51 protein-coding genes, 2 tRNA genes and 2 pseudogenes (2 of these 55 running past the window's edge) are annotated in these 57,671 nt (G+C 41.3%); 27 read left to right on the top strand and 28 right to left on the bottom strand.

What is annotated here, in order from left to right; genetic code table 11:
- The 6 genes from ACLFKQ_RS18650 to ACLFKQ_RS18625 form a co-directional block, all read left to right on the top strand.
- Nucleotides 1-478, top strand: the 3' portion of a protein-coding gene (locus tag ACLFKQ_RS18650; protein ID WP_449001253.1) for a glycosyltransferase family 4 protein. The gene continues 677 nt to the left of window position 1, outside the view; only the last 478 of its 1,155 coding nucleotides appear in the window; the start codon falls outside the window, past its left edge; the stop codon is at nt 476-478.
- 117 nt (nt 479-595) lie between these two features.
- Nucleotides 596-1,435 (top strand): sulfotransferase family 2 domain-containing protein, encoded by an 840-nt coding sequence (locus tag ACLFKQ_RS18645; RefSeq protein WP_449001252.1) that lies wholly within the window; start codon nt 596-598, stop codon nt 1,433-1,435.
- Between the two features lie 54 nt (nt 1,436-1,489).
- Nucleotides 1,490-2,515 carry an STELLO glycosyltransferase family protein gene (locus ACLFKQ_RS18640; protein WP_449001251.1) on the top strand — a complete coding sequence of 342 codons (1,026 nt, stop codon included), beginning with the start codon at nt 1,490-1,492 and terminating at the stop codon, nt 2,513-2,515.
- Nucleotides 2,516-2,637: 122 nt separating this feature from the next.
- Nucleotides 2,638-3,672 carry a GTPase ObgE gene (obgE, locus tag ACLFKQ_RS18635; RefSeq protein ID WP_449001250.1) on the top strand — a complete coding sequence of 345 codons (1,035 nt, stop codon included), beginning with the start codon at nt 2,638-2,640 and terminating at the stop codon, nt 3,670-3,672.
- 191 nt (nt 3,673-3,863) lie between these two features.
- Complete coding sequence (locus ACLFKQ_RS18630) at nt 3,864-4,952, top strand: glycosyltransferase family 4 protein (RefSeq protein WP_449001249.1); 1,089 nt, start codon at nt 3,864-3,866, stop codon at nt 4,950-4,952.
- Nucleotides 4,953-5,003: 51 nt separating this feature from the next.
- Nucleotides 5,004-5,076 (top strand) — tRNA-Ala (locus tag ACLFKQ_RS18625).
- A 78-nt stretch (nt 5,077-5,154) separates the two neighbouring features.
- On the opposite strand, the gene ACLFKQ_RS18620 is transcribed toward ACLFKQ_RS18625, so the two are convergent.
- From ACLFKQ_RS18620 to cofG, 3 genes are all read right to left on the bottom strand, one after another.
- Nucleotides 5,155-5,226: transfer RNA gene (locus ACLFKQ_RS18620), tRNA-Lys, on the bottom strand.
- 72 nt (nt 5,227-5,298) lie between these two features.
- Nucleotides 5,299-6,168 carry an aldose epimerase family protein gene (locus ACLFKQ_RS18615; protein WP_449001248.1) on the bottom strand — a complete coding sequence of 290 codons (870 nt, stop codon included), beginning with the start codon at nt 6,166-6,168 and terminating at the stop codon, nt 5,299-5,301.
- A gap of 161 nt (nt 6,169-6,329) precedes the next feature.
- The gene (gene cofG / locus ACLFKQ_RS18610) at nt 6,330-7,289 is read right to left on the bottom strand and encodes a 7,8-didemethyl-8-hydroxy-5-deazariboflavin synthase subunit CofG (protein WP_449001247.1); all 960 of its coding nucleotides are present in this window, start codon (nt 7,287-7,289) and stop codon (nt 6,330-6,332) included.
- 151 nt (nt 7,290-7,440) lie between these two features.
- Between cofG and psbA the strand changes: the two genes are divergently transcribed.
- Nucleotides 7,441-8,523 carry a photosystem II q(b) protein gene (gene psbA / locus ACLFKQ_RS18605; protein ID WP_449001246.1) on the top strand — a complete coding sequence of 361 codons (1,083 nt, stop codon included), beginning with the start codon at nt 7,441-7,443 and terminating at the stop codon, nt 8,521-8,523.
- Between the two features lie 333 nt (nt 8,524-8,856).
- On the opposite strand, the gene ACLFKQ_RS18600 is transcribed toward psbA, so the two are convergent.
- Both ACLFKQ_RS18600 and ACLFKQ_RS18595 read right to left on the bottom strand, forming a co-directional pair.
- Nucleotides 8,857-9,720 carry a DUF547 domain-containing protein gene (locus tag ACLFKQ_RS18600; protein WP_449001245.1) on the bottom strand — a complete coding sequence of 288 codons (864 nt, stop codon included), beginning with the start codon at nt 9,718-9,720 and terminating at the stop codon, nt 8,857-8,859.
- Nucleotides 9,721-9,795: 75 nt separating this feature from the next.
- Nucleotides 9,796-9,918, bottom strand: coding sequence for a hypothetical protein (locus ACLFKQ_RS18595; protein WP_449001244.1), 123 nt, complete (start codon nt 9,916-9,918; stop codon nt 9,796-9,798).
- Between the two features lie 237 nt (nt 9,919-10,155).
- Between ACLFKQ_RS18595 and asnB the strand changes: the two genes are divergently transcribed.
- The 5 genes from asnB to glsA all read left to right on the top strand — a co-directional run bounded on the left by asnB (nt 10,156) and on the right by glsA (nt 17,588).
- Nucleotides 10,156-11,643 (top strand): asparagine synthase B, encoded by a 1,488-nt coding sequence (gene asnB / locus ACLFKQ_RS18590; RefSeq protein ID WP_449001243.1) that lies wholly within the window; start codon nt 10,156-10,158, stop codon nt 11,641-11,643.
- 27 nt (nt 11,644-11,670) lie between these two features.
- Nucleotides 11,671-12,924 (top strand): class I SAM-dependent methyltransferase, encoded by a 1,254-nt coding sequence (locus ACLFKQ_RS18585; protein ID WP_449001242.1) that lies wholly within the window; start codon nt 11,671-11,673, stop codon nt 12,922-12,924.
- Complete coding sequence (locus tag ACLFKQ_RS18580) at nt 12,925-13,902, top strand: ABC transporter ATP-binding protein (protein ID WP_449001241.1); 978 nt, start codon at nt 12,925-12,927, stop codon at nt 13,900-13,902. It begins immediately after the preceding gene.
- On the top strand, nt 13,899-15,455 hold the full coding sequence (locus ACLFKQ_RS18575) for a glycine betaine ABC transporter substrate-binding protein (RefSeq protein ID WP_449001240.1): 1,557 nt from the start codon (nt 13,899-13,901) through the stop codon (nt 15,453-15,455). Before ACLFKQ_RS18580 ends, ACLFKQ_RS18575 begins: the two co-directional genes overlap by 4 nt.
- Before the next feature lie 105 nt (nt 15,456-15,560).
- Nucleotides 15,561-17,588 carry a glutaminase A gene (gene glsA / locus ACLFKQ_RS18570; protein ID WP_449001239.1) on the top strand — a complete coding sequence of 676 codons (2,028 nt, stop codon included), beginning with the start codon at nt 15,561-15,563 and terminating at the stop codon, nt 17,586-17,588.
- Between the two features lie 584 nt (nt 17,589-18,172).
- Here the strand turns inward: glsA and ACLFKQ_RS18565 are convergent.
- The 6 genes and pseudogenes from ACLFKQ_RS18565 to ACLFKQ_RS18540 form a co-directional block, all read right to left on the bottom strand.
- Nucleotides 18,173-18,604: a hypothetical protein gene (locus ACLFKQ_RS18565; RefSeq protein WP_449001238.1), complete on the bottom strand. Its 432-nt coding sequence runs from the start codon at nt 18,602-18,604 to the stop codon at nt 18,173-18,175.
- Between the two features lie 86 nt (nt 18,605-18,690).
- A pseudogene (locus tag ACLFKQ_RS18560) lies at nt 18,691-19,200 on the bottom strand (NAD-dependent epimerase/dehydratase family protein); the annotation flags it as partial.
- Nucleotides 19,201-19,246: 46 nt separating this feature from the next.
- Nucleotides 19,247-20,218: a solanesyl diphosphate synthase gene (gene sds / locus ACLFKQ_RS18555; protein ID WP_449001306.1), complete on the bottom strand. Its 972-nt coding sequence runs from the start codon at nt 20,216-20,218 to the stop codon at nt 19,247-19,249.
- 957 nt (nt 20,219-21,175) lie between these two features.
- Nucleotides 21,176-22,012, bottom strand: coding sequence for a glutamate racemase (murI, locus tag ACLFKQ_RS18550; protein WP_449001237.1), 837 nt, complete (start codon nt 22,010-22,012; stop codon nt 21,176-21,178).
- A gap of 35 nt (nt 22,013-22,047) precedes the next feature.
- Nucleotides 22,048-23,988 carry an N-acetylmuramoyl-L-alanine amidase gene (locus ACLFKQ_RS18545; protein WP_449001236.1) on the bottom strand — a complete coding sequence of 647 codons (1,941 nt, stop codon included), beginning with the start codon at nt 23,986-23,988 and terminating at the stop codon, nt 22,048-22,050.
- A 271-nt stretch (nt 23,989-24,259) separates the two neighbouring features.
- Complete coding sequence (locus tag ACLFKQ_RS18540) at nt 24,260-25,702, bottom strand: cation:proton antiporter (RefSeq protein ID WP_449001235.1); 1,443 nt, start codon at nt 25,700-25,702, stop codon at nt 24,260-24,262.
- A gap of 224 nt (nt 25,703-25,926) precedes the next feature.
- On the opposite strand from ACLFKQ_RS18540, the gene ACLFKQ_RS18535 reads away from it, so the two are divergent.
- The gene (locus ACLFKQ_RS18535; RefSeq protein WP_449001234.1) at nt 25,927-27,426 is read left to right on the top strand and encodes a hydroxysqualene dehydroxylase; all 1,500 of its coding nucleotides are present in this window, start codon (nt 25,927-25,929) and stop codon (nt 27,424-27,426) included.
- A 314-nt stretch (nt 27,427-27,740) separates the two neighbouring features.
- Here ACLFKQ_RS18535 and ACLFKQ_RS18530 read toward each other — a convergent pair whose 3' ends face one another.
- From ACLFKQ_RS18530 to ACLFKQ_RS18515, 4 genes are all read right to left on the bottom strand, one after another.
- Nucleotides 27,741-28,703 carry a pentapeptide repeat-containing protein gene (locus ACLFKQ_RS18530; protein WP_449001233.1) on the bottom strand — a complete coding sequence of 321 codons (963 nt, stop codon included), beginning with the start codon at nt 28,701-28,703 and terminating at the stop codon, nt 27,741-27,743.
- A 131-nt stretch (nt 28,704-28,834) separates the two neighbouring features.
- The gene (leuD, locus tag ACLFKQ_RS18525) at nt 28,835-29,431 is read right to left on the bottom strand and encodes a 3-isopropylmalate dehydratase small subunit (RefSeq protein ID WP_449001232.1); all 597 of its coding nucleotides are present in this window, start codon (nt 29,429-29,431) and stop codon (nt 28,835-28,837) included.
- Nucleotides 29,432-29,443: 12 nt separating this feature from the next.
- Entirely contained in the window at nt 29,444-30,754 is a 1,311-nt protein-coding gene (locus ACLFKQ_RS18520) for a hypothetical protein (protein WP_449001231.1), read from the bottom strand.
- 292 nt (nt 30,755-31,046) lie between these two features.
- Nucleotides 31,047-31,445, bottom strand: a complete 399-nt coding sequence (locus ACLFKQ_RS18515; protein ID WP_449001230.1) for a hypothetical protein — start codon at nt 31,443-31,445, stop codon at nt 31,047-31,049.
- A 69-nt stretch (nt 31,446-31,514) separates the two neighbouring features.
- On the opposite strand from ACLFKQ_RS18515, the gene ispF reads away from it, so the two are divergent.
- From ispF to ACLFKQ_RS18500, 3 genes are all read left to right on the top strand, one after another.
- Nucleotides 31,515-31,994: a 2-C-methyl-D-erythritol 2,4-cyclodiphosphate synthase gene (gene ispF, locus ACLFKQ_RS18510; RefSeq protein WP_449001229.1), complete on the top strand. Its 480-nt coding sequence runs from the start codon at nt 31,515-31,517 to the stop codon at nt 31,992-31,994.
- 223 nt (nt 31,995-32,217) lie between these two features.
- Nucleotides 32,218-32,958, top strand: a complete 741-nt coding sequence (locus ACLFKQ_RS18505) for a peptidylprolyl isomerase (RefSeq protein WP_449001228.1) — start codon at nt 32,218-32,220, stop codon at nt 32,956-32,958.
- A 13-nt stretch (nt 32,959-32,971) separates the two neighbouring features.
- Nucleotides 32,972-36,019: a peptidase domain-containing ABC transporter gene (locus ACLFKQ_RS18500; RefSeq protein WP_449001227.1), complete on the top strand. Its 3,048-nt coding sequence runs from the start codon at nt 32,972-32,974 to the stop codon at nt 36,017-36,019.
- 120 nt (nt 36,020-36,139) lie between these two features.
- On the opposite strand, the gene ACLFKQ_RS18495 is transcribed toward ACLFKQ_RS18500, so the two are convergent.
- A complete protein-coding gene (locus ACLFKQ_RS18495) occupies nt 36,140-37,804 on the bottom strand; it encodes a phosphatidylglycerol lysyltransferase domain-containing protein (protein ID WP_449001226.1) in 1,665 nt (554 codons plus the stop codon).
- A 13-nt stretch (nt 37,805-37,817) separates the two neighbouring features.
- Here ACLFKQ_RS18495 and ACLFKQ_RS18490 point away from each other — a divergent pair, with 13 nt between their 5' ends.
- Nucleotides 37,818-38,642, top strand: a complete 825-nt coding sequence (locus ACLFKQ_RS18490; protein WP_449001225.1) for an alpha/beta fold hydrolase — start codon at nt 37,818-37,820, stop codon at nt 38,640-38,642.
- A 48-nt stretch (nt 38,643-38,690) separates the two neighbouring features.
- On the opposite strand, the gene ACLFKQ_RS18485 is transcribed toward ACLFKQ_RS18490, so the two are convergent.
- The gene (locus ACLFKQ_RS18485; protein WP_449001224.1) at nt 38,691-40,604 is read right to left on the bottom strand and encodes an ATP-binding protein; all 1,914 of its coding nucleotides are present in this window, start codon (nt 40,602-40,604) and stop codon (nt 38,691-38,693) included.
- Nucleotides 40,605-40,930: 326 nt separating this feature from the next.
- Between ACLFKQ_RS18485 and ACLFKQ_RS18480 the strand changes: the two genes are divergently transcribed.
- The gene (locus ACLFKQ_RS18480; protein WP_449001305.1) at nt 40,931-41,785 is read left to right on the top strand and encodes a cyanophycinase; all 855 of its coding nucleotides are present in this window, start codon (nt 40,931-40,933) and stop codon (nt 41,783-41,785) included.
- 273 nt (nt 41,786-42,058) lie between these two features.
- On the opposite strand, the gene ACLFKQ_RS18475 is transcribed toward ACLFKQ_RS18480, so the two are convergent.
- From ACLFKQ_RS18475 to ACLFKQ_RS18465, 3 genes are all read right to left on the bottom strand, one after another.
- Nucleotides 42,059-42,253 carry a hypothetical protein gene (locus ACLFKQ_RS18475; protein WP_449001223.1) on the bottom strand — a complete coding sequence of 65 codons (195 nt, stop codon included), beginning with the start codon at nt 42,251-42,253 and terminating at the stop codon, nt 42,059-42,061.
- Between the two features lie 103 nt (nt 42,254-42,356).
- A complete protein-coding gene (locus ACLFKQ_RS18470; protein ID WP_449001222.1) occupies nt 42,357-42,644 on the bottom strand; it encodes an RNA recognition motif domain-containing protein in 288 nt (95 codons plus the stop codon).
- Between the two features lie 192 nt (nt 42,645-42,836).
- A protein-coding gene (locus tag ACLFKQ_RS18465) for an IS5 family transposase (protein WP_448998612.1) occupies nt 42,837-43,591 on the bottom strand; the annotation gives its coding sequence in 2 pieces (ribosomal slippage) (nt 42,837-43,268 and nt 43,271-43,591; 753 coding nt in all).
- A 212-nt stretch (nt 43,592-43,803) separates the two neighbouring features.
- Here ACLFKQ_RS18465 and ACLFKQ_RS18460 point away from each other — a divergent pair.
- A complete protein-coding gene (locus ACLFKQ_RS18460; protein WP_449001304.1) occupies nt 43,804-44,259 on the top strand; it encodes an NYN domain-containing protein in 456 nt (151 codons plus the stop codon).
- Between the two features lie 638 nt (nt 44,260-44,897).
- Here the strand turns inward: ACLFKQ_RS18460 and rodA are convergent.
- Nucleotides 44,898-46,178 carry a rod shape-determining protein RodA gene (gene rodA / locus ACLFKQ_RS18455; RefSeq protein WP_449001221.1) on the bottom strand — a complete coding sequence of 427 codons (1,281 nt, stop codon included), beginning with the start codon at nt 46,176-46,178 and terminating at the stop codon, nt 44,898-44,900.
- A gap of 355 nt (nt 46,179-46,533) precedes the next feature.
- On the opposite strand from rodA, the gene ACLFKQ_RS18450 reads away from it, so the two are divergent.
- From ACLFKQ_RS18450 to ACLFKQ_RS18435, 4 genes are all read left to right on the top strand, one after another.
- Nucleotides 46,534-46,752: a hypothetical protein gene (locus tag ACLFKQ_RS18450; RefSeq protein WP_449001220.1), complete on the top strand. Its 219-nt coding sequence runs from the start codon at nt 46,534-46,536 to the stop codon at nt 46,750-46,752.
- Nucleotides 46,753-47,078: 326 nt separating this feature from the next.
- Nucleotides 47,079-47,585 carry a pentapeptide repeat-containing protein gene (locus ACLFKQ_RS18445; protein ID WP_449001219.1) on the top strand — a complete coding sequence of 169 codons (507 nt, stop codon included), beginning with the start codon at nt 47,079-47,081 and terminating at the stop codon, nt 47,583-47,585.
- Between the two features lie 214 nt (nt 47,586-47,799).
- Nucleotides 47,800-48,099 carry a P-II family nitrogen regulator gene (locus tag ACLFKQ_RS18440; RefSeq protein ID WP_449001218.1) on the top strand — a complete coding sequence of 100 codons (300 nt, stop codon included), beginning with the start codon at nt 47,800-47,802 and terminating at the stop codon, nt 48,097-48,099.
- Nucleotides 48,100-48,195: 96 nt separating this feature from the next.
- Nucleotides 48,196-48,950, top strand: a protein-coding gene (locus tag ACLFKQ_RS18435) for an IS5 family transposase (RefSeq protein ID WP_448998612.1) whose coding sequence is annotated in 2 segments (ribosomal slippage) — nt 48,196-48,516 and nt 48,519-48,950 — 753 coding nt in all. Because the reading frame shifts where the segments join, the coding sequence is not laid out codon by codon here.
- 5 nt (nt 48,951-48,955) lie between these two features.
- Here the strand turns inward: ACLFKQ_RS18435 and ACLFKQ_RS18430 are convergent.
- From ACLFKQ_RS18430 to csx18, 4 genes are all read right to left on the bottom strand, one after another.
- Nucleotides 48,956-49,438 carry a hypothetical protein gene (locus tag ACLFKQ_RS18430; RefSeq protein WP_449001217.1) on the bottom strand — a complete coding sequence of 161 codons (483 nt, stop codon included), beginning with the start codon at nt 49,436-49,438 and terminating at the stop codon, nt 48,956-48,958.
- Between the two features lie 632 nt (nt 49,439-50,070).
- Nucleotides 50,071-51,396, bottom strand: a complete 1,326-nt coding sequence (locus ACLFKQ_RS18425; RefSeq protein ID WP_448998174.1) for an ISNCY family transposase — start codon at nt 51,394-51,396, stop codon at nt 50,071-50,073.
- A 170-nt stretch (nt 51,397-51,566) separates the two neighbouring features.
- Nucleotides 51,567-52,559: a CRISPR-associated endonuclease Cas1 gene (cas1, locus tag ACLFKQ_RS18420; RefSeq protein ID WP_449001216.1), complete on the bottom strand. Its 993-nt coding sequence runs from the start codon at nt 52,557-52,559 to the stop codon at nt 51,567-51,569.
- Nucleotides 52,559-52,852, bottom strand: coding sequence for a CRISPR-associated protein Csx18 (csx18, locus tag ACLFKQ_RS18415; RefSeq protein ID WP_449001215.1), 294 nt, complete (start codon nt 52,850-52,852; stop codon nt 52,559-52,561). The genes cas1 and csx18 overlap by 1 nt, the downstream gene beginning before the upstream one ends.
- Before the next feature lie 410 nt (nt 52,853-53,262).
- On the opposite strand from csx18, the pseudogene ACLFKQ_RS18410 reads away from it, so the two are divergent.
- Nucleotides 53,263-54,457: pseudogene (locus tag ACLFKQ_RS18410) on the top strand (helix-turn-helix transcriptional regulator).
- A gap of 35 nt (nt 54,458-54,492) precedes the next feature.
- Here ACLFKQ_RS18410 and ACLFKQ_RS18405 read toward each other — a convergent pair.
- Nucleotides 54,493-54,792 (bottom strand): hypothetical protein, encoded by a 300-nt coding sequence (locus ACLFKQ_RS18405; protein WP_449001214.1) that lies wholly within the window; start codon nt 54,790-54,792, stop codon nt 54,493-54,495.
- Nucleotides 54,793-54,910: 118 nt separating this feature from the next.
- Between ACLFKQ_RS18405 and ACLFKQ_RS18400 the strand changes: the two genes are divergently transcribed.
- The 3 genes from ACLFKQ_RS18400 (at nt 54,911) to ACLFKQ_RS18390 (ending at nt 56,818) form a co-directional block, all read left to right on the top strand.
- Nucleotides 54,911-55,063 (top strand): IS1/IS1595 family N-terminal zinc-binding domain-containing protein, encoded by a 153-nt coding sequence (locus ACLFKQ_RS18400; protein ID WP_449001213.1) that lies wholly within the window; start codon nt 54,911-54,913, stop codon nt 55,061-55,063.
- Nucleotides 55,064-55,072: 9 nt separating this feature from the next.
- Nucleotides 55,073-55,501 (top strand): IS1 family transposase, encoded by a 429-nt coding sequence (locus ACLFKQ_RS18395; protein ID WP_449001303.1) that lies wholly within the window; start codon nt 55,073-55,075, stop codon nt 55,499-55,501.
- Between the two features lie 105 nt (nt 55,502-55,606).
- On the top strand, nt 55,607-56,818 hold the full coding sequence (locus tag ACLFKQ_RS18390) for an IS256 family transposase (protein ID WP_448998010.1): 1,212 nt from the start codon (nt 55,607-55,609) through the stop codon (nt 56,816-56,818).
- Between the two features lie 68 nt (nt 56,819-56,886).
- Here the strand turns inward: ACLFKQ_RS18390 and ACLFKQ_RS18385 are convergent, their stop codons facing one another.
- Both ACLFKQ_RS18385 and ACLFKQ_RS18380 read right to left on the bottom strand, forming a co-directional pair.
- Complete coding sequence (locus tag ACLFKQ_RS18385) at nt 56,887-57,189, bottom strand: hypothetical protein (protein ID WP_449001212.1); 303 nt, start codon at nt 57,187-57,189, stop codon at nt 56,887-56,889.
- Nucleotides 57,190-57,302: 113 nt separating this feature from the next.
- Nucleotides 57,303-57,671: the 3' portion of a hypothetical protein gene (locus ACLFKQ_RS18380; RefSeq protein ID WP_449001211.1), read on the bottom strand. The gene runs 240 nt beyond the window's last position; 369 of the gene's 609 nt are visible here — the last part of the coding sequence; the start codon falls outside the window, past its right edge; the stop codon is at nt 57,303-57,305.

Here is a 57,671-nt window from a genome sequence, read left to right as displayed (position 1 = left end):
TCTACAGAAAAATCCTTCTCTTCAGCTAGTTATTGTAGGGCAAGAGAAATACAAAAAACTCATTGGCTCGGTACCAAATGTTAGGGTAACGGGGTTTATCTCTTGGAAAGAACTACAACGACTGTTCGAGCGTGCTGCTTTATTTGCTATGCCCGCACTCAATGAGCCTTGGGGGATAGTTTACCTTGAAGCTTTAGCGTGCCGAACTCCGATTTTGGGATTGAATAGAAATTCTCTACCAGAAATTATCCATCAGGAAAAATATGGTTTTCTAGTAGATGAGCCGACATCAGACGCGATCGCAGAGTCAATTTTGCGGGCTTTCTCCGATCCCAACAGATTGAGGGCAATGGGAATAGCAGGACAACAATACTGCTTAGAAAAATTTTCTTGGGAGCGAGTGGCGCGAAAAATTGCTGAAGTTATGCTACTTAGATACAGCAAAATAGATAAGAACAAAAATATTTGTAGACAGTGAACAGCAAATAGAGAACAGAGTGCAGGATATTTCTAATTTTCAACAAAGTCTTTTGGCTTTGTTGCAATTACTTTAACGGCGCACAATATACTGTTTAATAAATGAGGCTCGATTGTTATGGCTGCCCAGAATTTTAAACGACAATTAAAAACTTGGATTCCTCGAAATATAAAATTTTATGTAAAAAAAACTTATTTGTTTAAGGTAAAAAAAAACAGTGGATATTCAATTAATTATCTTTCATCGAGTCCCGATCTTCAAAAATTCTTAATTAAATTTACTACTAGACAAAAAAATAGCTTACTAAAAGCAGAAGTCGATCGCTCGGCACTCTATAATTATCGAATTAAATCTCCTAAATTAAAACTGCTTTATTTTGAAGTACCTAAAAATGCCTCTTCAACAATAAAAACAGTATTGTTTTCAGTAGAACATAAAAACAAATACGATCCAGAATATTCCATGTTCATGGATTTTAGAAAATGGCAAGCTGAATTTTATAATATGTCTGTTAACTGGAATGAAATAGCTGAATTACCATATATAAAATTTGCGTTTTTAAGAAATCCCTATGAACGCCTCCTTTCAGGTTATTTAAATACTGGTTGGCATTTTTATCATCAAAATACTTCGTTTGAAAAATTTATCGAATCTATACCTGAAAGAGTACAAAGTCCTGCAACAGATATTCTCAATAACCATTACAAACCATTTAGTTACTTCATACCTAAAATTAAAAATAATTTTTTTATAGATTTTATTGGAAAAGTTGAAAGTTTTTCTAGTGATTTTAAATTACTGCTTAACTCTTGCAATATTGACATCGATCTTAAATATATTATTCCCGCTAATAAATCCCAAAGCATTAACTATAAAAATTATCATACAACAAGAACTAGAAAAATTATAGAAGATATCTATGGCGAGGAGATTGAATTAGGAAAATACACATTCTAGGAAAATACACATTCTAGTAATATAACTTTTCAAGCAATTAACGAACATAACATTATGAAGGCAAATAAGTTTATTGTCATCACAACTATCAATTACCCAACTAAGGGAGTCAAAAAATTAGCTAAAAACTTTTCTGACTGGAAATTCATTGTAGTTGCCGATAAGAAAACTCCCAATGACTGGCACTGTGAAGGAGTTAAATTTTTTTCTATTGAAGACCAACTAGCATTTGATAGTGTCTATGCTCGAGAGTGTCCTTTCAATCACTACGCTCGCAAAAACATTGGTTATCTCAAAGCGATCGAAGAAGGAGCTGAACTAATTTATGAAACAGACGATGATAATATTCCCTATAACTCATTTCTCGGTATTATAGATCGCCATGTAGAAGGTCGACTAGTTCAAAAGACTGGCTGGGAGAACGTCTATATCCATTTTACGGATGATAGAATTTGGCCCCGGGGCTTTCCTTTGGAGTATATTACCCAAAGCCTGAACAATGAAACTGTTTTAGGTCAGCGACAACTTTGGGACTGTCCCATTCAGCAATTTTTAGCCGATGGCGATCCAGATGTCGATTCTATTTATCGTTTGACAACAGAAACAGAAACCAAATTTAGGTCAAACACAGTTATTCTCTCGAAAGGAACATTCTGTCCTTTCAACTCACAAAATACCCTCTGGTGGTCGGAAGTCTATCCACTTCTCTATCTACCTAGCTTTGTAAGTTTTCGGATGACAGACATTTGGCGGTCATTTATCGCCCAGGTTTGCCTCTACCAAGTTGGCAAACACCTTGCTTTTCGTGAAGCAACCGTTTTTCAGGTAAGAAACGAGCATTCTTTAATTCGAGATTTTAAAGACGAAGTTCCTGGATATTTGAACAACGTCAAAATTATGGAGATTCTGAGTAACCTCAATCTATCTAGTAGGCAAAGCGATATGGGTCAAAACTTACGTCTTTGCTATCAGAAATTAGTAGAAGCTGGGTTCGTGGCTGAGGAAGAGTTACACTTGGTCGATCTATGGTTACAAGACTTACTCAAGATAAAAGCTAGCAATTTCCCTAGCTTGGATTGAGAAATTAAGCAATCTTCTATCATTCATAATCTAAATAGTAAAATATATCTGAGCGGTTTCTAGAATTGATATAGATACAAATACAAATATCCAAATAATTTACATTTAGAATTAACTAGAGAATGCAGTTTATCGATCTAGCAGAAATTGAAGTCGTCGCGGGTAAAGGAGGCGATGGCATAGTTGCCTTTAGAAGAGAAAAATACGTACCTGCCGGAGGTCCTGCTGGAGGCAATGGAGGTAAGGGGGGTTCGGTAGTTTTAGTTGCTGCCAACCGCCTACAGACTCTACTAGATTTTAAATATGCTCGTGTATTTAAAGCCGAAGATGGTAAACGAGGCGGACCGAGCAATCGTACTGGTGCAAGTGGTAGCGATCGCCTGATTGAAGTGCCTTGCGGTACGACGATCTACGATGCCGAAACGGGAGAATTACTGGGGGACTTGATTAGGAATGGTCAAACTTTATGTGTCGCCGAAGGCGGTAAGGGTGGTTTGGGAAACAAACACTTTCTCAGCAACCGCAACCGCGCTCCTGAATATGCCTTACCTGGTCTAGAAGGGGAAACTCGTCGTTTGCGTCTAGAATTAAAGTTACTTGCAGAAGTGGGAATTATCGGGCTACCCAATGCAGGTAAATCTACCTTAATTGCCGCCTTGTCTTCAGCTCGACCTAAAATAGCAGACTATCCTTTTACTACTCTAGTTCCTAATTTGGGAGTGGTACGTAAACCCACTGGTGACGGTACGGTGTTTGCCGATATTCCTGGATTGATTGCAGGAGCTTCTGAAGGTGTGGGTTTGGGTTATGAATTTTTGCGCCACATCGAACGTACTAGACTATTACTACATCTAATAGATGTGACTGCTGAGGATCCCATTGCCGATTATCAAACTATTCAACGAGAGTTAACCGCTTACGGAAGGGGATTAGGCGAACGTCCTCAGATTATTGCTTTTAACAAAATAGATGCTGTAGCGGAGGAAACCCTTTTCTTATTGACAGAAGAACTATCAAAATTAACTACTGCCAAGATTTTGTCAATTTCGGCAGTAACTCGTGATGGATTGGATGAGTTATTATCAGAAGTTTGGTCTGTTTTGGATACAACCGAAGGTTCGGCGAGCGAAAATAAGCCAAACTCGATGTTTAATTGATACTTCTACCTTCTGACTTGTAAGTCCTCTACGTAGTATTTTTTTAAATTTCATGTTACTCTTTGCTTTCCATAGCTAAGTCCTAAATTTCTCCGTAGGAAGTAGCTCGTGAAGTTTTTCGCAGACTAAAAAATGGAGAGAGATATGATAGTAAAATTCAAGCATCGTTTTCATAATCTTCATCTTAATCTTTGTCTCAATTACTTTTAGTCAATCTTTCGTTTTTATTTGACAAACCCACAGGTATTGCCACCTATGCCCTAAATGTAATTCCTGGTTTGCAAAGTCTCGACCCGATATTATTGACCGCAAACAAGTTTGATAATTTTTCCTGTATTCCAATTCCTGACAATTTAACTCCAGCTCAGGGAAGTAAAGGACATTTTCGGCGTTTATTTTGGACACAGTTTAAATTACCGTCAATATATCGACGCTTGAATGCTGATTTAATTTTTTCTCCTTTGCCAGAAGCACCCTTATATCAAAATTGTCACTATGTGGTAATGTGCCACGACTTAATTCCCTTACGTTTTCCAAAACTAACGTCGCCCTTAACTAATTATTTTCGCTATGTAGTACCTCTAGTTTTGCGAAGAGCCAAACATATTATTTGTAATTCACAAGCTACAGCAAGAGATATTGTCGAGCGCTATGGGATCCCAGCTAAAAAGATAACGCCTATTTGGTTGGCATACGACCGCACTAATTTTTATCCCCGGACAGTTTTTACTCTAAAAAAACCCAACTGTCCCTATTTTCTCTACCTCGGACGCCAAGATCCCTATAAAAATCTTCAGGGTTTGCTCACTGCTTTTGCCAAAATGACCAATAATCGACAATCTCAGCTTTGGATTGCAGGTGAAATCGACCGCCGCTTTACACCTCAGCTACGACAACAAGCTACAGAATTAGCTATTGCCAACCGAGTTAAATTTCTCGACTACATACCCTATCAAGAATTACCAATTATCATCAGTCAAGCAATCGCTCTGGTTTTTCCTACTTTGTGGGAAGGTTTTGGACTTCCCGTACTTGAGGCAATGGCTTGCGGCACTCCCGTAATTACTTCTAATCTAGCTTCTCTACCCGAAATAGCTGGAGATGCGGCCATTTTAATCGATCCCTACTGTACGGAAGAAATTACTGCAGCAATGGAGTCTCTCGCCCGAGACAATCGATTGCGATCGCAATTGCGAGATTTAGGTTTGCAGCAAGCCAAATTATTTAGTTGGGAAAAAACAGCAGCCTCAACCCGACAGGTTTTGTCCAAATTTCTTTAGCTACTTAATTAGTGCTATGAGGTTTGTGATAAAATATTTAAAAGTTCTTAAGGGGCATTAACTCAGCTGGTAGAGTGCTTGCATGGCATGCAAGATGTCAGCGGTTCAAGTCCGCTATGCTCCATACCCCGCTAAGCTGGGTGACTTCAAGCATTTTGTAATTTAAAGTTTGAGTTTGCCGCTTTGGTGAAGTAATTTTACATGGGTCGCCTGGGATTCGAACCCAGAACCAATCGGTTAAAAGCCGAGTACTCTACCGTTGAGCTAGCGACCCTCAAATAAGCGACATATTTGTTGGCACGGTTATTTACCTTAACATATCTCTCGAAAAAGATCGAGCCAAAGATTATAAAGAACTGCAGGTCATCTCAACCACTGACTCCAAGGTTCTTTCGGGTTCGAGAGCGGTTAGCTTTTCTTTAGTATTAATTGCATTACGCGGTGCACTCCAAGGTTCGAGGCAAATAAACTCTTTCCCTCTAATACTCCAAAAAACCAATGTTGAATAAAAATTGTCGTAGTCGATCGCTATTTGTCGATTTGTCGAGCGATCACACCATGATGCCGTTTGTTGGCGAAGCGAGGTAAAAGCAACATCAATCTCTTCGAGTTCAAAGTTAAACTCGCTATCAAAAGAATGAGTTTTCTGACTGGCTTTTTCAGTGTAGCGATCGCTAGGAATGTTAAATTCTAACTGGTCTTTGTTTTGCACTGCAAAATAAGGATGAAAACCAGCCGAAAAAGGCATCACCTCTTGAGACTTATTGGTATATTTCTGAAGGATTTTTAAACTATTACCTCTTAACTGATAGCTAAAAACCAACTCAAATTCAAACGGATAAACAGCAAGAGTCTTATCGTTGCTGTTTAAAGCAATAGTAATGCTAGCACACTCATCAGTTTCGGTTGCCGTTACTTGCCAAGGTAGATCGCGAGCAAACCCGTGTTGTTTTAGTTTGTATTCTCTACCTTGGTATATATAAGTATCATTGACCAAGTTACCGCAAATCGGAAACAATATGGGGTTGCCACCACGAATACTAAGTTCGGGATTGGCAAATCTTTCTGTATCTAAATAAAAAATTTCCCATTCTCGAAAGCGCCAGCGAGAAATAATTCCTCCTCTTTCAGGTACTACTTCAATCTGCGCTCGAGCTGCTTCGTCAGTTAAGATATAGGTTTGATATTGCTTTTGTTCGTTGACGATTTTAAACATTTTATTTTTCGTTATTCCTCATGTTGTGGCAAGACTCAATCATTTAGATTGACGAGCAATGACCAAAGACAATTTACCAAATAAGTATCACAACTAAAAGTTCCACCGAAAAAAGCTTCGGCTGCTTTAAGCAAGCTCAAACTTAAAACTTATTTTTTTCTTCAAACACATTTCAAAGTATTTTCTTTCGCTTTAACCGCATTTTGTAGTGAAGGAGATAGCCAAGAGTAATATTGAGGATATACCGGCAAACGGGCTTTTAATTTCCAGCCTTTAGGTTCCAAGATAGAATTTAAATATTTGCGAGTCGGATGGGGATAGTCTGGGTTGACTTCATCTTTAGGACTGATTCCCCCTAAATCCGATGCTCCTGCTGCCAAACAATCTAGAAGAAGTTGCGATTCTGTTACTAAATTTGGTGGTATTTGAATGGCGATACTGTCGGGTAAAATAGTGCGAGCTTGGGTAATTACTTCTAATAATGAGTGCGGTGCAAAATTTGGCGCGTTTAATTGTTGTTTGCTGCCTAAACTATGAGGTTGCAATATAACTTCTTGAATATTTCCCCATTTTTGATTGATAGTTGCGATCGCCTCTAAGGTTTCTTGGCGATCTGACTTGGTTTCGCCAATTCCCAATAATAATCCTGTGGTAAAAGGAATTTGGAGTTTTCCCGCCCATTCCAGTTGCTGTAAGCGTAATTGGGGCTGCTTACTCGGTGCTTGCTGGTGTACTGTAGTTAAAAATTTAGGATTTAACTGTTCTAACATTAACCCCATTGAAACATTAACTACTTTTAACTGTTCCATCTCCCACCAGCTTAAGGGACCGACATTACTATGAGGCAGAAAACCCAAAGACAATACTAACTCGCATAGCTGATAGATTCTCATAAACCACGAATGTCTTTTGGAGGAAGCAGGATGGACTTCGCCACTGAGTATTAATATTTCTGCGATCTCGGAGGATGGCAGTCGTTTTAGCTTGTCTCCTGCTGCTGAGACAGTTAACCAAAAGTCCTTACCAATATCTACTCGAAAGTTACAGTAGCTACAGCGATTGAAACATTCATATGTAGGAACTAACGTATAGGCAGGACTATAAGTAACGAGCTGAGTCATAAGTGTATAGATAAGTGTAATTTATAAATAAATTATAGAAGTCAATATTTAGTTAAAATCCTTTACAAAACTAAAGATACTGATTAAGATAAAAATGTCAAATAAATAGAACTTTGACAATTAAATTAACAATTCAGGAATCATAGTACTTATGACAACTACACTAAGCAGAAGCGAAAATCGCAGCGCTTGGGAGAATTTTTGTCAGTGGGTAACTAGCACCAACAACCGCATCTACGTCGGTTGGTTCGGTGTATTGATGATCCCCACCCTCCTAGCGGCAACCACCTGTTTCCTAATTGCCTTCGTCGCAGCACCACCTGTAGACATCGACGGCATCAGAGAACCAGTAGCCGGTTCTTTGCTTTACGGCAACAACATCGTCTCTGGAGCAGTAGTACCGAGCTCTAACGCCATCGGACTACACTTTTATCCCATTTGGGAGGCAGCATCCCTAGACGAATGGCTCTACAACGGTGGTCCTTACCAGCTGATCGTCTTCCACTTCCTGATCGGAGTTTTCTCCTACTTAGGTCGTCAGTGGGAACTGAGCTATAGACTAGGAATGCGTCCTTGGATCTGTGTAGCCTACTCGGCACCAGTATCTGCAGCGACTGCAGTCTTCTTAATCTATCCCTTAGGACAAGGAAGCTTCTCCGACGGAATGCCCTTAGGAATTAGCGGTACGTTCAACTTCATGTTCGTCTTCCAAGCCGAGCACAACATCTTAATGCATCCCTTCCACATGTTGGGTGTAGCAGGTGTATTCGGGGGCGCACTATTCAGCGCTATGCACGGAAGCTTGGTAACTTCTAGCTTAGTCCGTGAAACCACTGAAACCGAATCTCAAAACTACGGTTACAAATTCGGACAAGAGGAAGAAACTTACAACATCGTAGCCGCACACGGTTACTTCGGTCGTTTGATCTTCCAATACGCGTCTTTCAACAACAGCCGTTCCTTGCACTTCTTCTTAGGAGCATGGCCGGTAATTGGAATCTGGTTCACCGCAATGGGAATTTCCACCATGGCGTTCAACCTCAACGGATTTAACTTCAACCAGTCGATCTTGGATTCTCAAGGACGTGTCGTCAACACTTGGGCAGACGTACTCAACCGAGCTAACCTTGGATTTGAGGTCATGCACGAGCGCAACGCTCACAACTTCCCCTTAGACTTGGCAAGTGGTGAGACAGCTCCTGTAGCCTTAACTGCTCCTAGTATCAACGGCTAAATTAATCAGTTGATGGTCAATGTAAGTTGACTTAAAACTTAACTAAATCAAAAATGCTCTCCAGAAATGGTGGGCATTTTTTTTAGTTTTTTTGTAATGTATAGCAATACGCTTTGAGCTTAGGACATAAGACATCTTGGAAGCATAGGCGACCGCAGCGACGAAAATCACTACAAGCCAAACATAGAGCATTGTTTATTATTAACCTTCCAACTCATGTCTCGTAATAAGACCTCAGTTCGATGACCAGAATTTAGGGTTTTTGATGAGGAGACAAGAGACAGAATTCATGATTGCTGAAAGATGAATTTAGAGGAGCAAGGAGCAGCGATTTTAATTTTGGGGTTGAATATTCAGCGACCAGTCATAATCGAGATATTCCAACCGATAATTTCCGGCTCGGAGATACTCTGCATCTTCCGGACTGACATAATTACTAATAAAATTGAGTACGGCTCTTTGTTTCTGATTGCCGGTAAAGCCTTCATCAGTTCCATAGCTAGCAATCCAGTCTTTGCCATACCAATCGAATATTGAGGAGATAGCAACGATATTATTTTGACGGTCTATTTTTAATCCCCGCTGTGGATCGCTCAACCAGGTAGTTACTTGGTCGTCTAACTGTGCATCCAAATTATCGCCGCGATACGGTTCATTGCGTAAAGGCGGACAACTTATCGCCGCACAAACCAAAGCTGCATGAAGACGCGGCTCATCGTAGTCTTTTCTGAGAGTACCGTGTTCGATACCATCGAGAGATTTATTTTGACCTACTACTAGATACTTTTCTTGTTTCCAAACTCGAGGAATGTCGCGGATGCTCTCTTTTAACGGGTCTCGATCGATAATTGCCGCGAGAGTGTAGGAGTTGTAGGCATTCATCAGAAAAGCAATCTGTTCTTCTTCGCTCCAGTTGAGAAAGGTTTCGGGAGCCACAGCACCAACACTGTAATTGAATTTATCTAGCAGTTGACGATTTGACTGTAATTCTAAATAATCAACTAGTCCCTGGTCGTTGACGTATTCGCTTAAAACAGTAGCATAGCTGTCATAGTTAACCGCTTGAGTAGAAACAGCGGTTGCTGTTTGAGGATTGCTCGATTCAATTTCGCTCAGTAAAAATTCCGACTGAGAACAATTAGCCAAAAGAGCTACCGTAGATAATAAGAGAAGCGATCGCTTTATCGAGGGCAACATAGTAACTTTATTTCCTACATTAATATTTATAGTTGATATTTTGCTCGTTCATAATTAAGTGAACCTGAGACAGAGTTAAGAACTTCGATCGACATCGATAGAAGTTTGGCTGAGAATTTTGGCGATCGCCATAGACTCCGATCTCTCAGTTCTGGTTAACAAACCAAAGCAAGCCAATCGCTCGTTACAATTCAGCAATGCCCAAAACCCAACTTATAACTATCTCCTAACTACGAATTTCGAACCGATATTATGCAGTAGCAATTTGCACAAAGAGAGAATCTAGATCGCTAGTAAACTCGAATTTATTTCCTTAAAACCAGCATTCGGAAATCTTTACCCGACCTCTATTTAAATTTTCATGACTCGAACACGATTGCTATAGCAATAGAATTAGAATCAGTAATAAATTCGTATTCAACAGATAAATTGATTATGTGTGGCATTCTTGGCGTATTCGATCGCGGCTCCAACCAAGACTATGATTTTTCCAAAATGTTGTCTACTCTGGTGCATCGTGGACCAGATGACATGGGGATTTTAGCAGAAAGCGGCATTACTCTAGGACATCAACGTCTCTCAATTGTCGATGTCGCAGGAGCACATCAACCCTTTTGTAACCAAGAGCAAAAACTGTATGCTATTTGTAACGGAGAAATTTACAATTTCCAAAAATTACGCTCGCAACTCGAAGATTATGCTTTCCGCACTCAGGGAGATAGTGAAGTTTTATTACCTCTCTATCAGCAATTTGGTTCTAAATTGACAACTCAGCTAGATGGAATGTTTGGTTTTGTTGTTAGTGAAGGGCAAGAATTTTTGGCAGCGCGAGATCCCATTGGCATTAAACCCCTATACTATGGCAAGAAAAAGGATACTTGGTTCTTCTCATCAGAAATCAAAGCTTTAGTAGAACACGTCGATGAAATTTACGAGTTTCCCAATGGCTATTATTATCAATCGCAACAAGGATTTTTACCTTACTATCAGTTACCAGAAGAACAAAACTTTATCCAAGATTTAGAGACAGTTATTCCTAAAATTCAGCAAACCTTGTCTAAAAGCGTCCAAAAACGCCTGATGTCTGACGTCCCCGTAGGAGTTTTTCTCAGTGGGGGTTTAGATTCGAGTATTATTGCCGCCGTAATGAAAGAACAGGTTCCCGAACTACACTCTTTCTCTGTCGGGCTGCCTCATTCTCCAGATCTCAAAGCAGCACGACTGGTAGCAGAACATATCGGAACTATACATCACGAGTATGTTTACTCTGAAGCAGAGATGCTAGAGATTCTCTCTGATGTAATTTACTATCTCGAATCTTTCGATCCTGCTTTAGTTCGCAGTGCCATTCCCTGTTATCTGGTATCGCGACTCGCCAGTCAGTACGTTAAAGTAGTCCTGAGTGGAGAAGGTGCAGACGAATTATTTGCAGGATACAGCTATTTCGTCGATTACGATGACGCGATCGCCTTACATAAAGAATCAATCGCCATAGTTAAAGGATTGCACAATCTCAATCTGCAACGGGTAGATCGAATGACTATGGCGCACAGTATTGAAGGTCGCGTACCGTTTTTAGATACCGAGTTTATCGAACTATGTCTGAGTATCGATCCCAAACTAAAACTGTATAAAACCTTTGGCATTGAGAAATGGCTGCTACGCAAAGCCTTTGAAGATAAGTTGCCCCACGAAATAGTGTGGCGCGACAAAATGGAATTCGCCCAAGGTTGTGCTTCGTCTACGATTTTAGAAGACCATGCTGAGGCTAACATCGAAGAACGAGAAGTAGAGCGAGCGATCGCCAAAGGTCTTCCTATAAGTAGCAAAGAAGAGTTATTCTATTTTCGTATCTTCCAAAGCCACTTTCCCCATCCAAATGCACCCAATTTGATTGGAAGGTGGCAGGGAAATCTGCACTAAAACAAACTACTACACCCAGAAAATCATATGCAATCGGTTGGAGCGAGAACTTATAGTACTGCCGTCAGCGAAGGTAAATACGACCTCTATGTCGGTAATTTATTTGGCAAATACGATAATGTTCGTACCTACTGGGAAGATCGTTTAACTCGAATTGCCCTACGCCCTTTTTTAAAAGAACTGGTCGATTCCTGTCAGAAACAAAACCGAAAAATCCGCATTGTCGATCTTGGCTGTGGTGCGGGACAAGGTTATCAAATTTTGACTATGATCGACCGTCGCGACTTAGATTTGGGTTTACAACATCAACGGGTACTACCAGAAGCAAATATCGAAACTTATTTAGGTTTGGATATTTCTCAAGCAATGGTCGAAAAAGGCAACGAACTTTTTGAAGATAAAGCTAACGTTAACTTTGCCCAAGAAGATTTGAGCATGGGTTTGGGGGAGTTCAAAACCACAGAATCCCCCTTTGATATCTATTTTTCTTCTTACGGTTCTCTGTCCCATCTATCTAGAAAAGATTTGGTAACTTTGTTGCAAGATATTTGCGAACATGGTCGCGATAATAGTCTAGTAGTGCTAGATTTTTTGGGACGATACTCTATTGAATGGCCTGATTATTGGTCCGCTCAAACCGAAACAGAAAAGGTACGGGATTATTCAATGAGTTATTTGTACCCGGACGCAACCCGCAAACATCTAGATATCGAAACCTTTCCAATTCGATTTTGGACTGGTGAAGAAGTCAAACAACTGACAGAAGAACTAGAAGCGGCTACAGGAATTGGGGTTGAAGTTTTAAAGTTGATGGATCGTTCGGTAATGGTAGGTCGTCATACTGATACTAGAGAATATAATTCTTTGCTCAAACCAATTCGCCGTTCGATTAATTGTCTTCACGAAGATTACTTGCGTACCGATTTGCAAGAGTTGATCTTAGATCCCGCAATGATTCCCCAGTATTCCCCAGTAACTGCGTTTTTCAGGCAGCTAATTGAATCTTGGAATATTATCGTAGAATACTGTCAACAAAGACTCGGGCAAAATATTTCTTTAGTTAATTTGCAAGGATGGCATCAGTATTCTAAACCCTTACAATTTGCCTTAATGACAATCGACCGCGTTATCGCCGATGTCAGTTGGATGTGGTACGGTGACCCTAGAGCCAACATTATTGAGCCTCAGCTGGGTTATGCCCTACGTACTCTAGAATACGAAATGCAGCAGGGATTGGGTTGCGGTCATGGTTTGGTAGCAATTCTCAAAATCAACAAATAAATGAGTCAGTTTGCGATTGAGACGATCGCTCTTACCAAAAAATATCCAGGAGTTACGGCGGTCGATCGCGTTTCCTTTAGTATTGCTCCTGGTGAAACTTTTGGCTTAATCGGCACGAGCGGTTGCGGTAAAACAACTACACTCAAAATGCTCAATCGTTTAATCGAGCCGACTTCTGGGAAGATTTTCATCGAAGGAGAAGATATTCGCCAATCGAAGCCGGAAAAACTCCGTCAGGGGATCGGTTATGTAATTCAAAATACGGGATTATTTCCCCACTACACCGTTGCCGAAAATGTTGCGGTCGTCCCACGTTTGCAGCAGTGGAAAGAAAAACGCATCGGCGATCGCACTGCTAAATTATTAAAATTAGTGGGCTTGCCACCCGAACAATTTACCCGACGCTATCCCCGAGAATTGAGTGGCGGACAGCAACAAAGAGTAGGCTTAGCTCGCGCTCTCGCTGCCGATCCGCCCATCGTACTTTTAGACGAACCCTTCGGAGCATTAGACCGCATCACTCGCAGTCAAATTCAGCAAGAATTCAAACAATTAGAAAGCTTGCTTAATAAAACAATGGTGCTAGTAACCCACGATGTCATGGAAGCAGTTACCTTGTGCGATCGCCTGTGCTTGATGGATCGCGGTAAGGTAGAACAAATTGGCACTCCCAAACAACTGCTGTTTCAACCCCATAATGCTTTCGTACGCAATTTTTTTGACACCAATCGCTTTCAGTTAGAATTATCCGTCACAGAATTAAAAGAATTGTTACCCTGTTTGCAATCTCTGTCTACTACAGAAATTCCGCTAAAACAATATCGTCCAACCCAAAGCTTACTAGAAGTGCTAGAAGATGTGGAGGCATCATCCCTCAAATCTTCTCTAGTAGGAATCGGCGATCGCCACAAGCGTCAAATGCTCGTTACCAATTGCCAAGAACTGCTCAATGCCTTCTATCAATATAAACAATCATGAGTCTCTGGCAGTTTTTTCTCAGTCAAAAAAGCGAAATAGCCGAACAAACCGTAGAACATATCGGTTTAACCGTTATTTCTCTGGCGATCGCCATCGCGATCGGGGTTACTATCGGCATTATTTTAACCCGCTATCCTCGATTAGCCGAGCGCGTCATCGGTGCCGTGGGAATTATTCAAACTATTCCCAGCGTGGCGCTGTTGGGTTTTCTCTTGCCCTTGTTGGGTATTGGAGTTACTCCGGCGATCGTAGCTCTATTTTTATACGCCCTGCTGCCGATAGTGCGCAATACCTACGCAGGTATCGAAGAAGTAGATAGTTCGATTAAAGAAGCGGCTCGAGGAATGGGAATGCCCGACCTGCAAATTTTATTTAAGGTAGAGTTACCTCTAGCGATTGCAGTAATTTTTGCCGGGATACGTACTGCGGCAGTAACAACGGTGGGAGTGGCTACCCTCTGTGCGTTAATTGCTTCTGGCGGGTTAGGGGAGTTTATTTTTCGGGGTATTGCCCTAAATAATGTCAATATGATGTTAGCAGGTGCAATTCCTGCCGCAGCTTTAGCTCTATTATTGGATTTCTTACTCGGAGTCGTTCAGCGTAATGTAATTCGCTCGCTCAAACCAATGGCGATCGCCGCGACATTTTTACTAGCTCTGGCTGTATCTTGGCTAATCGTTCCTCAATTTCTAAATAATTCTTTTCAGGCAGGATTTACCGCCGAATTTATGGAACGAGCCGATGGCTATCCTGGTTTAAAAGAGCATTACGATCTCAGTCTAGATACTGTCGAACTCGACCCTGGTTTAATGTACGAAGCAGTTAAAGATGGCAGAGTCGATCTAATTAGCGGTTTTGCCACCGATGGCAGAGTAAAAGCTTTTGATTTAACTGTTTTAGAAGACGATCGCAGTTACTTTCCTCCCTATTATGCCGCTCCCGTAGTTCGAAGGGAAACTCTCAGACAATATCCTCAACTGCAAGAGGCTTTAGCAAAACTAGCAGGTCAAATTTCTAACCGAGAGATGGCAAGATTAAATTACCAGGTAGACAGTCTCAACCGTCCTACATTACAAGTAGCCAAAGAGTTTCTGCAACAGTTGGGCTTGAAAACGCAAACTACTCGTCAGGGTGCCTCAGATATTATTATTGGTTCTAAAAATTTTACCGAACAATATCTCTTGGCAGATATGATGGCGGTAGTTATCGAAAACTATACCAATCTCGATGTGGAATTAAAAACAGGGTTAGCAGGAACTAAAATTGCTTTTGATGCTTTGGTAACTGGCGCGATCGACATCTATCCCGAATATACTGGTACTGGTTTATTAGTTATCCTTCAAGCAGATGAATCAATTCGCGATGCCATTATTAGAAAGCCCAATGAAGTTTTCGACTACGTTCGCCAACAGTATCAACAGGGTTACGATCTCGAATTGCTCGCCCCTTTTGGCTTTAATAATACTTATGCCCTAATGATGCGTAGCGAAGATGCAGCAGAGATGGAGATCGAGACAATTTCTCAGCTTAAAAACTATTTAGAAACCAATTAATCTGCGAAAATTGTTAATTTTCTAAAGTAACTTAAATTACAGTTCCCTGCAACGTATATGATCCAGACTGGTTGATAGAGTCAACCGCGATCGCACTTTCTCTAAATGAACGATGAAATTAAATTTAACTGTTCGACTTACGATTTTTCTTCGTTTGACAAATCTTTAAACGGCTTTCTTGAAGATTTGTACCGTCAATATTTACCTCTCAAACAAGGAGAGGTAGCTGCCAACCTTCCCGAACTCGTCAATATTGACCCCGATTGGTTTGGAATTAGTGTAGTTGGTGTCAACGGCGATCGTGCCGAAGTTGGGGATAGCGAGCGATTATTTCCCATTCAGTCAATTTCTAAACCTTTTGTCTACGGACTGGCACTAGAAACCCGGGGAGAAGAATACGTTCTCAATCGCATCGGAGTCGAACCTACAGGAGAACCATTTAACTCGATTATCGAACCAGAGGAAATTTCTAAACGACAGTATAATCCACTGGTCAATGCCGGCGCGATCGCAACTACGAGTTTAATTCCTGGTGTAGATGCCCGAGAACGTTCGGCTCATCTCCAAGAAATGTTTCGACGGTACATTGGCAGAGAGATACAGATCGATCGAGCACTATTTCAATCTAAGCTCAATGACGATCGCCTCAATCGGGCGATCGCCTATATGATGCTCAACTTCGAGCTAATTGAAGGAGAAATCGAGGAAATTCTCCAACTCTATTTTCAGCAGTGTTCTTTAATGGTGAACACTCGCGATTTGGCAGTTATGGCAGCTACTGTAGCTAACAATGGTATCAATCCGATTACTCAAGAACGCGCCCTCGAGGATAGCTATGTCAAAAATATCCTCAGCGTTATGTATACCTGTGGTATGTATGATTTTTCGGGTCAATGGGCTTACAAAGTGGGAATTCCCGCTAAAAGTGGTCTATCTGGGGCAATTATTGGTGTCGTTCCCCAACAAATGGGCATTGCTGTTTTTTCTCCCCGTCTGGGGAAACATAAAAAAAGTCATCGTGGAGTTAAAGTTTTTGAGACACTTTCAGAACGGTTGCAATTACATATTTTCACTCCGATTCATTTATCGCCAAGCAACACCGAACGCTCTCGTCCCCAACCGATACAGAGTCGCCAATCGCAATTTGTCGGTCATCGCGACTTACTCTCAAATCTTTTAGATAGGGAAGCAGCATCAGACAGCCAAATCGTAACTGAATTTTTAGAAGAATTATATCGACGATGTTTGTCTCTAAGAACGGGTCAAATTTATCAAAGCGAACCGGGCTTAGTTGAGATCTCTCCAGATTGGTTTGGAATTTGTATTGCTACCGTAACCGGGAAAATTTATGCAGTGGGAGATTGGGAAATTCCCTTTTTAATTCAATCGATCTCTAAAGTCTTTGCTTACGGTATGGCTTTAGAAGATTGGGGCAGAGAGCAGGTATTAACTAAAGTAGATGTCGAACCTACTGGAGATGCCTATAACTCCATAATCAAGCTAGAAACTCAGTCCAAACGCCCCTACAATCCCATGGTTAATACAGGAGCGATCGCCATTACCAGTTTAATTCAGGGTAACAGTTCCGCTCGCCGTCTCAATCGAATTCTCGAGATGTATCGCCGCTATATCGGACATCGAGTTTTTATCGATACACCAACTTTAGTTTCCGAGCAGAATAATGGCGATCGCAATTGGGCAATTTCTTACTTACTACGCAATTTCAATATAATTTCTGGCGACATTAAGTCAACTCTCGAGCTTTATCTTCAGCAATGTTCTGTCATGCTTAACTGTAGGGAACTAGCTATCATGGGTGCCACCCTAGCTAATCAGGGAGTCAATCCCATAACTGGAGAACGAGCGGTTAATTCTGAGTATGTTAGAGATTTGCTGAGTGTGATGTATACCTGTGGTATGTATGATTTTGCTGGCGAATGGGTTTATAAAATTGGTTTTCCGGCTAAAAGCGGCGTGAGTGGGGGAATTGTTAGTGTAATTCCTGGAATAATGGGATTAGCTGTATTTTCACCTCTGCTCGACCAACGTGGCAACAGTATTCGAGGGATTGAAGTCTGCGAACAACTTTCTCGATACTATAAACTGCACATTTTCAATCGAATATCGAAATGATATTGGTTGCAAAAATCACTGCAATTGAAGTTGGAATTGGGTCGAGAAGATTTATTGGAAGAAGTCAGCAGAATCAGGGAACGATTTTAAAGTGGGGCATAGTTATCGCGTTATTCTTATCTAAACTCTCTACAGCGAGCTGCGAGAAGCGAGGCGATTCTTCTGATAGTGCAAGTTCCAGCAGACTTTCCTTTACTTGCTCTATGTATCTGTAGCTTTCTTGCGCCGATGGCTCACCATTCATTAGCTCTGACAGTTGCCACCCGGCTTCAAAGACTGCTTCATGCATCGCTCGCCGACTGAATTGTTTCCCTTCTTCTGGCACTAGCTGGGCATAAATTCCTTGTAGCGTCTTGTTCGGACTGAGAATTATCCGGTGACGTAACCGCAGATATGGACAAAGCCTTCATCCCGGCAGAAAAGAGCTCGCTAGGGGGCTATGCCAGCAGCAATTGTCGGCGGGATTCCAATCAGTGGCAACATTGTGGTTAACTGTCTTGACACTGCTATTTCTCTAGCTTATCTCCCGATCGCCTTTTTCAGCGAATAACCTTCCCAGTCATGTAAAGACTATATTTGACCAGCTATTTATTTATACAATAAGCATTAATCCGTACTACTGTCTCTTGCTGTAGTTTTCCTGCAGAATGAGCGCGATCGCGAGCGTCTTTAAGGGCAGCCAAATTTTTATTTTCTCTGGCTTGGACAGCATCCAAAATCGCTTTCCTATACAGTTGATAGACTTCGGCTAAATTATGTTTGTATTCAATTAATTCGATATCCTCTGTAGGTAGAGTTTCAAGTTGTCTGGCTGAGGTGTCCATCAAATTTGCTACTTCTAACCAAGTTTTCCTCTCTGAAGTATCGGCTATTTCCTCGGCGATGCTGGTAACTTGACGGGCAATATTAAAAATCTGCTCGCATTGAGTACCTTGAGTTTGCCCACAGCTAGATAAGATTGTGGCGATCGCCAAGCAACTCCACAACCTTAGAAGCTCGTTCCGATAGTTAAACATTAAGTCGGAGATTTTAACCCTTTGTCAGAATTTTGCTTGTCGTGGTTTAGCCATGACGCTGTTGAAGCCATCGCCAAGCATCCTGATGATTTTAAACCCTTAGCTGTATCAAAATCTCTTAAAATTTGCTCCACCATCTCTTTACTCACTGCATAGGGACTTAATGGACTGTAGGGATGGGTTTCGGTCATCGGAATTTCTTGGGGCATTCCGTAAACGGCACAGGTAGAAGAGAACACAAATTTATCTAAGCCGTGGGTCAACATGGTTTCTAATAAATTTAGGGTACTAGAAACATTGTTGCGATAGTATTTTCCTGGTTCTTTGACCGACTCTCCAACGGCAATATAGGCAGCAAAGTGCATCACCGCAGCGATATTATGAGTAGTAAATAATTTATCTAGTAAGGAGCGATCGCTAGTGTCTCCTACTACTAACTCGACTCGAACCACTTTCTCGATTAATTCTCGATGCCCGTAGGATAAATTATCGAGAACGATAACTCGATAACCTGCTTGCTTGAGAGCTAGTGAAGCATGAGAACCAATATAACCAGCACCACCGGTAACTAAAATAGTAGGTCGTTCGGATAACACTAATATTTCTCAGATAAACGCCATCAACCACGTTTATGGATTGAATTCAATATATACGACTGAGAACATAATTGGTAAGTTCTTTTAAAGCTTGAGTAGAATCAGATGAAGTCAAACAGGTTAAATTATCGGCAGCAAGATGAGCATGATAGGCGGCTAATTCCCGAGATCTTCTGATTCCATCGCTAGCTTCAATTATTTCTAAGGCTTGCTGAAGATCGTTTACTTCGGCAAATTCTCGTTCGACTAGGGTTTGTAGGCGAGAGTTATGTTCTAAAGCATAAAGTGCGGGGGCAGTTAGATTACCGCTAGCAAGATCTGAACCTGCAGGTTTGCCTAATACCTCGGTAGCAGCAGTAAAGTCCAAAATGTCATCGACAATTTGAAAGGCTAAACCTAGATGACGACCGTAGTTGTAAAGGTTGTCACAAATTTCTGGGTTTACTTCGCTTAAAACAGCTGCTGCTTTAGCACTATTAGCAATTAGCGAGGCGGTTTTGTAATAGCTTTTTTCGAGATAGCGCTCGATCGAGAGACTAATATCAAAACGATTTAAACCCTGAAGAATTTCTCCTTCGGCAAAATCTCTAATTACTTCGGACAATAGTTTTACTACCTGGAGATTATCTAGATTAGCCAAATACCAAGAAGATTGAGCGAATAAAAAATCTCCCGCTAATACAGCAATTCGATTGTCAAAGAGACTATTAACTGTTGCCACATTACGGCGCAGGTCTGCTTCATCGACTACATCATCGTGTACCAGGCTAGCAGTATGAATCATTTCCGTAATTTCTGCTAGACGGCGATGACGATGAGTTAGACTGCCATTACTCGTGGTTGACCGCGAGACTAACAAAACAATGGCGGGTCGAATCCGCTTGCCGCCTGCTGCAAATAAATGTTCGGCAGCGGCACCCAAAATTGGATGACGTGCGCCGATTAGCCGTTTTAAATTATCGGTTAAAGTCTGTAAGTCCCGCTCTACAGGAGCTAATAACGAACTAGTAGAAAATATCATTGTTAAGCCAAACCTGGCAATTAATTTATTTAAGAAAGTTTACATATTATTGTACTTATTTTAAGTAAACCTAACTGTAAAGCCAAGTGTCAACCGCAGGTAAAGAGTTAGTCAAGTAGGATGTTAAGCTTAGTTTTCAGTAGGGGAATATTGCTAGTTGTTATGTTATTCTAGGATGTAGAAGTTTTAAGAAAACTAATACTAGCAAAACCAAATGCAATTCGTGCCAATAAAATCTTGATTTTATTTTAAGTAAACCATACAATACTTAAAAAGTTTTTGTAGATTTAAAGGCACTGCTCGATAAGCAGACCCTAAAACCTTTAGGTTTTGAAAATAATTAATAGCTCATTCGAGCCGATATATTTTTTGCATTTAAATCTAATGTTTTCTAATAACTCGATCTTTAAAGCCCTAACTTGCTTGATGAGATCGCGGCAAAAGCCAAACTTATAAGCGTTATGAAAATAAAGCACTCGCTCTGCTTTATTTTCATAAATTAATCCGCCATAGTGCAGCAGCCCTCGAATGGGCTTTGAGCCATTTGGCTCTGTGTTTTTCAATAGGAAAAACTATAGCTAAGGTACGGCAAAGCGTGCTGTCACCGTCGGTCAAATGATAGTACTTACGACTTGGTGTTTGAAAAGCCCTTAGCACTTAAGTAAAGTGCTAATTAAAGCTAATTAATAATACACTTCAGTCGTAAAGTGGACTTTTCATCGTCCCAATTTAACCCTTACACTTACACATTTCAAATTACTTGTCTGATGCAATACGGAAACTTACCTTTGTTTATACCAATTCTAGCTGCTGTCTACCTTTTCACTATTTATGGAGTATTAAAATTAGCCGAACTCCAAAAAAAGCCTAAGCCTCTTTCGTCAGGAAAGATTGAAAAAGCCAGCAACTAACTATTTGAGTTGACAACGAGAAATGTTATTCTAACGAGAAATGTTATTCTAACGAATTAAAAGTCACCAGTTGTCTTGGTGACTTTTTTACATTTATCCGCTCGACATGGGGAGTAAAACCCAACCACTGGCGAGATAAGCTGGCAAATTGATGGGGCGAACCGCTGACACAAAAGCGAGTTGGCAAAGCCGACAAATTATTTTTGAGTCCCATAATTGATAATTCTTTTTCCGCAGCCATCAAGATATATTTTGCCGGATCGATAACTCTAACGTCTGATGGTAATATTGTGCCGATCACACCTTCTAAATGCCGATAGTGAGTACAGCCATAAATTAGAGTATCGATATTTTGCTCTAAAAGAGGTTGTAAGTAACGTTGGGCAACCTCTCGCGTATAGCTAGAATAGACTCGATTTTGTTCGATCAGAGGTACGAATTCGGGGCAGGGCATCTGCCAAACCAAAGTTTGGGGAGCGATTTCTTGAATAGCGTGACGGTAGGCATTACTAGCTACAGTAGCTGGTGTAGCAATTACCCCAATCCGTTTGCCCGTAGCAACTGCGGCTCTAGCACCGGATAAAACAACTCCTAGAATTGGAATATCATATTCTTGCCTGACTATTTCTAAGGCGAGTGCCGAACTAGTATTGCAAGCCATGACGATCGTTTTGACACCTTGACCGCTCATCCAGTCCAAGATTTCTCGTACGAACTGTAAAATTTCTTCTGGCGATCGCGTACCGTAAGGAAGTCGAGCCGAATCGGCGAAATAAAGCACGGACTCTTGAGGCATTTGCCGATAAACCTCTCTTAGTACGGTCAGTCCTCCTACACCACTATCAAACAAGCCAATTCGAAGCTTGGATTTTTCTAACATTAGAATTTTATTAGACAAACGTGCTGATATTAAATTTATAGTTTATTTTCTTTAATATATTGAATAATTCCTCTAGCGATCGCCTCTGCTATTTGACGGCGATGATTGGGATCTTTGAGCCTGGGAGCATCTTCGGCACCCGTAACAAAGCCGACCTCCACCAATACAGCAGGCATAGTCGAATGTCGCAGCACGTAAAATCTGGCTCGGCGGATATTACGATTTTTAATGTTGACTCCATTGAGAATGCTCCAGTGAATCACCTCTGCCAAACGGCGACCGCTTTTATAGTAATAAGTCTCTAAACCGTTAACATCAGGACGAGATAGACTGATGGCATTAGCATGAATACTGACAAACAAATCGGCATTAATGTTATTAGCATAATCAGTTCTGCCCTGAAGGCTGACAAAATTATCTGTATCTCTGGTCATTCTGACATCAATACCTTGTTGGCGCAGAATGTCAGCTACATCCACAGAAATCGGTAGCACGATTTCTTTTTCGTACAAACCATTACCCACGGTCCCCGGGTCTTTCCCACCATGCCCCGCATCGATAACTACCGTTGCTCGATTGAGGGGTGGAAGGGGGCGAGCTGAAGAGCGTTCGGCTTGGGGAACGTCGAGGGATTGAGGGGATATCAGTGCGGTATTACTACTGGGAAGCAGTGCTGCTCCTGGTTGAATGGGAAAAGCAATCGCTCTGGTTTGGGGAGAAATTCGTCCTACACGAAATCTCAATCTAGTAGTAACCGCTATGAGTACTGAAGTAGCTTCCTGCCGTACTCTAATTTGAGAAATTGGGCTATCTGCTTCTAGTTCTGGTCCTTCAAAGTTTTCTGAGAGTTCGGCATTGTCAATTCTAATTTCATAAACACCATTAGCTCTTCTCGTAGTAGCTGCCGAAAAATCGCGATCGCCACGAATTTCAAGCTGAGTCCGATCGTCGACCAACTCAATCTCTTCGATCGCGGTAACTTCGGTTCTGGCTGGTAATGGCTTAGTGTTTCGCAATTCTGAAATTTCCTCGAACCTCCCGTTCTGCTCAGAATTTTGAGACCCAGTAATGTTACTTGGTAGTTCCTCTGAGGTTTTAGTTATCGAAGATGTAGTAGTGGGGTCAGTTTCGGGGAGTGGTCCCCTCGGAACCAAAATCAAGCCTCTAATGCGACTGAAAGTTGCCAGCCACTCAGGACTGCCTGCTGACACTTTCAAACTCATTCGGGCGACAGGAGGAGAAGTAGAAGTTTGAGTAAATTCAATCTCATCTACGCCATATTGACTGACTGCTACCGATTGAGAAGCCAGATCCGTAGGAAGAGTTACTCCCTCTAAATCGAAATTTAGACGATCTCCTTCTCGACTGGAGGTAATCTGATTTTGGCGACTGCCATCAATACCAATAAAAAAGCCGTTACTAGTAGTTCTCACATAAGCAGAATTACTAACCGAACGGGAATAATTGCTGGTTGTCGAGTCAGAATTAGGTTCCCTCAGAGCGGGTTTATCTATAGTCGGATAGTTAGGTCGATCCTCAGCAGGATTGGGACGAAGAGTTTCAGGTTGAGAAGCCGTCGAGATCGGAGCAACTCTGGGAGTAGGAATATTTACCGTCCATTGAGTAGTAGAAATTCCGCGAAACTCAATTTCATCGGGATCGATGGTGTAGCCGGGGGCAAATTCAACGACGATTCGTGCTGTTTGAGGCTCGGGTTGTCCGATACGAAACCCCCTAATTGCACCACTGTAATTTTCTTTAACAGTTTCTCTGCCCAAAGTCGTGCCCGGTAAATCGATTACCAAACGAGTAGGACTCGTAATTAACTGCGCTTTTGGCTGTACTGCCTCGTCGGTAATAAAAACTAAGTTGTTGTCTCTTGATTCAAACTCCCAAGAAATTAATTTTCCTGCTCTAGCAGGGAGACAAAACAGAAAAATCCCCAGAAAACTCGATAATAGCCAGTGAAATCTCACAATTACTGCTCCTCACTTTGAAGTAGGCAATGACTTAAAATTACTCTCATGCTTTTTTTAGTCAACCCAGTTAGAACTCTATAATATACGCTGTTAGATCTCGATCGAATGGACGTAAATCCAGATAAATAAGTTTCATAGAATACTTTAGGCGAATTGGGAAAAAACGATCGTGTTTTTCTGATGAATTTCGCCCGCGACTCTCGTTCTACCCTAATGAATTTGATTAAATCGGGTCTAAGGCGCGATCGCGCCTTCCGAGATTGTACCGCTACTCTTCTAAAGAAGGAGCAGAATTCGATTGAGCTACAGCTTCTGTTTCTTTAAACACCAAGCGTAGCAGAGGAGGAGCGATAAAGGTAGTTAAAATTACCATCATGATAATTGCAGCTTCGGTAGACTCTGCTAAAGCTCCGCTAGCAGCACCAACTCCTGCAAATACCAATCCGACTTCTCCTCTAGGAATCATTCCCACACCAATCGAGAGTTTGTTTAGATTTGGTTGACCAAAAACAGTAAAACCAGTTATAACCTTCCCCAGGATAGCAACCAAAATTAAAAATGTGGCAATAATTAATCCTTGCCGATTGCTGGGAACGGCTGGATTGAGAACGCTAAGATCGGTTTTGGCACCTACAACGACAAAAAATACGGGTACGAGAATATCGGCAACGGGAATCACTTGTTCTTCTAATTCTTTGCGTTTTTCAGTTTCAGCCAAAATTAAGCCTGCGGCGAAAGCTCCGAGAATTCCTTCTAGTTGAATTGCCGTGGCGATGTACGAGAGAGAAAAAGCAAAAATTAAACCAGTCAGAATCACCTGACCCCTGGTTTTCATTTCGTTTACCAGTCCAACCAAATAGGGACTAACCAAACGACCAATTAAAATCGAGCCGATTAGAAACGCCCCAGCATTAAAAATTAAAATGCCAATATTGATAACTTGAACTTCGCCAGTTTTCACCAAACTAGCAACTACTGCCAGAACTACGATACCCAAGATATCATCTAATACCGCCGCTCCAATAATAATTTGTCCTTCTTTAGAACCAAGCTGTCCCAATTCTGCTAGAACCTTAGCAGTAATGCCAATACTAGTGGCGGTCAGTGCTGCGCCCGCAAAAATGGCAGGCACTACGGGAACGTCAAATATATAAACCAAACCAGCCGTACCAGCCGCGAAAGGAGCCACTACTCCTACTACAGCTACTACTGCTGCTTGAGGTCCTACTCGAATTAGTTCTTTAAGATCGGACTCTAGACCAATCTCAAACAGCAGAATAATTACTCCCAATTCCGAAAGCAGACTAATTACTTCACTTTGAGTAGCAAAAACCGAGCTAGCTGATTCTGAAGTCAAGCCTGCCGTACTTTGAAGGAAACTAATAATTAGAGAATCTTCGGCTACCCCGCCACTTTCAGGAAAGATTAATAGGCGAAAAGCAGAAACGCCAATTACAACTCCACCGACTAATTCTCCTAAGACTGGAGGTAAATTAATCCGAGAACAGATTTCCCCTCCGAGTTTACTGGCAAAATAAATAATTACTAAACTTAGTAAAACCCCTGCCAGAATTAGAGTACCTTCTTCAGCACTAGATTCAGTGGCAGTTTCGGTCGTGACTTCTGTAGCAGCGGCGAATAAAGAATAATCGGTTGAGTAAGAGGGAGTTAGCAGCCAATTCCAATTGATTAGATCGATAATATCGCTCATATTTACGGCCTGAATTTCGTTTTATCTAATTTATTAGCTTATCGTTATCCCTTCAGATATTGCGTTTACTCTGTACCTGTAAAATTTATGCTATGGAAATAGCGATCGCCGCAAATTTGAGATTTTTTTGGCGTTGCCGACAAATTTTTAACTGACATCTCTCGTACCAGCTAAACATGTAATCTTGATTAGTATAAAACGCAATACGATAAATAATTAATAAAATGTCAAAAACCGAGAAAATTTTGGTAATTGGTGCGGGTTGGGCTGGTTTGGGCGCGACTGCTCACCTGGCACGACAGGGCTACGATGTCACTCTACTCGAAGCTGCACCGTATCCAGGAGGTTTAGTAGCTGGCTGGAAAACTCCAGAAGAAAGAGCGGTAGAAGGTGGTATTCATGGTTTTTGGTATCCTTACCGCAATATTTTTAGCCTAGTTAGAGAACTCGGTCTCGATCCCTTTACTCCCTTTACGCGTTCCTCTCAGTATTCACCTGCGGGTTTAGAAGTAGAATCACCCATATTTCAAAATAAGCCTCGTTTGCCTTCGCCGTTGGGTACTTTTTTCTACACTCGCTTTAAAAGATTACCCTTGAGCGATCGCCTGTCGGCTCTTCCTTTACTATATACAGTAATAGATTTTGATAATTCAGATGAAGCTTGGGCGAGATACGATAAAGTAACCGCTAGGGAGTTATTCAAGCAGTTTGGCGTATCTACAAGACTATACCGAGAATCTTTCGAGCCGATGCTGTTAGTTGGCTTGTTTGCTCCCGGAGAGCAGTGTTCGGCAGCGGCAGCCCTGGGGATGCTGTATTATTTTATCTTGGCGCATCAGCCCGATTTTGATGTGGTCTGGTGTCGCGGCACCGTTGGAGAACGAATCTTCCAACCCTGGATCGAAAACATCAAACACTTTGGGGGGAAAGTATTAACCCATAAGAGAGTTAGCGATATCGTTCTAGATGAAGCAGGCAATGCTACTGGAGTCAAATGTGGAACGGAATTTTTTGCTGCCGATGCGGTAATCTCGTCAGTTAGCGTCAGTGGCATAAAAAAAATAGTTGAAAATAGCAGTACCCTCAAAAATTACCCACAGTTTCGCAATTTAGCAGAGCTTAGAGGTATTAATGTGTTAGCTACTCGACTATGGTTCGATCGCAAAATTGACGTTCCCCTACCTTCTAATGCCTGTTTCGGATTTGATGTTAATGTGGGCTGGACTTTCTTCGATCTCAATGCCTTACAAGATGAATATCGCGCAGAACCCTATACGGTAATCGAGGCTGACTTCTATCATGCCGCTCGACTGTTACCCATGAGTGACGAGCAGATTATTGCTAAAGTGCAGCGTGACTTGGCTACCTGTATTCCCGAATTCGCTAAAGCAAAAGTAATCGACAGCAGCATAATTCGCGTTAAAGAAGGAGTCACTCACTTTTTTCCCGGCAGCTATCAAAATTTATTATCCGCTCGAACTCCTATTCCCAATCTCTTTATGAGTGGCGATTGGATCGTAACCAGACACGGTTCTTGGTCGCAAGAAAAAGCGTACGTTACTGGCTTAGAAGCAGCTAACTTAGTTATCGATAAATTTGGACGGGGAACTCGAGCCAACATTATCCCCGTAGAATCAGACGAACCCCATATTAAAGTTGCCAGAAATATTAATAAAACTTTACGGGATTGGGCTAAAATTTTACCTAATTATTGGCTGCCATAAACACTCTAAACTCTAAATTATGATGAGTTAATCTTTTTAGCGATCGCAACTAGAGTTAATTTAAGAACGAGCGATCGCTTCTTAGACAAATTTCTGTAAGTTAGTTATGTTATTAGTCCCTTATTAATGATAGATGTCTCATCAGGAGCGAAAATTAACTATCAACAATTTATTCAATACCATTGGTTTCTGCCAAATGTCCATTTTAAACGTGAGTTCGATAAAAACAGAAATTATTAGTCTCTTAACGAAATTATAATGGTTTCATGCATACGAAAGAATCAGGCTTGAAGCCTCTGTCAAATTCACGTATTTTAAGGATGAATACTACCATCTGGCATTACTGCATCTCTCCAGTTAATGTTGCTGAGAACACATTGGTGAAGAATAGCTCCCCTCAAATCGGAATCTCGAAGATAGACATCAATTAAACTAGCGTGGTGTAGGTTAGCTTGCCGCATATTGGTTTTATGTAGTGAGGCAAATCTTAAATTGGCATCTTGAAGAGATACTCCTGCTAGGTTGGCATTAGTGAGATTGGCAGAACGTAAATCTAACCTACACGGTTGGTTTAATCCCGATAAATATAGCTCTGACATAGTTGCTAGACTACTATTTAGCTCTTTTAAAACCGCACCAGAAAGACTAGCACCCTTTAAGTTGGCACGGCGTAAATTCGCTCCCTTCAAAATCGCTCGCGGCAAATTGGCTTGTCTTAAGTTGCTTTCACTCAGGTCTGCTTTATTGAAGTTTGCTCTAGTTAAATCGGCACCAATCAAATCTGCCTGACTGAGATCGGCACGACTGAGGTCGGCGCGACTGAGATCGACTCCACTGAGATTGGTATTGCTGAGGTCGGCACGAGTGAGATTGGCACCCTCGAGATCGACTCCAACGAGATTGGCACCACTAAGGTTAGCGTCGCGCAGATCTGTATTTTTAAGCGAACACTGATTGAGATTGGCATTGCTGAGATCTACTCGCACTAAAATAGCACCTTCTAAATTCGCCCAGCTAAGATCGGCATTGGTTAAATCTGCGCTTTTTAAGTTTGCTTGGGTTAACTGCGTTTTAATTAGTTTGGCATTGATTAAATCGGCACGACTTAAATTGGCAAAGGATAAATTAGTACCGCTAAAGTTAGCCCAATCGAGTTCGGTGCGACTGAGATCGATCTGGTTGAGTTCTGCTTTAATAATTTGTATTCGACTTAAATCACTGCGACTGAAGTCTCTTTCTCCTGTTTGATAATTTTCCAGTAACTCTTCAGTATTCATTTATGTAAATTAATTGCGATCGCAACTTAGCGATATTTGTCCAGCATCTATAGTTCCCGATCGCCGAGCCAAAAACAACAAACAACAATTTAAATAGAGAAGTAACAGCTTAAAATTCCACCAAACAAACTTTATCCACTTTGCCAGTTGAGGTAGGGCAACTTAGAGGCAGCAGTGCGAATCGCGTTGGCGTTAGCGGTCAACTGCCCACAATTATCCCAAGTGCCTTCTAAAAACATCTGGCGCGAACCTCGGTTCATTTCTACGGAAACAGAGAGCGCGTCACAAGTAACCTGCATAGTTTCTAAATCTACTGTCATCGCTGCCTGGGGGTTTTCTGCCAATATCTCTTGTAACCGTTCGATCGCCTCTGACGTAGCCACTACACAGGGAACCCCAATTGCTATGCAGTTACCCAAGAAAATTTCGGCAAAACTTTCACCGACGATCGCCTGAATCCCCCATTTAGCTAAAGCTTGCGGAGCGTGTTCTCTAGAGGAACCACAGCCAAAATTATTGTTGACGACTAAGATATTGGCATCTCGATACTGAGGTAAATCGAAGGGATGGTTTCCTGCTGCCGAGGCGCGGTCGTCTTCAAAAGCATTTTTACCCAAGCCATCAAAAGTAACGCAGCGTAGAAACCGTGCGGGGATAATGCGATCGGTATCGATATCATTCCCCACTACAGCTACACCTCGTCCGGAAATACGCTTAATTTTGTTCATCGTTTTAATTGCCTAAGAATCGGATTGTAATCTTCGTTGCCATTCGCGATCGATTTTATCGGCATTATCGATATTTTGATCGAGCAGATCGGTTTCGGTAGTGTAGGTAATATCGCGATCGCCGATTACTTTTTGTCGAGCGAACTGGCTGGCATAGTTAATTTTTTGACGCAAAGAAGTATCGGCATTCTCCAAAGCGATCGCTCTTTGCTGTCGCAGTTGATTGCGTGTGGCAATTTTTTGGTTGCGCCCCTGAATCCAAAAATAACGTATTAAAGGAATAGTCAAAAAAGCGACACCATAAGCCAGTAGAATGCCGTAAATTGAAGCGACAAAAGCAACTAAACTGCCCAATTGCGTCGCGATTCCACCTCTTAATAGGGAACCCAGCACTAAAGCCAAGACTAAATTTAGCACTCCCAAACCGATTGAAAGCATAATTTGATTGCTGCTGGCTTGGCTAAAACGCCACAACTGTTCTTGCAGATAAGTCGCAGGCGATCGCCCTTTTCTTTGACTTGCCATTACCTGAAGTTCGGGGAAATAATAAATTATTTCTCCTTGGGGGGAAACTTCGGGATAGCCATTAAACCGACTGAGGACGGGTAGCATATAGTCTTCGTATTCGTCGGTTTCATCGACATAGGGAGCGATTTGTTCCCCTACTACTGCTCCGTTGTTGTCGCGAATTACTCCAGCGATATTTTGCCAACGTCGGGCTTCTAAGTCGGCGTTGGGATTGCCGTCGCCAAACAAGAAAGAAAATATCGCCTCAAAAAAATTCATCTGGTTTTGTCCGCTCCGCCCACTCGTCTGTCTGAGGCGTTGCCGACGACGGTAGTTATCATAGTTGGGGTCGAAAAACCAAAAAATATCGGGACCAAACCAAAAGCGAGGTAGAAATACGAAACCGCCACCACCTCCACCAAAGCTACCGCCTCTGTCATTATCGTCGCGACTAGAACTGACGGAGATGATGATAATGGCGATCGCCGCCAACATGAGAAAAATGGAGGCAATTAAGACGATTCCAAAGGAAATCCGAATAATGTAGAATAAAATTCGCCAAACGCGACTCCACCACTTTTGCCATCTTAATTTCCAGTATTTATTACGCAGGATCGAACGGAAGTTTTTGGGAAATAAATATACTACATCTCCCGACTCGGCAACTTGTAGGTGTCCTCCTGCATCGGTAGCTAATGCCAATAGTCCCTGCTGGGCTAAATTCAGTTCTATTCCCGCCTGGGCTGCCACGTCGCCAACGGTAACGCGATAATTTAGCTGTTCTACTGACTGAAGAATTTGAGGATTGGGAGTCATGCTCTAGAATTAAAGGTAAAAAATCGAATAAGACTTTACTGAATACTTGTTTTGTCTTTAACTATAAACTACCTAACAGCTATACACTGACTCACATAACAGCCAACCGCTTTTCTCGAACGAGGCTTACAGCTAAAAATAATGGGTAAAAGTCCCCACCCCGTAAACCATGCAAGACAAGCATTGAGATTGGGTATAAAACTCTATTCAAATGCCAGGCTTAGAGCTGATAGCTTATAGCTTTCATATATTCTATCGTTTTCCCAATTCCTACTTGTTAAGTTCGCTGTGGTTAAAACCGAAAACCGATTTTGCCGTTAAAACCACGAATTGAGTGATAACCCCCACCCAAGATTAAGTTGCCCGTACCGAAATGCACACCTCCGGAATAGGCAACCGTATCGTCACCCGAATAAATTCCCAATCCTACATAAGGAGAAACTATGGGAAGGGGTAGGAAAGTTAAAATATCTCCTCCAGTCGCACCCTCCTTACCCGTACCGATTTCTAGACCAAAATTTAACAATCTAGCTCCCGCACCGTAAGTAAAATCCCCTTCATTACCGCCTAAAGTCACCCAAGCCTGGGGCAAAAGTTGGCAAGAGCCGGGAGCGACATTTACCGTAAAGATACCTGTGGATAAAACACCGAGATAAATTGCCAATTTAGAAAAAGTAGATTTACTTAGCATAATTTTCAACTTTAATTGCTAATTTATCTAGGATAATTCAACTAATACCGTTAAAAAGAATGGAAAAAGATGAATATTCGTATCGGTAATGGTTACGATCTCCATCGGCTAGTAGCGGGAAGACCGTTAATTTTGGGTGGAGTAGATATTCCCCACGAGCTAGGATTGTGGGGTCACAGCGATGCTGACGTGCTGACTCATGCCATCATGGATGCGATGTTGGGGGCTTTAAGTATGGGAGATATCGGACATTATTTTCCTCCCAGCGATCCTCAGTGGGCGGGAGCAGACAGTATATTTTTACTAAAAAAAGTTGCGGATTTAATTTATTCTCAAGGCTGGCAAATTAGTAATATTGATTCTACCGTGGTTGCCGAACGTCCGAAACTCAACCCATACCTCAAAGCCATGAGCGATCGCCTCTCGACAACTTTGGGCATTAGTGTCGATCGCCTAAGCGTAAAGGCTACTACCAATGAAAAAGTGGGACCGATGGGTAGAGAAGAAGCTATTTGTGCGTATGCTGTAGTGCTACTCCATCATCCCTAAGCTTGAATTCTTCTTAAAAAACCTGTAGTAGTAAGGCTCGTGTCATTCTCTTTAAAGTAGGTTAGGTTTGAATAACTAAATCAATCATGAGGACTCAATGTCAAGATTTATCAATTTATGTTTATGTAAATAAAATTTGGGCAAGTTTTACTCAATTACTACAGCAAGTTAATAGATTAATTTTTGTCAATCACATAATTTTCACTCAAACTAAATTAAGAATATGAGCGTAGTTTTAGAAATAGACGATAAAGTTTACACGGCTCAAGATCTGGTGCCTTTGTTGGAAAAGTATCAAATGTTGCCTATGTTAGCTCAAGAAATCGTAGTCGATGAGGTACTTGCCAAGGTTGAATGTACTGCAGAAGAAAAAAAGCAAGCATACCAACTCTTTTACCAGCAAAATCATTTAGCTTCAGAAGAACAAGTAGCAGCCTGGATGGATAAACAAGGTATGCAGCCAGAACAATTAGAGGAGCTAATTACTAAAAAAATAAGACTGGAAAAATTTAAAGAAACTAACTGGGGTAATAAAGTAGAAGCCTATTTTGTCAAGCGGAAACCACAATTAGACCGGGTAGTTTATTCTTTAATTCGGGTTAACAAGGCAGAAATCGCTCAGGAGCTTTATTTTCGCATTCAAGAAGACGATCGTACCTTTCAAGAACTAGCTATGGAGTATTCTTTGGGCACTGAGGCGCAAACGGGAGGACTGATCGGACCCGTAGAAATTAATGCACCACATCCTAAAATAGCTCAAATTCTAGCTACTTCCAAACCAGGTCATTTAGTTCCTCCGACTCGGGTTGGAGAATGGATTGTAATTATTCGACTGGAAAACTACATTTCTGCTCAACTCGATCCATCCACTCGGCAAAGGATGCTAGACGAATTATTTCAACAATGGCTCAAAGAAGAAGTGAAGCATAAAGTGTCTTTCGTACCCAGTCCAGTCCTCTCGTAAGGCGTATTTTAACATGACTAATCCCAACGCTACCAATACTATTAATACTAAGGTTATCGAACAATTTCTGTCCCTAGTTCCTCAATTCAATCAGCTGCCTCAAGAGGCGCTCGCTGAGTTGGCAAGGAAACTCAAGCCATTGCGATTTGGCATGGGGAAAGTAATGATCGTGCGCGAAAAGATGCAGGGGCAAATTGCGATCGTTTCTGAGGGGGAAGTCAGAGTATTAGGTTACGATCCCAATACTAAAATGCCCATTACTCTTGACAAACTCAAACCAGGAGAAATTATTGGTTGGGTAAATTTGGCCAGAGGAGTACCCTGTGAAACTGCGATGGCAAGTACTGAAGTAATTTGCCTCGCTCTAGACAATCAAGAATTTCTCAAGCTGATGGCGCAATATCCTCAGCTACAAAATGAATTTAGAGCCAAAGCTGCCAAAGTTGAAGTATTCGACCTTTTAGCTATTCAGCTAGAACATCGGGCGCAGGGAGATGTAGAACTATCTAGCTTGGCAACTAAAATAACTCCAGAAGCCGAAGTTTACTATCTACCTCCAGGAGAACATGAGGTAAATGCCGAAATAATTAGACCTTTAAAAGACTCCGAGCGCATCTGGTTGGTCAGTGGTGGAGGTGAGATCGCTGATTTTCCCGTTGGTAGCCGCCTAAAATTAACCCCAGAACGTAATACCATCAAGGTTACAGGGAACAAACCCGCTCGTTTGATTTCTATACCTCGTAGTAAATGGTTTGAAGTAGAAGAGGTTACTTCAACAGTCGAGGGAGGAGCTGAAGAAACCGATAGTTATCAATTGCTACCGCCAGATTTTGGCGATGTTCCTGAGGCAAGTGGTCCTTTACCAGAAGATACGACATCACTAACTGTATACTCAGACCAAACTACTTCTGAGCCGAAGAAATATCCTTTTTTTGCGGGTAAAACTACTTTAGATGTTGGGGTTGCTTGCTTTCAAATGTTGAGCAAGTATTTTAAAATGCCTTTTCGCCAAGAGGTAATTCGCCGCGTGCTTGCCGAACAAATAGAAAGAACGGGAACTCTTTCTCTTCCTTTGTGCGGTGCCGTTTCAGAGTTGATGGGACTCAATCCCCAATTAGTCAGTATTCCCGCTAAAGCAATTACTCGTATCGAGGGACCTTGTTTGGTTCGCTGGCAGGACAGCCTGGCATTAATTTACGAGCTTAACGAGAATGAATTAGTTATTGCCGTACCAGAATTAGGAATTCGTCGCTTAAAACCCCAAGAGTTTACTGAAACTTGGGGGGAGGGTGGCGAAATCCTGTTGTTGAAAAAAACCAAAGAAACTCCCCAAGAACGTTTTGGTTTGAGTTGGTTTCTTCCTGCCATATCTAAATACAAACGAATTTTAATTGAAGTTTTTATTGCTTCTTTTTTCGTTCAGCTCTTCGCATTGGCTAATCCCTTGATGATTCAGGTAATTATCGATAAGGTAATTAACCAAAATAGCGTTGATACCCTAAGTTATTTGGTCTTTTTCCTGATTGTTATTAACATTTTTGAGGCTTTACTTACTACTCTGCGTACTTACTTGCTGGTCGATACGACTAATCGGGTCGATTTAACTCTAGGTTCAGAAATTATCGATCACTTGTTACGCTTGCCACTAAGATACTTCGAACGGCGACCTGTAGGAGAAATTTCCACTCGGGTAAACGAGCTAGAAAAAATTCGCCAGTTTTTGACTTCAGTTGCAATCACAGTAGTTTTGGATGCAGTATTTTCTGTGGTCTATATCATTGTCATGCTGCTATATAGTCCTTTATTGACAGCAGTATCTCTGGCAATCGTACCCGTGTTCGTGGCTCTGACTCTAATTTTCACCCCGACAATTCGCCGCCAGTTAAGAGTTAAAGCCGAACGCAACGCCGAAACTCAGTCTTATTTAGTAGAGGTACTAGGAGGAATTCAAACGGTCAAAGCTCAAAACATCGAGCTGCGATCGCGCTGGCAGTGGCAAGAACGCTACGCTCGCTATATCTCGACGGGTTTTAAAACCGTAATTACTTCCACAATAGCCAACTCTAGTGGTCAATTTCTCAACAAACTTTCCAGCGTTCTGATTATTGGTTTGGGTGCATTTTTAGTCATCGACGGCAGACTGACTTTAGGACAGCTAATTGCCTTTAGAATTATCGCCAGTTACGTTACTCAACCAATCATGCGCTTGGCACAGCTCTGGCAAAACTTTCAAGAAACTGCCTTATCTCTCGAACGGTTAGCAGATATTGTCGACCATCCAGAAGAGGGAGAAGAAGACCGCAACAATATTCCCATGCCGATGATTAAAGGTAGAGTCAAATACGACAATGTCTCCTTTCGCTTTAAAAATTCCGGACCGCTGCAGTTGAACAACGTCAGTGTCGAATTCGCTCCCGGTACTTTTGTGGCAATCGTCGGCGAAAGTGGAGCGGGTAAAAGTACCATGACTAAGCTCTTATCCCGTCTTTACGAACCCCAAGGTGGTCGAATTTTAGTTGATGGTTACGACATTAACCGCGTCGAACTCTATTCTTTGCGTCGTCAGATTGGGGTCGTACCTCAAGAAACGCTGCTATTTGAAGGTTCGGTTCTCGATAACATCGCTCTAACCAACCCCGATGCTACTACAGAAGAAATTATTGCTGCCGCTCAAATTGCTGCCGCTCACGAGTTTATCATGACTCTGTCTAATGGTTACAATACCAAAGTGGGAGAGCGGGGTTCTTCTCTTTCTGGAGGTCAAAGACAGAGAATTGCGATCGCTCGTACGATTTTACAACAACCCCAAATGATGATTTTGGATGAAGCAACTAGTGCTTTAGACTTTACTACCGAACAAGAAGTCTGTCGCAATCTCAAACAAGCCTTAAAAGATCGTACCGTGTTCTTTATCACTCACCGTTTGGGCACGATTAAAAATGCCGATACGATTGTGATGATGGATTCTGGTTCGATTGTCGAGCAAGGAACTCACGAAGAATTAATGGCTCTTAAAGGACGCTATCATTTCCTCTATCAGCAACAAGAATCTTCAGTTTAAACTCAATCTTGTCTAATTGAAAATTACAGCCCAGTTGCTATTAAGATAACTGGGTTTTTTGTCTAAACAGCATAAATTTTAAACTTGGCTACAGAATTACCAAAAACGAGCGCCAAATAATTAAGCACCAGGTTTAATGTAATCCCATAGGCGATCGCCAGAATCGGCTCTTACTAAAGCTACTACTACATCGGGTAAGGCTACTAGACTGGGATAAATTAAATAACGAGACTCCCAACGAGGATTGAACTTTTCTTTAAATTCATGCAGTCCTTTAAATTTGTAAAATCGATTTAAATGCTCGTAGAGATATTTTAAAGCTTTCTCCAAACGAGGAGAATTTTTAGTTTCTCCTACGCCAGCTAAAGCCGATAGACCCAAATTAAATGATTCGTATCCTCGTTCTTTGAAGTGCAGAAACATCGAAATAAATAAAAAGTCCATCGTCGCTCTTTCAATCTCCGCGCGGCGACGCATCAGATCGATGGTAATTTCGTTTTTTTGGTATTCGGGGACGACATTGGCAAACGCATTAATCGTTCCCGTATCGGTTTCCACTGTGGCAATTTCCGACTCTCGCAGATAGTCATAGTCAAACCAGCCTAGAGAAAACCGTTTTTCCGAACCTTCCATCATATCTAGCCATTCATCGCTAATAATTTTTAATTCTGCTAACAGTTCGTCGCTAATTGGTGGCTGATGAAATTTAACTCGATAGCCTAACTTATTAAATTTATTGAGAGCAGTGCGGAGATTTTTGCCTGCTTTACCTTGGGTAGAAAACGTGTTTAAATTGACGATCGCTTCTTCGCCAATTTTTAGCACTTTAAACCCTAAAGCTTTATAGAGATCTAAATAATCGGGAAGAGTTTGATAGAAAGCAGGATACCAATCGTTGGTGGCACAGAACTCTTTGAAACCAATAATGGCATCTTTGATATCTTCAGTAGCACCAATAGGATCTCCAAGAGCGATCGCGCCTTTGCCCTTGGCTACGTATGCAATGACGGTTTGTTCTGTAGGACTAAAATAGTAGCTTTTATCTGGTAGGAGGCAGAAACGAGCTAGAGAAGAACCTCCATACTGTTCGACGAGCTTTTGCGCCTGTTGTCGTTCTGCTTCGGTGGCAGTAGTCTGCAGCAAAACGGGACGCAGCAGCATCCAGACAGCATAGCTAGTGGTAGTTGCAGCAACTACATAAATCGAACTGATAAAGAAGCGACCAAAACGAGTGGTAGGTTCTAGACCAGCATTATCTACCGTAAAGAAAATTGCCAGTGTTTGTACTACCGCAGCAGGCAAATCGAATTGAGTAGTGTACTGTCTTTGCATCAAGAAAAAACCAGCCGTACCGTATGCCAGAGTAAATAATAATGCGCCGATTAAAACTCTGACTCCCTGAGCAATTGAAGGACGATCCGACCGCGCCGTAAAGTTCTGGCGTAACAGTAATAATAAAACTAATAAGATTATGGCGGGAATCGTTTCCTCGACATCCAAACCTTTGAGTAAATTAGAAACGATTGAAATAACCAGTAGTATGACTGCCAATAACCAAGCGACTCGTTTGCGGCGTAGTAAGCGAGTAGCCAGAGTTAGTAAAATGAATCCGCTCACCGCAGCAAAAATATGACTTCCTGCTTGCACTTCAAAAGGATATATTTGTCTGATAATATCGATTCTTTCTGGTATACCCGGAGTAACGGCAGACAACAGGTTAATAATCCCGACAAATCCCGTCAATAAAGCAACAGACCACAAACCGATTCTAGTTTTTAATTTCATTGATAATGAGATAATGAGCGAGCGACACGACTATCTACAAGGCAAGTTAATTGGTTTACGCCGACAGGTCAAGCTACAGGTTAGCTATCATTCAGGAGCGAGTCCCGCCCTAGTATTTATTCACGGTGGTTTGGGAAATCGGTTTAACTGGCGATCGCAGTATGAATATTTTCTCACTCGCGGTAGAGAAGTATTGGCTTATGACTTGGGAGGACACGGACAATCTTCTCCCTATCGACGTTATTCTCTAGGAAGACATCGACGGGATTTAACTCGATTGCTCAAATTTTATAAAATCAAAGCTCCCGTACTCTGCTGCCATAGCTATGGCGTACCTTTGGGTTTAGAATACGCCAGAAAACATCTCGTGTCTGGTCTAATTTTAGTGGCTGGCGGTACTCACGATCTCGCTCCTTGGTGGGAAATTCCCCTGATGAAGTTTCTGGCTTGGGGTGGTAGGCACCTCTATCAGCTTCCAGGAGTGCAGACATTAACCAATCGTCTATCCAGTAGCCATCGAGGCGAAAAGCTAGAACAATTTTTAGCCGAAAGTCCCGTACCTTTAGCAGCCCATCCCTACAAAGCGTTAGAGATTTTTTGGGGCTATAATTTTTGGCGCGATCGCCGTGATAGTTTTAAAAATACTGTACCAATTTTAGTAATTAGTGGCGGTCAAGACCCGATGTTTACCTCTTCCATGGGAGAGGAACTAGCGCGAAATTTTCGGTTTAGCCAACATCTACACTTGCCAGATGCGGGACATCTAGCGATCGCCGAATATCCTCTCAAAGTCAGTGAAGCAATTTCAGATTTTATCGCTACTTTGAAAGTAAAGTAGTGTTTTGTCACTGAATACTTTAGGCTTTACTGGCGATCGTTTTCAATCTTACTCGATCACATTAGCAACTTCTTTTAAATAGACCCCTTCTAATAATTCTTCTGGTTCTAATTCGTATTGTTCGAGTAAACCCTGGCGTTTAATAGTTATCTGGTTAGCCTGCCTAATTACAACTGTTGAGTCGTTAAAAACATCTCGCACCAACATCATTTCTGTGGCAGTAGGATTGTCTAGTACTACTAAGTCGCTGCCATAATAAAACATTCCTTCTGCCTCTAGGGCATCTTCGTCGTACTCTGCAATCAGTAGATTTAGTTTGGGGTTACGGAGTAAATTGCGAATGTTGTAATTGTAGTAAGAATTGAGTACTTTTTCCGAACGATTGATTAAAATTCCTTCTCGACAGACCGCACCAATTACCCAATCAGGATGAAAAGTCAAAATGCGATCGCTTAACTTTTGTAACTGTCGCAGCGTCACGCGATTGAAGGTAATGATGGGAATTCTAGCCTGATTACCCGACTTAAAAAAAGTTTCTAAAATACGTGATGTAACGTCCACTGGTTCGCCGATAGCTGGGTTGAGGTGCATATAAACCCCAGGGGCGGCATTAATTTCGATAATGCCAAAATTGCCTTCTTTCCAAGAAACTGAAATGTCTTTGGTAATTATGTCGATTCCCAAACAGGTAAGGTGAAAATACTGAGCGATATCTTGAGCCAGAATAATATTGTCAGGATGCACGCGCTGAGTAGCATCGATACTAAACCCTCCCGATGAGAGATTGGCGACTTTACGCAAGTACACGATGCGATCGCGATCGACAACACTTTCTAAATCCAACTGCTGTTCGTCTAAATAACGATGCATTGCGTCATCGGTTTGAATTTTCCCCATCGGAGATGTAGGGGTATCGATACGTTGGGGAGAAAGATTTTCGCGATCGATTAATTCTTTGATGGTGCTGGTACCATCTCCAATCACAAAAGCTGGTTGTCGTTCAGTCGCGGCGACAAATCGACCGTTAACGCAGAGTAAACGAAAATCGTGACCGGCAATACTATTTTCGACAATAATCCCAAAGCGTTCTTCTTCGGATACGGCAGCTACCGCACGTTGGTAAGCTGCTTCTAGTTCGATTTCCTTCTGTACCTCGGCAGTAACGCCAAATCCTTTATGACCCGATACTGGTTTAACTGCTAGGGGATAGCCAAGTTCTGCGGCTACTTCTCGCGCTTCTTCCCAGGTAACTACCACATCACCCTGGGGTACGGGAAAACCTAACTCAGCTAAAAATCTCTTACAGTCATCTTTTTGAGTAGTAAAATCAGAATCTAAATGACTATCGACATCGAAAGTTGTAGCAACTCCTCTGATTTGCTGTTTGCCGTAGCCATACTGCATCAATCCTTCATCCCACAAGTAGAAAGTAGGAATTTTTTTTTCGTTGGCAGATCTCAGTAAAGCATAAACGGTAGGACCACCATAAACCGAAGAACGAAACACCTGTTGCAAGTCGGCAATTCGTTCGTTGAGATCGAACTCGTCTCCTCGCTCGATCGCTTCAAACCAATCCCAAACACAATAAATCGTTTCTCTAGTAGTTCGTTGATGTAAGGACTCAATTGCAATTCTCAGATAATTTTGCTCTTCTCGAATACTCAAACCTTGAAGATGCAATTCCATATCCAGTTTGTTAACTTCAGCTACCGTACGTGCAAACAACTCGCCATGAGATTGGTATTCTGCTTCTAACAGTCGAGGGTAACGCTCGCTAACCTTTGCTAAATAATCTTCAATTGGTAAGGGGCGATTATATTCGGTAAAGGCAAAGTCAAATACTACCGCCGCTCCATCCAGATAGGGATTTGCTCCAACATATTGTCTGACATTAAAAATATCGAAAACATCTGTACTTCTGGCATTGACGCGAATGACTTCGGTAGCTTTTTCTGTGAGCATTTTGAGTTAACGTTTGTACGATACCGATCTAGACTACCAACGACGCATTACTTATGACTCTATCGTAAGTTAGTAATTTTTAATGCCAGGCATTTGGCATTTTTTATTGGAAGATAATAACCTAAATACTACTAAATTTAAAAATATTTTATAAATTAGGGGATCGTGCTTGAAGCAACTTGCTATTAAGTTTAAAAACCAATAAATTTAGTAATAACTCTTATGAAATTTAGCAAAATGAAAAATATATCTCAAGAAACACACATTTAAATGGTAAATATGTTTTACTTAAATTATTAATAATTAAAGCAAATTGGTAGATGACTATGGTCGCAATTACTAAGAATAAACAAGATTCTGAAGAAGGAAAACGTCGAGCTTCAAAATCTCAGAAACGAGGACAACTGCTCGTTATCGGTGGCTCGGAAGACAAAGAGGGAGAATGCACGGTTTTACGTGAATTCATCCGTCGTGCTGGAGGTAGAGAAGCTCGGTTAGTCATTATGACTGTAGCTACTAGCTTGCCCGGAGAAGTAGGAGCGACTTACAGAGGAATTTTTGAAAACTTTGGCGCTGAAACTGTAGATATCGTCGATACCGGAATACGAGAAGATGCTAGCGACTCTAGAGATCTCGAGCTTCTCCAACAAGCAACTGGGGTATTTTTTACAGGCGGCGATCAGGCTCGCATTACCGATTTGCTCAAAGATACTGAAATTGACAAGTTGTTACATCAGAAATATCAAAACGGTTTGGTCATTGGCGGTACTAGTGCGGGTGCAGCAATGATGTCTGACGTTATGATCGTCGAAGGAGAAGCCGAAACTCATCCGCGTCTGGAAACTGTGACTTTAGAACCGGGTATGGGGTTTCTATCGGGAGTAGCGATCGACCAACACTTCGTTCAACGAGGAAGATTGGGAAGGTTAGTATCGGCTTTGATCCAAGAACCTTCTAGATTGGGAATCGGTATTGATGAAAATACCGCCATCATAGTTAATGGCGATGAAATAGAAGTTATTGGGGAAGGTGGAGTGACAATTATCGATCTGGCTAAGCTCTCTCATACTAACGTTGACGAATCTTTGCATGATGAAGCCTTAGCAATTTGTGATGCCAAACTGCACATTTTGCCTAGTGGGTATCGTTTCCATCTCAGTCAGAGGAAGTGTATCTGTTAAGCGATCGTAGCGAGCGTTAAAAAATAAAAATACACCGCTATTCAGAGATATTAAATATAGTATATATTCTAAGTTCTCTCTAAAAGTAGATAGACGCAATTGCAAGTAATTAGTTTGCTCACCACTACAAAGTTTAGAGATAAGAGTAAGTAGGTGGGCATAATTATATAAAGCCTTCATTAGAGCTATTGGTCGATCTGATTGTCTCAGCCTGTACTTATTTACTCTTTATTTGTTGGCTGTTTTATAAATAAATATGCTTACCTTTACTACTTACTTAGTATTTTGTTCAGATGACGAAGATTTTTTTGATTCGGTTTCTGAAGATTTTTGCTCGTTGCTATCGTTATTATAGTTAGAGCGTCGTTTACTCTTGCCATAATAGCGTGCAGATGGTTTGTGAAACTTTCGAGCATTCATTTTGTTTCGAGCTGCTTTCTCTTTTTTGGCATTGCGACGTTTAGCCATTTATGAATTAAACCTCATTAAAACAACCAAACGCTTCTAGAGAAATAGTCGTGGAATTAATCCGTTTTATCTCCAGAAGCGTTATTTAATTTAACTTCGAAGCTTAGAAACGCTTGTTTCGACGACCACCACTAGATGAATTATTGTTTTCGCGAGGTCTGGCTTTATTAACCTTGAGATTGCGATCCATCCATTCGGCTCCATCTAAAGCTTGAATAGCTTTATCTTCGTCTCCTTCAGATTCCATCTCTACAAAAGCGAATCCACGCAGACGACCTGTTGCGCGGTCAGTAGGAAGATGAACCCGTTTAACGGTTCCATATTCGGCAAAGACTTCATTCAAGTCTTCTTGATTAATCTCGTAGGACAAATTACCTACATAAATCGACATGATTGTCTCCTGAAATAGTGTTATGCTTAGAGAGACAAGATTAATAGGAAAGAGCTAGTTCAATACTTAATATAGGAAAAACCTTTAGATAGTAAATACAGATTCTATCTTTTATCTTTGTTCTCAGTTATTAACATAACATTTATTCATGAAATAATCTATACAGATATTTATTAGGTTCTGTTGACACAATTAACGCAACCAAATTAAAGCCGAAGCAAATTCGGCAAATCCCAAATAACATTCGTCAGTTTTGTCAAAACGGCTGAAAACGCGACGATAGTATTTAAGTTTGTTAAAAAAGCACTCAACTAGATGTCGCTCCTTGTACAGATGTGAATCGTAATCTCTAGGGTTGAGGCGACCAGAACGAGGCGGAATCACGCCTTGAGCACCAGTTTCCTCAATCAAGACCACAAAAGCATCACAATCATAGCCTTTATCGGCAATTACCTGTTGAGCTCGATAACCAGCCACCAATGCCTCTCCTTGACTGATATCGGCGGTTTGCCCTGGAGTCAGAAGCAACCGCAGCGGATTGCCCAACGCATCTACCACAGCATGTAACTTGGTACTAAATCCGCCACAAGAACCTCCTAAAGAGTGTTTTTCTGACCCCCTTTTGCTCCTGCTGCACAGGGATGAGCACGAATCATGGTGCTATCGGGAATTAAACTTTCTAAGTCAGCAGAGTGGGACATTTCTTGCAAGAGACGATGCCAAACTCCCTTCTGACACCAACGCCGATATCGTTTGTAGAGGCTGTTCCAGTTGCCAAAACGTTTGGGTAATTCACGCCATTGAGCACCTGTGCGAGTAATCCAGAGAACCGCATTCAGAAAACGACGACAAGCTTTGGGGTCTTTGATACGGATGTCTTGTTGGTGGCTCAGAACAACGAAAATTTGCTGCCAAGCAGAATCGTCCAACTTAACACGAGATTTCATGAAGAATTTTTTGACTAAAATCAGCAACTTCAGGTACTTTCTCATCTTTGCCTCTTTACGTCAACAGAACCTAATAAACTAGAAAAAAACTATGCTAAAAAGGAAAAACCCAAAAATAAACCTAGTCGTTCGTCTCAGTCGCCAAAACTGACTGCACAGTTTATTAGCGAACAGCCAACAACTCGTGTGTATATTGACGGTAATAATTTTAAATTTCTACCTACAAAAGCGTAAAAATAAACTATCAAGCCTTGAAAGCTTATTTAACGCCATCCAACGGCAAAATCAAAATCAATTTTTATGATGGCGTTTGCGCTAAAAGTAAAAATATCAAACTACATTCGTGTTTGCGCGATCTAAATTATCGAGTTACCTGTTTGCCAAAAATCCCTCAACAGGATGGTACTTTTAAAACCGTTGGTGACGACCTCAAAATTTGTATCGATGTTTTAAAAGAAGTCAAACCAGGCGATCGCCTAGTTTTAATCAGTGGCAACGGTGACTTTTATCCTCTCATTGAGGAAATTAAGCAACGGGATGTAGAGGTAATAGTTATTGCTTCGCAAGATTCAATAAGTCATAGATTACAGCTTTTAGCAGATCGATTTGTCAATATTAATACCGTTCGAGACTCGATCGCTCGCAGGACAGATTTAGATGCTGCTTGAGCTATTCATAGCTATGTAGCCTATTATCTTTAATTGTAACGCCACCCAGACTAAATTTAATTAACAGTCTGGGTGTTAACTTTTTATTCGTAAGTTCAATAAACCCAAAGAATTGAAATTTCTGCGATCGCTCAAAAAATAATTTAGTGTCATAGCTTTAAAAAACTTAAATTAGAATGTTGCTGGCGATCGCTTAATTTCGTGAAGAGAACAACTATGAATATCGAGTCATCAAACTGCTTTACGAACAATACGATAAAATTATTGAAATGATAAGCTTTTGGTCTAATTTAAAATTTGGACAAGTAATTTGACAAATGTTCAAAATAAGACACTCAATTTGTCAATGATACTTAATAGAAGCTAAATAATCTTAAATTGGTTTGTATTCCTTTAGAATAAAAGCTTCTAGCGATCGTAGAGACTTGACAAATAAATAGTCAAGACGACAAATAATGTGGCAATCGACAAAACTCTGGGCAGTCTCCAACTCTCGGAAACCCAGGATAGTAGCGTCACTTCACTCTTCGATAGCTCTGCTCAATCGGATTAGCTTGACAACCTCTAACTTGATACTCGACCTCTAGTTATTACAAATGATTGTACTCATTGGATTTGCAGACCGCTATAGCACCTAGTTAATGTTTATATAGTTTTTTCTTACTAACTCGATGATTGGCAACTGATTCTACTAAGCCGAGCGCGATAAAGTTAGATAGTAAAGCCGATCGCCCGTAACTCATCCACGGTAGAGGTATGCCTGTAATTGGCGCCAGTCCAATAGTCATACCAATATTGACGATTACTTGAAAGGCTATAACCGCCAAAAAACCGATCGCCAGTAAAGAACCGAAGTTATCTTTTGCCGTAGCTGCGATCCAGACTAGACGGAAACAGATACCCCAAAAGACTAGTATCAAAATCATACAGCCGATAAAGCCCAAATTTTCTCCTACCGCTGAGAAAATAAAGTCCGTGTGCTGTTCGGGGATAAAATTAAGTTGGGTTTGGGTTCCCTGATGCCAACCTCTACCACTCAACTGGCCCGCACCGATAGCAATGCGCGATTGAATTAAGTGATAGCCTCCTCCTAAAGGATCCCGTTCGGGGTCGAGAAATAGAATTAATCTGGCTTTTTGATAGTCTTTGAGCAGTCCCCAAAACACATTGCCCAATTCTACCGCACCTAAATTTAGGGCGATTGCCCCTAAGGTCGATACTATTTTTACTGGCAAACTCAGCCAGGCAATGCCCGCCATAACTAACACCCAGATTAACCACCCAGGAAGGTACAGATGATAAAAAATTGCTGAAATTAATGGTGAAACGATTAAAATCAGCCAGCCTGGATTGGTATTTGCCCAATAGAGCATGGTAATTACAATTACTCCAAACACTAGAGACGTCCCCAAATCTGGCTGTAAAAAAACTAAACCCCAAGGAATGGTGGTAATTGCTAGAGTACGCAATACAGCACCTAGTTTGGAGGTGTTTTCTTGGTGTAGGAGTGCGGCTAAAGTAATAATTACGGCAATTTTGGCAAACTCCGAAGGCTGAAGGTTAAATCCTGCAACTGTAATCCAGCGTTGCGCACCTTTGGCAGTTACTCCAGTGGTCATGACGGCGATCAGCGAAATATTGGTTAGGAGGTAAATTAACCAATGCCATTGCAAAAGAGATTCATAACGCCAGCGCGAGATTAACAGGGCAATTCCCAAGCCAACCGCTCCAATTGCCCAATGTTGATAACCGCGATCGAGTCCTTCTGCTAATTCTGTACTGTGAATGGCTAAGCCGCCGAATATTGTCACTCCAATTACTAAAAACAGCAACAGCCAATCAATTTGTCGCCAAGGACGAAATAGGGTAAGTATATATTGTCCCAGATAGAGTAATTTGGATTGAGATTTGGCAGGCATTTTGTTTGAGAGTAAAGAGTAGACGAAATTTTAATTAATACATCCAATCTAACTGCTTGTGAATAGATTAGCTTCTAGATTTACTAATAAATACAGTAAAAAATAAGTTAACAATAATTGTGATTCAATGATGTTAGAAATTCCTAGAAACTCCAAATGGAAACGAGTCTAGATTCAAGAGATTATGGAGAGAAAATCAAGTTTGGTCTATTAATAAGAGTTGTGTCTTTACCGTATTGGCGAAGGTTTACTCGTTAGGATGAGATTACCGAGAAATATTTTCGGGTATTGGACTAAAGACATAGACTTTTCTCCGAACTTAAATCTCTACACTCTTTTATGGAGGAGATGTTTTATGTCGACTTATCTAAGGGATCTATCCACTGTCTCACCTAGCTTTGCTTTTTTTGTGGCTTCAGAATTATCGCCACAGTCATTAACTAGAAAAGACATAGTTAAATGCTTAAAAGCTTTGGGAGTCAAAAATTCAGAGATTTTAAGCCTGAAATGGAAACAAGAATTGTGGATTCGGCTACAATTTTCCACCACTGCCAAAATCCGAGCTCAATATTAACAAAAATGAGATTAAAAAATGCAGTCTTTATTAAAAAGATCTTCTCAAAGGCTGGCTTTCTCTAAAACTAGCAATAGCCACACAGCCAGTTATCGATTCTCAATGATAATTAGTAAGCGTACTTGTCCTTGCTGCTCATCTACCTTACTTCGTCATCTGAGTTTAAAAGGTCTTTACTGGCGTTGTAGCCACTGTTATCAAGCAATGCCAGTTTTATGATTGGGATGACTCAAGGTTTCGCTAAAAAAGTGCTTCGATGGCTACTTTAAGTCAGCTCTACTTACATTTCAAACATAGATAAAAACACTTAAAAGGAGACAGAAGATATGGATGCTCAAGAAATTTTAAGACTATACGCTACAGGACAGCGAGATTTTAGTCACGTCAGTTTAGTTCGGGTATGTCTGACCAAAGCCAATCTAATTGGTGCGCATTTAAATGGAGCGCATTTAATTAAAGCCAACCTACGTGGAACCAACCTAACTAAAGCACATCTGAAACAAGCTAGGTTGAATCAATCAAATTTAGCTGATGCCGAAATGATTCAAGCGTGCCTAATTAATGCCGAAATGGTTGACTCTGACTTGAGTGGATCAGACTTAAGGGATGCTAACTTGAGTGGAGCCGACTTACGAGGAGCTAATTTAGGAGGAGCCGATCTGCGTGGAGCTAATTTACGAGGGACTAATTTAGAAGAAGCTGATTTACGGGGAGCTGACTTGACGGGAGTTTACTTTAGAGAAACTCGGTTAGAGGGAGCCAACTTAAGGGGAGCTTATCTAGATGAGACAAAACTTCAACCATTAGAAACTATTACAAAATCTTTAAGTTAGAAAAATTTTTCAATCAATCGGAGAAAATAAACTTTTAGAGATTATGCTCGCTCTTTTGTCAGTAGAAAATATGAGCAGAGTTACTTCTTACTGCAACCTAATTGCTGCTCTTTGATAAACTACAGAAATTGCTTTGCGGCGGTCGTATATCAGAATTAGCGATCGCCACGAGGTTTTAATCAACTACAACAATACAATTCTTCTTAAAATCATTATGTCTTCTTCTTTGAATCGAGGTTGGATTGTCACTATTGTTTGTGAAGCAGTTTTGCAAGACCGCTTGATTAAGTTGTTACAGACATTAGGAGTCTCTGGGTATACGATTATCCCAGCACAAGGAATGGGTAGTCATGGTAGAAGGATGGGAGATATGGCTGGTTATAACACCAATATTGAAGTTAAAACTATCGTTTCGCTAGAGACATCCGACAAGTTGCTTGAAGAGCTAAAGAACTTTTCGAAAAATCATGCTTCGATCGCTTTTAGACACGAAGTTGAAGGTTTATTTGATTGATTAGAAAGAAAATAATTTTTGACTAGGTTCTGTTGACGTAAAGAGGCAAAGATGAGAAAGTACCTGAAGTTGCTGATTTTAGTCAAAAAATTCTTCATGAAATCTCGTGTTAAGTTGGACGATTCTGCTTGGCAGCAAATTTTCGTTGTTCTGAGCCACCAACAAGACATCCGTATCAAAGACCCCAAAGCTTGTCGTCGTTTTCTGAATGCGGTTCTCTGGATTACTCGCACAGGTGCTCAATGGCGTGAATTACCCAAACGTTTTGGCAACTGGAACAGCCTCTACAAACGATATCGGCGTTGGTGTCAGAAGGGAGTTTGGCATCGTCTCTTGCAAGAAATGTCCCACTCTGCTGACTTAGAAAGTTTAATTCCCGATAGCACCATGATTCGTGCTCATCCCTGTGCAGCAGGAGCAAAAGGGGGTCAGAAAAACACTCTTTAGGAGGTTCTTGTGGCGGATTTAGTACCAAGTTACATGCTGTGGTAGATGCGTTGGGCAATCCGCTGCGGTTGCTTCTGACTCCAGGGCAAACCGCCGATATCAGTCAAGGAGAGGCATTGGTGGCTGGTTATCGAGCTCAACAGGTAATTGCCGATAAAGGCTATGATTGTGATGCTTTTGTGGTCTTGATTGAGGAAACTGGTGCTCAAGGCGTGATTCCGCCTCGTTCTGGTCGCCTCAACCCTAGAGATTACGATTCACATCTGTACAAGGAGCGACATCTAGTTGAGTGCTTTTTTAACAAACTTAAATACTATCGTCGCGTTTTCAGCCGTTTTGACAAAACTGACGAATGTTATTTGGGATTTGCCGAATTTGCTTCGGCTTTAATTTGGTTGCGTTAATTGTGTCAACAGAACCTAAGACGATGCTCTTGTCTATCTAACTGCGATCGCATATTAGTTTGCTGTTTTTCCTGCGCTTTAAGCTGGTGCTTATTTTGGTCGATCGCTTTGAAGTGTTTTTCTAGTTTAGCTTCAATTTGTTGCGATCGCTGAGACAAATTCTCTATTGCTGCGGCATAGTTATCTAACGTGCCAACGCGACTTTCTAGTTCTTGGTGTTGGCTATTAAATTCCTTTTTGGTATCTTCAAGCGATCGCCATGTATTCTCAATTTTTTCACATACATCATTTTGCCAGTCGCTTAACTTTTGTTTTGTAGCAAAGCGATTGAGGTTTTTATTGATTTCTTCTTGCTTGACTAGGCTAGTGAGAAGAAGTGTACCAATACTCAAATCTTTCATTGATGAATTTTGAGTGACTGCACCTGTAACAAAGAATGTTCCAGCTACGGCAAAAACAATATTAGTAATAAGTTTAGTAGTTTTCATAATGTTTAGGGAATAGGGAATGGAGAATAGATAGGCTGGAAATATTTTGCCTGGGCTTTCTCTATCTCTTTATGTATACAAATGTAGCCGACTTATCTTTTAAATTCTATCAAATGACAATATTCACTTTTAAAATCAAAAATAGGAGAAATTTCGCAGCAGAATTGGCTTTGGCTGCCTGACTGGCATTACATAAAATATTTTCTTTTTGTATTTTTGCTCGAATAAAAAAAAGCGATCGCTGTTTGAGTGGCGATCGCCTTGAGTTATAAATATTTAATTAGCGATGAACTATTCAATTAGGTTCTCCTTAGAGGAGAAACTCCCTCCATTGAAACCCAGATTTGGTCTGATGTCGAGTCGGGGTTTGCGCAGCAATTCTCATTTTGAAACCTGAACGGAAGAAAATAGAGGGTAAAAGATAAAAATTGGGAACTTGTTCGCGAAACTTTTTCGCGAACAAAGTCGAAGAGTTAATTGATTGTGAGTCAAAGTAAGCTCCGGAGCAGCTATCATCCCTGAGCAAGTTCGTTTTGAGCCATGAAAAAGCCAAGTAATACTTGGAACAACCAGCTATTACTTTGTAGAGCTATAAGGGGCGCGAATTGGTTCAGGTTCAACAGTCGCGAAATTTAGCTAGAGTTAACCCCGTCAGGTGCTTTTCCCTCCCTCAGCATAAACTCGAACAAAGTCTGCCAACTCTCAAACCATAAATATCTGGTCAGTGCCCGAAGCTCGTTGAAGAAGGTTTGGCGAGTAACCAACATGGAGCGAACGGCACGATAAGTGATGTGGATTAAATCCAGAGTGGTGTGGAAGAGATAGGCTAATAAATTAAGGCAAAATAGAAGTTCTGCCTGGTGGTTTTGACCGTGACCAAAATTATGTTCGAGATGATAAACCTTAGTTTTGAGAATATTATTCCCTTCATTTTCTACCTTCCAGCGTGCACGAGCAGCAGTGACAATCTCGGACACATTCTGGGCATGAATTTCATGGCAAGTAGCAAAGGCATTGTAGTATAGAGTTTTCTGGTTGCTGGTATCTGTTACCGTCACCTCACACCAGTTTACGTCCAGGGCTGGTTGGGTGGCTCTGAGGGGAATTTTATTCACAAAACGATAGTGATCAGACAAACGCTTTCGTCCATGGAACTCAATCTCGGTCAGAGTTTGCACTTCACCGACTCGTTCGAGGTAATCCACCCAGTCATAAACTTCTGGATGGGAGCTTCGCTTACAGACGAAGATAAAATGATAGCCATGGTTCAAAGCCTTTTCACAGATGGGTTGGTTACAGTAGAGGTCATCCCCAAGTAAAGTTACAGGCGGGTCTTGTGGCTCACAGGCATGGGCAGCAATCCAACGCTTGGCAGCAGCGTTTTCACAATCTTGTTTGTCGTGACCATCTTGGGGAGTGATGAATTCAGGTTCTAAACTGATGACCTGTGGTCGTCCTGGAGCCACTAATACTGGTGTTACAGCAGCGTGAAAATAGGTGGTGCTGCCGTTTTTATGTGTCTGATGGCAACAGTGACAGCAGTGAATCTTCTTGGACGAGAAATATTCAGTGCCATCGAGAGTCAGTAAAAATTCTCCACCAAAGCACTGATAGGGCTTGAGATTTCCCGTTTTTGACAAACCGTCATAGACGGAGCGAAAGACCCCAAACACCGTTGAAGCTGGCACCGGGTCGAGCAGGGTACGAATCTGATTATCACAGGGGATGCGCTCGATCCCAAACAGACTAGCCGCATTATCTCTCCCTTTCTGGGTTTTCATCAAGCGTTGATGGTCTAAAAATGACCTCGATTGCATGAAAAAGACCGAAAAAGCACTTTTTATCGCTTCTTCAACCCTATATTTGGTGTTATTGCCCTGTTTTCTTTCATCGGGCAGCTCATCTAACTCGTCGGTTAGCATCGATAATAATTCAGGCATCCCTATTGCTAAACCCATGTTGCCACTCCAGCGAAGGTTAATGCCTTTTACTTTAAGCTAATTGCCCCTTCTTGTTTTAGTTCTCTATGTTGAATAGAGAACTAATTCCCAATTCTTCTGCTTGTAACGATTCTGGACTGGGTTTCAATGTCATGAAATCTTAAAATGAGAATTGCTGCCCCAAACCTCTACCGAATCAGATAAGGACGATAAAGCTGTGTCGGTTGATAGACAAACTGTTTGTATAACTTGACCTGCTGCATCAAAATATGCCATCGAGGCTGATTTTCATCTGAATTAGTTTGAACCTCTTCTTCCATACGCCGTACAAAAGCTGTTAATGATTTCTTGCGTCCAGAATTATTTAAATAGCAACCACCATGATGATAGGTAAAATCTTCTTCAACGTTCATTATCCGACGATTGATTAAATATAGAACCAAAGAATCGACAATAGGAACGCGAAACTCCTCAATTAGGTCTGATGCTAAAGCAGCATGGCGGTCGCTACCCTGATGCAAACAAGCTTGATAGGGATCGAGTTGTTGCAGTTCGATGATGGCAAGAAGATGATTCCACAACACCTGATAGCCAAAACTCAACATCGCATTAACTGGGTTTCCAGGGGGGCGACGGCGACGGGCAACAAATACAAAATCAGAATTAGTAATGGTTTCGCCATAAGCCGAAAAATAATTAGCTGCCGCTGCACCCTCACAACCAATAAGCTGTTGGAGATTTTCTACACGACCAGCTTTAGAAATAAGGTATTCTAAATTCAGTATGGTTTGGGCTATAGTTGCCGATTCTCGTTTTCCCTGCTGTCTCTGTAACCAGACGCGACTATTTTTGAGTTTGCCAATGACAATTTCTCTGGCGACTGATAATCTTTCAGCAAATGATAGCTGGTGTTGGTAGCGAGTTAACTGACGGTATCCTCTGGCTAAAGGTAAAACTCGCCCATAACAATAACCCATACGAGATAGATAAACAATTGGAATGTCTTGCCGAATACAGGCTTTAATCGCTTGTGTAGTTACTTGCGAGTTACCAAAGACTAAGATTTGTTCGATTAAAGGTATCTGTATCTCCTGCAAAATCTGCTGCTTGCGCTTAACTATCAAATTCTCTTTGTTCGCACAGACGTAACAACCTTGTTGGGAAATATACAAACTTTTCATTAATAATTTCTATTTCTTCTTTGTATTTCTGAAGAACGTCCTGCATGAGTTAAATCGCGATCGAAATCAGGTACAGAAAACCTATTTTGTCGTGATGGAGATATCGATAGCCAAGAAACCACCATATCGGCAAAAACACCAACAAAAAAACTAGCTACAGTTACTAAAAAAGTGTTGCCGATTACGGCAGCTAAACCCAAAGGTGCAATTAATAATAAAGTTAGAGTAATCGCTCCGTTGGTAATGGCAGTTGCTAAGTTTCTTACTACGGCAGCACGAGTTGATATATACATACAATAAAATTAAAGTCTTTATAAGAGAACGGGGAACGGGTAACAGACGATAGGTAACAGAAAAAAGAAAAAACTAAATTGCCAATGCCAAACTACAGTTTTCTCATGTGAATGAGGTTTTAAACCAAACTCTATTTCGTCTTCACCTATAGCTACTTAACATTTATATGCATAATTAAATACGACTCTAATTTAGCCAGTTTTAAAAAGCTGTTCTCGTAAATCCCGATATTTACCCAGGCAACATTTTTAAACTCAAATTTATAATGAGACTTAGTTATTGTCACTAAAAATATAAACTTAACAAATATTTTCTTTTAATTGACACAAAAAAATTTCTACTTAAGAGCGAAAATCAAAAATTTTCTATTCTCTATTCCTCATTTTCCCATTTCCTATTCCATAAATAAATGAACCTCTCTCCAAAAATAAACCGCTATGATAGTCCACAGTCTTTAGAAAGACTACTATTACTTATCGCTACATTAATTAAAAATTCTGGTATTGGCTGTGCCGACCCAGACCGCCAACCCGACGGCAAACATCACAATGCTTTAGAGTTGGTTCGAGACAAACTGAGGCAAATAGCCGCATCGCTGCAAATCGAGCTACCAGATAGTTATCCTGCAATACCGACTATTCGGAAAGATTTGGAATTGCTTAGAGACTATCAAATCTTAGACCGTAGAATGTATCGTTGGGGTTATTACTTGGGTACGGGAGTAATGAATAAACGAGAACTAAAAGCGGCTTTTAACGCTTTAGAATCTCAGGCAGTTTATCAAGGAGATCCCGAACTAAGAAAAATTTATCATACATTAAAAAAAACGCAGAATGAGAGGATTCGAATTTGGCGCTCGCCAAGATTTCTTTTATCCTGTCAGACAACATCTCAACCGCGCTATCAACTATACCGATCCTCAAGAAATGATGAAAAAAGGAAAATACCAACACACCTTGTTTCATCAAATAGAAACGCTAGAAAATGCCATTATTAAAGGTCAAGCGATCGAGCTTTTTCGAGAGCGCGATCCCTATCAACAGGAGCAGCTTGGATTTGTTTATGTCTATCCTTTGCAACTAATTTATTACGATATTGCCTGGTATTTAATCTATGAAAACTATCGCGACCCCGAAGCGCAAGCTCTTCGAGCTTATCGCACTTTATCAGTAGTAAGAATCGATCGCTTTAAAGACCATCTAAAGATTATTATCCCTGAAGGTAGAAGCGTTAGCGAACAAAAAAACAGTCTCGACAATTCTCACCAGCTTTTAAAAAATGGTTGGGGTTTGTATTTAGGTAATGCCGAGGAGCAACAACAAGAGTTACAGGGGAAACTAGAATTACTCAATTTCAAAGTGCGCTTTTTTCCTCCTGTAAATAAGTTTATTGCAGAGGGTGAATTACGACATCCACGACAGAGCATCAAAAAACATAAGGAAGAATATTTAGATTATTCGGTGAAATTACCGCTGCGATCTCTAAAAGAGTTTGGCATTTGGGTCAATAAATACCTCGATTGCGCTATGGTCTTATCTCCTCCCGAACTAGTTGAAGAACATCGCAATAAAGCTTTAGCTTTGGCAAAAAGATATGGTTTCTGAAGGGAATAGGGAACAGGGAAAAGAAAATAATAATTCTAGCAAAATTCTACCTGCAAATTCGATCCCAATTGTGACTTTTGAACTTTAATCTGTGTAAACTGTTCTGCTAAAGCGGGAATATGAGTAATTACACCAATTAAGCGGTCTTGCTGTCGCAAAGATTCTAGCGTGCGCGTAACGATATTTAATGTCTCGCGATCGAGCGTTCTAAAACCTTTGTTCAAGAAAAGACAACCAATTTCAGCACCCATTGATAACTTTTCCGATAGGGAAAGAGCCATTGACAGAAAAGCAGCAAAAGTTTCTCCTCCAGAAAGAGTCCGAATACCGTGCATTTCGCCAGCATTCCAATTATCTTCGACGTAGTATTCGCCATCTTATATTCTCAAAGCGGCGTTGGTAAATAGCGTAATGCTATTGGGTCTAAAATCGAGTAGTTGGGATTGGTAGTTTGTGGCTCATGGAATATCGTTTCAAAGTAAGAAAAATGGTTTTCGCCGAGGAAAACAGTCATATAGGTGTAAAAATTGTGGGACTCAATATATAGCTCATTCCTGTTCAAGAGCATACTCTCCACAAACCAAACAAACTTGTATTGAAATGTAGCTCAATGGCATCGGTATCAGAGGAATTTCAAGAGTAACCAAAATTAGTCATCCTACTATCTTGAACTGGATTAAAGAAGCAGGAGAATCTTTATTGGATGAACCTCAAGATGAACAACTGCCCGAAATTACTGAAATTGATGAACTTCAAATGCCGAATGCACTCGCCCGCAAGCACCTGAATCAAATTCAGGTGAACGGGCGAGCTTTTGTGGGCAACAAAAGAAACCAATACTCGATTTGGACAGTGGTCAATCACCAGAAAAAAGGTATTATTATTTGGACTATAGGCGATCGCTCTCATCAGACATTTGCGGTTCTTTGGTCAATTATCAAGTGTTGGCATAGCTTTTGGTACCTAACGGATGGATGGAAAGTTTATCCAATGTACATAGAACCAGAAGAGCATCTCATCTCCAAAACTTACATGACCCTGTAAAACGAGTTTGTCCTTTTTTGACCATCTGAGGCGGGTATGTAAAATAAATTGTGTCAAAGGTCAAAACACACTCTAATAAATAGAATTAATGTGAGGAATGAGACTATGACCTTTCGACCAGAGTTAATTGATGAACTGCTCAAAGACTATGAAAAACCAGAAGACCTTATTGGAGAAGGAGGAATCCTCAAACAACTGACCAAAAAACTCGTAGAGCGTTGTTTAGAAGCTGAAATAGACGTACATCTAGAGACTCAGAAGGCAGAGCGGGGCAAAAAAGAGCGACAAAATCGACGCAACGGACACAGCCGTAAAACCATTAAGGGGGAGTTTGGCGAAGCGGAACTTGCCGTGCCTCGCGATCGCGATCGCCAATTCGAGCCTCAGATGGTCAAAAAAGGACAAACTCGTTTTACAGGCTTCGATGACAAGATTCTCGCCCTGTATGCGAGAGGAATGACCACTCGTGATATCCAAGCCCAACTACAAGACCTTTATGGAGTAGAAGTATCGCCAGCCCTGGTATCTCAAGTAACCAATGCGGTTCATGAAGAGCGACTCCAGTGGCAAAATCGCAGCCTAGAGGCAGTGTATCCAATTATCTTTTTTGATGCTTTGGTCGTCAAAGTCAGACAGGAGGGAAGAGTCATCAACAAAGCCGTCCATCTAGCTCTGGGAATCAACATCGAAGGCGATAAGGAGTTATTGGGGCTGTGGATGACCCAGACAGAAACGGCAAAATTCTGGCTGTCGGTGTTAACTGAGTTAAAGAATCGTGGAGTCAAGGATATCTTTATTGCTTGTATCGATGGTCTGACGGGCTTCGCCGAAGCGATTGAAACGGTATTTACGCAAACCCGCGTACAGTTATGTATGGTACACATGGTCAGGAACTCCCTACGCTATGTCTCCTACAAACACCGTAAAGCTGTTGCCGCTGACCTCAAACGAGTGTACACTGCCGCTACTGAAGCTGAAGCCGAACAGGCACTAATAACTTTTGCTGACAAGTGGGACTCCACTTATGCCCCAATTAGTAGGTCTTGGCTGGCTCACTGGCAGCACGTGATTCCGTTTTTCCAGTTTCCTCCAGAAATCCGTCGCATTATTTACACCACTAATGCGATCGAGTCGATGAATATGACTCTTAGAAAAGTGTTGAAGAATCATCGGATTTTTCCAACAGATGAAGCTGCGCTCAAAGTTATTTATCTTGCGATTAATAACTTATCTCAGAGATGGACTAGACCTTTACGGGATTGGAAAGCTGCTTTAAATCGATTTGCCATCGAGTTTGAAGGACGGCTTCCACTTTAACTTTCTTTGACACAAACTTATTGACAGATCCCGAAGCCGCAGCGGCAAAGCCGCTCGCACTCTACTCTTCAAATCTTATTTCGCCACCTTAAACTATTTCTATTTAGCTCCCGAATATAACTATCGGGTTTATCGATGATATCTTCAGCAATGGCGATCGCTTGTAGTAATTGTTCTGCCGATAGCTGTTTGTATGCCGCACCTGAAGCGCGATCGATGACTTCATACCAACAGCAATTGAATAAATTATCGAGAATGATTCTAGCAAAACAATGATTTAGACTTACGGGAAAATCACGCTGCTTGGCTTGTGCTGGTAATTCTTCATTAACCAACTTTAGATATTTCTTACGAAGCTGTTCGATATTCAATATTTAATGCCAAACCATCACTGAATATGATTTAGTCGAAATGAATTGTCGAGCTACGATCGTTTCAGCGTTTCGCTCTATTTAGCTCCTTTTGATAAACGGTATAATTTGCCTTAGCTACCAGCCTGTTGCTGTTGTCCATAAAGCTGCCGTCCTGATTCTAGTTGAGAGTTAATCTGCTCACGGTTATCAATAAATGTGTGCTGTTCGTTGAAGTTACCGATGGGACGCTCTCCGATAATGTAGTGGCGCACTGGCATATCTGGAGCATTGATAACAATGCGATCGGACACGCGTACTGTTGCCTGGGCTGCATTGGGATTTTCTTCTTCAAGTTGAGAAACTACCCAAAGCTCATTGTTTACCACATATACATCTTGAATCTCCAAATCATAACCACCAGAGGGAACCTCAGCTTCGACAGTGAGAGTACGCTCAGTGCGCTCTGCACCGGGTACATCGACATCAATGTAAGGAACTTC

It is taken from the genome of Myxosarcina sp. GI1(2024), assembly GCF_053543375.1.
The sequence above is the reverse complement of the archived record's forward strand: the minus strand, read 5'-3'. Positions and strand labels throughout refer to the sequence as shown.

Bases quoted from the DNA above. Each gene is read 5' to 3' on its own strand.
- ACLFKQ_RS18645 (WP_449001252.1), top strand. From the start codon at position 596: ATGGCTGCCCAGAATTTTAAACGACAATTAAAAACTTGGATTCCTCGA.
- ACLFKQ_RS18640 (WP_449001251.1), top strand. From the start codon at position 1,490: ATGAAGGCAAATAAGTTTATTGTCATCACAACTATCAATTACCCAACT.
- obgE (WP_449001250.1), top strand. From the start codon at position 2,638: ATGCAGTTTATCGATCTAGCAGAAATTGAAGTCGTCGCGGGTAAAGGA.
- ACLFKQ_RS18615 (WP_449001248.1), bottom strand. From the start codon at position 6,168: ATGTTTAAAATCGTCAACGAACAAAAGCAATATCAAACCTATATCTTA.
- cofG (WP_449001247.1), bottom strand. From the start codon at position 7,289: ATGACTCAGCTCGTTACTTATAGTCCTGCCTATACGTTAGTTCCTACA.
- psbA (WP_449001246.1), top strand. From the start codon at position 7,441: ATGACAACTACACTAAGCAGAAGCGAAAATCGCAGCGCTTGGGAGAAT.
- ACLFKQ_RS18600 (WP_449001245.1), bottom strand. From the start codon at position 9,720: ATGTTGCCCTCGATAAAGCGATCGCTTCTCTTATTATCTACGGTAGCT.
- asnB (WP_449001243.1), top strand. From the start codon at position 10,156: ATGTGTGGCATTCTTGGCGTATTCGATCGCGGCTCCAACCAAGACTAT.
- ACLFKQ_RS18585 (WP_449001242.1), top strand. From the start codon at position 11,671: ATGCAATCGGTTGGAGCGAGAACTTATAGTACTGCCGTCAGCGAAGGT.
- ACLFKQ_RS18580 (WP_449001241.1), top strand. From the start codon at position 12,925: ATGAGTCAGTTTGCGATTGAGACGATCGCTCTTACCAAAAAATATCCA.
- ACLFKQ_RS18575 (WP_449001240.1), top strand. From the start codon at position 13,899: ATGAGTCTCTGGCAGTTTTTTCTCAGTCAAAAAAGCGAAATAGCCGAA.
- glsA (WP_449001239.1), top strand. From the start codon at position 15,561: ATGAACGATGAAATTAAATTTAACTGTTCGACTTACGATTTTTCTTCG.
- ACLFKQ_RS18565 (WP_449001238.1), bottom strand. From the start codon at position 18,604: ATGTTTAACTATCGGAACGAGCTTCTAAGGTTGTGGAGTTGCTTGGCG.
- murI (WP_449001237.1), bottom strand. From the start codon at position 22,012: ATGTTAGAAAAATCCAAGCTTCGAATTGGCTTGTTTGATAGTGGTGTA.
- ACLFKQ_RS18540 (WP_449001235.1), bottom strand. From the start codon at position 25,702: ATGAGCGATATTATCGATCTAATCAATTGGAATTGGCTGCTAACTCCC.
- ACLFKQ_RS18535 (WP_449001234.1), top strand. From the start codon at position 25,927: ATGTCAAAAACCGAGAAAATTTTGGTAATTGGTGCGGGTTGGGCTGGT.
- ACLFKQ_RS18530 (WP_449001233.1), bottom strand. From the start codon at position 28,703: ATGAATACTGAAGAGTTACTGGAAAATTATCAAACAGGAGAAAGAGAC.
- leuD (WP_449001232.1), bottom strand. From the start codon at position 29,431: ATGAACAAAATTAAGCGTATTTCCGGACGAGGTGTAGCTGTAGTGGGG.
- ACLFKQ_RS18520 (WP_449001231.1), bottom strand. From the start codon at position 30,754: ATGACTCCCAATCCTCAAATTCTTCAGTCAGTAGAACAGCTAAATTAT.
- ACLFKQ_RS18515 (WP_449001230.1), bottom strand. From the start codon at position 31,445: ATGCTAAGTAAATCTACTTTTTCTAAATTGGCAATTTATCTCGGTGTT.
- ispF (WP_449001229.1), top strand. From the start codon at position 31,515: ATGAATATTCGTATCGGTAATGGTTACGATCTCCATCGGCTAGTAGCG.
- ACLFKQ_RS18505 (WP_449001228.1), top strand. From the start codon at position 32,218: ATGAGCGTAGTTTTAGAAATAGACGATAAAGTTTACACGGCTCAAGAT.
- ACLFKQ_RS18500 (WP_449001227.1), top strand. From the start codon at position 32,972: ATGACTAATCCCAACGCTACCAATACTATTAATACTAAGGTTATCGAA.
- ACLFKQ_RS18495 (WP_449001226.1), bottom strand. From the start codon at position 37,804: ATGAAATTAAAAACTAGAATCGGTTTGTGGTCTGTTGCTTTATTGACG.
- ACLFKQ_RS18490 (WP_449001225.1), top strand. From the start codon at position 37,818: ATGAGCGAGCGACACGACTATCTACAAGGCAAGTTAATTGGTTTACGC.
- ACLFKQ_RS18485 (WP_449001224.1), bottom strand. From the start codon at position 40,604: ATGCTCACAGAAAAAGCTACCGAAGTCATTCGCGTCAATGCCAGAAGT.
- ACLFKQ_RS18480 (WP_449001305.1), top strand. From the start codon at position 40,931: ATGGTCGCAATTACTAAGAATAAACAAGATTCTGAAGAAGGAAAACGT.
- ACLFKQ_RS18475 (WP_449001223.1), bottom strand. From the start codon at position 42,253: ATGGCTAAACGTCGCAATGCCAAAAAAGAGAAAGCAGCTCGAAACAAA.
- ACLFKQ_RS18470 (WP_449001222.1), bottom strand. From the start codon at position 42,644: ATGTCGATTTATGTAGGTAATTTGTCCTACGAGATTAATCAAGAAGAC.
- rodA (WP_449001221.1), bottom strand. From the start codon at position 46,178: ATGCCTGCCAAATCTCAATCCAAATTACTCTATCTGGGACAATATATA.
- ACLFKQ_RS18450 (WP_449001220.1), top strand. From the start codon at position 46,534: ATGTCGACTTATCTAAGGGATCTATCCACTGTCTCACCTAGCTTTGCT.
- ACLFKQ_RS18445 (WP_449001219.1), top strand. From the start codon at position 47,079: ATGGATGCTCAAGAAATTTTAAGACTATACGCTACAGGACAGCGAGAT.
- ACLFKQ_RS18440 (WP_449001218.1), top strand. From the start codon at position 47,800: ATGTCTTCTTCTTTGAATCGAGGTTGGATTGTCACTATTGTTTGTGAA.
- ACLFKQ_RS18430 (WP_449001217.1), bottom strand. From the start codon at position 49,438: ATGAAAACTACTAAACTTATTACTAATATTGTTTTTGCCGTAGCTGGA.
- ACLFKQ_RS18425 (WP_448998174.1), bottom strand. From the start codon at position 51,396: ATGGGTTTAGCAATAGGGATGCCTGAATTATTATCGATGCTAACCGAC.
- cas1 (WP_449001216.1), bottom strand. From the start codon at position 52,559: ATGAAAAGTTTGTATATTTCCCAACAAGGTTGTTACGTCTGTGCGAAC.
- csx18 (WP_449001215.1), bottom strand. From the start codon at position 52,852: ATGTATATATCAACTCGTGCTGCCGTAGTAAGAAACTTAGCAACTGCC.
- ACLFKQ_RS18405 (WP_449001214.1), bottom strand. From the start codon at position 54,792: ATGCACGGTATTCGGACTCTTTCTGGAGGAGAAACTTTTGCTGCTTTT.
- ACLFKQ_RS18390 (WP_448998010.1), top strand. From the start codon at position 55,607: ATGACCTTTCGACCAGAGTTAATTGATGAACTGCTCAAAGACTATGAA.